The 57,671-nt window shown below is 59.8% G+C and carries 44 protein-coding genes, 1 rRNA gene and 1 pseudogene (1 of these 46 running past the window's edge); 17 read left to right on the top strand and 29 right to left on the bottom strand.

Going from position 1 to position 57,671, the window contains the following annotated elements:
- A protein-coding gene (locus tag HDE72_RS05450; protein ID WP_183737746.1) for a M20/M25/M40 family metallo-hydrolase crosses the window boundary here: on the bottom strand, nucleotides 1–822 show its 5' portion. It extends 414 nt beyond the left edge of the window; 822 of the gene's 1,236 nt are visible here — the first part of the coding sequence; it begins with the start codon at nucleotides 820–822; its stop codon lies off the left edge, out of view.
- A 10-nt stretch (nucleotides 823–832) separates the two neighbouring features.
- Nucleotides 833–2,065: a urate hydroxylase PuuD gene (locus HDE72_RS05445; RefSeq protein ID WP_183737744.1), complete on the bottom strand. Its 1,233-nt coding sequence runs from the start codon at nucleotides 2,063–2,065 to the stop codon at nucleotides 833–835.
- Nucleotides 2,066–2,224: 159 nt separating this feature from the next.
- On the opposite strand from HDE72_RS05445, the gene HDE72_RS05440 reads away from it, so the two are divergent.
- From HDE72_RS05440 to HDE72_RS05430, 3 genes are all read left to right on the top strand, one after another.
- Entirely contained in the window at nucleotides 2,225–3,163 is a 939-nt protein-coding gene (locus tag HDE72_RS05440) for a LysR family transcriptional regulator (RefSeq protein ID WP_183737741.1), read from the top strand.
- Nucleotides 3,164–3,252: 89 nt separating this feature from the next.
- Nucleotides 3,253–5,010, top strand: a complete 1,758-nt coding sequence (locus HDE72_RS05435; protein ID WP_183737739.1) for an allantoate amidohydrolase — start codon at nucleotides 3,253–3,255, stop codon at nucleotides 5,008–5,010.
- A 1-nt stretch (nucleotide 5,011) separates the two neighbouring features.
- On the top strand, nucleotides 5,012–6,295 hold the full coding sequence (locus tag HDE72_RS05430; protein WP_183737737.1) for a DUF445 domain-containing protein: 1,284 nt from the start codon (nucleotides 5,012–5,014) through the stop codon (nucleotides 6,293–6,295).
- Nucleotides 6,296–6,298: 3 nt separating this feature from the next.
- Here HDE72_RS05430 and HDE72_RS05425 read toward each other — a convergent pair whose 3' ends face one another.
- The 7 genes from HDE72_RS05425 to aptA all read right to left on the bottom strand — a co-directional run bounded on the left by HDE72_RS05425 (nucleotide 6,299) and on the right by aptA (nucleotide 16,101).
- Nucleotides 6,299–7,534 (bottom strand): Zn-dependent hydrolase, encoded by a 1,236-nt coding sequence (locus HDE72_RS05425; RefSeq protein ID WP_183737735.1) that lies wholly within the window; start codon nucleotides 7,532–7,534, stop codon nucleotides 6,299–6,301.
- A gap of 11 nt (nucleotides 7,535–7,545) precedes the next feature.
- A complete protein-coding gene (hydA, locus tag HDE72_RS05420; RefSeq protein WP_183737733.1) occupies nucleotides 7,546–8,937 on the bottom strand; it encodes a dihydropyrimidinase in 1,392 nt (463 codons plus the stop codon).
- Between the two features lie 24 nt (nucleotides 8,938–8,961).
- Entirely contained in the window at nucleotides 8,962–10,446 is a 1,485-nt protein-coding gene (locus HDE72_RS05415) for an NCS1 family nucleobase:cation symporter-1 (protein ID WP_183737731.1), read from the bottom strand.
- Nucleotides 10,447–10,585: 139 nt separating this feature from the next.
- Nucleotides 10,586–11,866 (bottom strand): NAD-dependent dihydropyrimidine dehydrogenase subunit PreA, encoded by a 1,281-nt coding sequence (gene preA, locus HDE72_RS05410; RefSeq protein ID WP_183737729.1) that lies wholly within the window; start codon nucleotides 11,864–11,866, stop codon nucleotides 10,586–10,588.
- A complete protein-coding gene (locus HDE72_RS05405; RefSeq protein WP_221291188.1) occupies nucleotides 11,866–13,236 on the bottom strand; it encodes an NAD(P)-dependent oxidoreductase in 1,371 nt (456 codons plus the stop codon). The genes preA and HDE72_RS05405 overlap by 1 nt, the downstream gene beginning before the upstream one ends.
- A gap of 36 nt (nucleotides 13,237–13,272) precedes the next feature.
- Entirely contained in the window at nucleotides 13,273–14,775 is a 1,503-nt protein-coding gene (locus HDE72_RS05400) for a CoA-acylating methylmalonate-semialdehyde dehydrogenase (protein WP_183737727.1), read from the bottom strand.
- A gap of 9 nt (nucleotides 14,776–14,784) precedes the next feature.
- Nucleotides 14,785–16,101 carry an omega-aminotransferase AptA gene (gene aptA, locus HDE72_RS05395; RefSeq protein ID WP_183737726.1) on the bottom strand — a complete coding sequence of 439 codons (1,317 nt, stop codon included), beginning with the start codon at nucleotides 16,099–16,101 and terminating at the stop codon, nucleotides 14,785–14,787.
- Between the two features lie 220 nt (nucleotides 16,102–16,321).
- On the opposite strand from aptA, the gene HDE72_RS05390 reads away from it, so the two are divergent.
- Both HDE72_RS05390 and HDE72_RS05385 read left to right on the top strand, forming a co-directional pair.
- On the top strand, nucleotides 16,322–17,761 hold the full coding sequence (locus HDE72_RS05390) for an aminotransferase-like domain-containing protein (protein ID WP_183738304.1): 1,440 nt from the start codon (nucleotides 16,322–16,324) through the stop codon (nucleotides 17,759–17,761).
- A gap of 9 nt (nucleotides 17,762–17,770) precedes the next feature.
- A complete protein-coding gene (locus HDE72_RS05385) occupies nucleotides 17,771–18,475 on the top strand; it encodes a TetR/AcrR family transcriptional regulator (RefSeq protein WP_183737725.1) in 705 nt (234 codons plus the stop codon).
- A gap of 28 nt (nucleotides 18,476–18,503) precedes the next feature.
- Here the strand turns inward: HDE72_RS05385 and HDE72_RS05380 are convergent, their stop codons facing one another.
- The gene (locus HDE72_RS05380; RefSeq protein ID WP_260176525.1) at nucleotides 18,504–19,433 is read right to left on the bottom strand and encodes a choice-of-anchor A family protein; all 930 of its coding nucleotides are present in this window, start codon (nucleotides 19,431–19,433) and stop codon (nucleotides 18,504–18,506) included.
- 107 nt (nucleotides 19,434–19,540) lie between these two features.
- Nucleotides 19,541–19,720 carry a hypothetical protein gene (locus HDE72_RS05375; protein ID WP_183737723.1) on the bottom strand — a complete coding sequence of 60 codons (180 nt, stop codon included), beginning with the start codon at nucleotides 19,718–19,720 and terminating at the stop codon, nucleotides 19,541–19,543.
- A gap of 43 nt (nucleotides 19,721–19,763) precedes the next feature.
- Between HDE72_RS05375 and HDE72_RS05370 the strand changes: the two genes are divergently transcribed.
- From HDE72_RS05370 to HDE72_RS05355, 4 genes are all read left to right on the top strand, one after another.
- On the top strand, nucleotides 19,764–20,246 hold the full coding sequence (locus HDE72_RS05370; protein ID WP_183737722.1) for a hypothetical protein: 483 nt from the start codon (nucleotides 19,764–19,766) through the stop codon (nucleotides 20,244–20,246).
- Nucleotides 20,247–20,391: 145 nt separating this feature from the next.
- The gene (locus HDE72_RS05365; RefSeq protein WP_260176524.1) at nucleotides 20,392–20,667 is read left to right on the top strand and encodes a hypothetical protein; all 276 of its coding nucleotides are present in this window, start codon (nucleotides 20,392–20,394) and stop codon (nucleotides 20,665–20,667) included.
- A gap of 163 nt (nucleotides 20,668–20,830) precedes the next feature.
- Nucleotides 20,831–21,253, top strand: a complete 423-nt coding sequence (locus tag HDE72_RS05360; protein WP_183737721.1) for a VOC family protein — start codon at nucleotides 20,831–20,833, stop codon at nucleotides 21,251–21,253.
- The gene (locus tag HDE72_RS05355) at nucleotides 21,247–22,425 is read left to right on the top strand and encodes a dipeptidase (RefSeq protein WP_183737719.1); all 1,179 of its coding nucleotides are present in this window, start codon (nucleotides 21,247–21,249) and stop codon (nucleotides 22,423–22,425) included. Before HDE72_RS05360 ends, HDE72_RS05355 begins: the two co-directional genes overlap by 7 nt.
- A 12-nt stretch (nucleotides 22,426–22,437) precedes the next feature.
- Here the strand turns inward: HDE72_RS05355 and HDE72_RS05350 are convergent, their stop codons facing one another.
- The 7 genes and pseudogenes from HDE72_RS05350 to xapA form a co-directional block, all read right to left on the bottom strand.
- Nucleotides 22,438–23,649, bottom strand: a complete 1,212-nt coding sequence (locus tag HDE72_RS05350) for a nucleoside deaminase (protein WP_183737717.1) — start codon at nucleotides 23,647–23,649, stop codon at nucleotides 22,438–22,440.
- Between the two features lie 7 nt (nucleotides 23,650–23,656).
- Nucleotides 23,657–24,070, bottom strand: a pseudogene (locus HDE72_RS05345) (cytidine deaminase); the annotation flags it as partial.
- 80 nt (nucleotides 24,071–24,150) lie between these two features.
- Nucleotides 24,151–25,473, bottom strand: coding sequence for a thymidine phosphorylase (deoA, locus tag HDE72_RS05340; protein ID WP_183737715.1), 1,323 nt, complete (start codon nucleotides 25,471–25,473; stop codon nucleotides 24,151–24,153).
- Between the two features lie 80 nt (nucleotides 25,474–25,553).
- Nucleotides 25,554–27,935, bottom strand: coding sequence for an aldehyde dehydrogenase family protein (locus tag HDE72_RS05335; protein ID WP_409254950.1), 2,382 nt, complete (start codon nucleotides 27,933–27,935; stop codon nucleotides 25,554–25,556).
- A 12-nt stretch (nucleotides 27,936–27,947) separates the two neighbouring features.
- A complete protein-coding gene (gene deoC, locus HDE72_RS05330; protein WP_183737714.1) occupies nucleotides 27,948–28,907 on the bottom strand; it encodes a deoxyribose-phosphate aldolase in 960 nt (319 codons plus the stop codon).
- Nucleotides 28,904–30,097 carry a phosphopentomutase gene (locus HDE72_RS05325; RefSeq protein ID WP_183737713.1) on the bottom strand — a complete coding sequence of 398 codons (1,194 nt, stop codon included), beginning with the start codon at nucleotides 30,095–30,097 and terminating at the stop codon, nucleotides 28,904–28,906. The genes deoC and HDE72_RS05325 overlap by 4 nt, the downstream gene beginning before the upstream one ends.
- A 121-nt stretch (nucleotides 30,098–30,218) precedes the next feature.
- Entirely contained in the window at nucleotides 30,219–31,058 is an 840-nt protein-coding gene (gene xapA, locus HDE72_RS05320; RefSeq protein WP_183737712.1) for a xanthosine phosphorylase, read from the bottom strand.
- 281 nt (nucleotides 31,059–31,339) lie between these two features.
- On the opposite strand from xapA, the gene HDE72_RS05315 reads away from it, so the two are divergent.
- From HDE72_RS05315 to HDE72_RS05285, 7 genes are all read left to right on the top strand, one after another.
- Complete coding sequence (locus HDE72_RS05315) at nucleotides 31,340–32,533, top strand: carbohydrate kinase (RefSeq protein WP_221291175.1); 1,194 nt, start codon at nucleotides 31,340–31,342, stop codon at nucleotides 32,531–32,533.
- Between the two features lie 12 nt (nucleotides 32,534–32,545).
- A complete protein-coding gene (locus HDE72_RS05310) occupies nucleotides 32,546–33,466 on the top strand; it encodes a pseudouridine-5'-phosphate glycosidase (protein WP_183738296.1) in 921 nt (306 codons plus the stop codon).
- A gap of 76 nt (nucleotides 33,467–33,542) precedes the next feature.
- Nucleotides 33,543–34,445, top strand: coding sequence for a LysR family transcriptional regulator (locus tag HDE72_RS05305; protein WP_183737711.1), 903 nt, complete (start codon nucleotides 33,543–33,545; stop codon nucleotides 34,443–34,445).
- Nucleotides 34,446–34,808: 363 nt separating this feature from the next.
- The gene (locus HDE72_RS05300; RefSeq protein ID WP_183737710.1) at nucleotides 34,809–35,804 is read left to right on the top strand and encodes a BMP family lipoprotein; all 996 of its coding nucleotides are present in this window, start codon (nucleotides 34,809–34,811) and stop codon (nucleotides 35,802–35,804) included.
- An 81-nt stretch (nucleotides 35,805–35,885) separates the two neighbouring features.
- A complete protein-coding gene (locus HDE72_RS05295; RefSeq protein ID WP_183738294.1) occupies nucleotides 35,886–37,415 on the top strand; it encodes an ABC transporter ATP-binding protein in 1,530 nt (509 codons plus the stop codon).
- Entirely contained in the window at nucleotides 37,412–38,491 is a 1,080-nt protein-coding gene (locus HDE72_RS05290; protein ID WP_183737709.1) for an ABC transporter permease, read from the top strand. Before HDE72_RS05295 ends, HDE72_RS05290 begins: the two co-directional genes overlap by 4 nt.
- Before the next feature lie 3 nt (nucleotides 38,492–38,494).
- A complete protein-coding gene (locus tag HDE72_RS05285) occupies nucleotides 38,495–39,466 on the top strand; it encodes an ABC transporter permease (protein ID WP_183737708.1) in 972 nt (323 codons plus the stop codon).
- Nucleotides 39,467–39,538: 72 nt separating this feature from the next.
- Here HDE72_RS05285 and HDE72_RS05280 read toward each other — a convergent pair whose 3' ends face one another.
- The 10 genes from HDE72_RS05280 to puuE all read right to left on the bottom strand — a co-directional run bounded on the left by HDE72_RS05280 (nucleotide 39,539) and on the right by puuE (nucleotide 56,738).
- A complete protein-coding gene (locus HDE72_RS05280; protein ID WP_183737707.1) occupies nucleotides 39,539–40,606 on the bottom strand; it encodes a S1/P1 nuclease in 1,068 nt (355 codons plus the stop codon).
- 2 nt (nucleotides 40,607–40,608) lie between these two features.
- Entirely contained in the window at nucleotides 40,609–41,844 is a 1,236-nt protein-coding gene (locus tag HDE72_RS05275; RefSeq protein ID WP_183737706.1) for a phospholipase D-like domain-containing protein, read from the bottom strand.
- Nucleotides 41,845–41,865: 21 nt separating this feature from the next.
- On the bottom strand, nucleotides 41,866–43,575 hold the full coding sequence (locus HDE72_RS05270) for a bifunctional metallophosphatase/5'-nucleotidase (protein WP_183737705.1): 1,710 nt from the start codon (nucleotides 43,573–43,575) through the stop codon (nucleotides 41,866–41,868).
- Nucleotides 43,576–43,681: 106 nt separating this feature from the next.
- On the bottom strand, nucleotides 43,682–47,092 hold the full coding sequence (locus tag HDE72_RS05265) for a TonB-dependent receptor (protein ID WP_183737704.1): 3,411 nt from the start codon (nucleotides 47,090–47,092) through the stop codon (nucleotides 43,682–43,684).
- An 818-nt stretch (nucleotides 47,093–47,910) separates the two neighbouring features.
- Nucleotides 47,911–49,413: an adenosine deaminase family protein gene (locus HDE72_RS05260; RefSeq protein ID WP_183737703.1), complete on the bottom strand. Its 1,503-nt coding sequence runs from the start codon at nucleotides 49,411–49,413 to the stop codon at nucleotides 47,911–47,913.
- Between the two features lie 44 nt (nucleotides 49,414–49,457).
- Nucleotides 49,458–50,765, bottom strand: coding sequence for a guanine deaminase (gene guaD, locus HDE72_RS05255; RefSeq protein ID WP_183737702.1), 1,308 nt, complete (start codon nucleotides 50,763–50,765; stop codon nucleotides 49,458–49,460).
- A gap of 9 nt (nucleotides 50,766–50,774) precedes the next feature.
- Entirely contained in the window at nucleotides 50,775–51,857 is a 1,083-nt protein-coding gene (gene xdhC, locus HDE72_RS05250) for a xanthine dehydrogenase accessory protein XdhC (protein WP_183737701.1), read from the bottom strand.
- A complete protein-coding gene (gene xdhB, locus HDE72_RS05245; RefSeq protein ID WP_183737700.1) occupies nucleotides 51,857–54,211 on the bottom strand; it encodes a xanthine dehydrogenase molybdopterin binding subunit in 2,355 nt (784 codons plus the stop codon). Before xdhB ends, xdhC begins: the two co-directional genes overlap by 1 nt.
- Before the next feature lie 10 nt (nucleotides 54,212–54,221).
- Nucleotides 54,222–55,688, bottom strand: a complete 1,467-nt coding sequence (xdhA, locus tag HDE72_RS05240) for a xanthine dehydrogenase small subunit (protein ID WP_183737699.1) — start codon at nucleotides 55,686–55,688, stop codon at nucleotides 54,222–54,224.
- Nucleotides 55,689–55,787: 99 nt separating this feature from the next.
- On the bottom strand, nucleotides 55,788–56,738 hold the full coding sequence (gene puuE, locus HDE72_RS05235; protein ID WP_183737698.1) for an allantoinase PuuE: 951 nt from the start codon (nucleotides 56,736–56,738) through the stop codon (nucleotides 55,788–55,790).
- 117 nt (nucleotides 56,739–56,855) lie between these two features.
- On the opposite strand from puuE, the gene uraH reads away from it, so the two are divergent.
- Entirely contained in the window at nucleotides 56,856–57,209 is a 354-nt protein-coding gene (gene uraH / locus HDE72_RS05230; protein ID WP_035824942.1) for a hydroxyisourate hydrolase, read from the top strand.
- A gap of 164 nt (nucleotides 57,210–57,373) precedes the next feature.
- On the opposite strand, the gene rrf is transcribed toward uraH, so the two are convergent.
- A 5S ribosomal RNA gene (gene rrf / locus HDE72_RS05225) occupies nucleotides 57,374–57,486 on the bottom strand.
- Nucleotides 57,487–57,671 lie beyond the last annotated feature (185 nt).

Raw genomic sequence — 57,671 nt, 5'->3', positions numbered from 1 at the left:
CATGACCACCTTGCCCGGCACCACATTGGTATTCGTGCCGCCATCGATGCGGCCCACCAGCATCGTCGGCGAGTCTATTCCCGGCACGCCGGACTTGATTTTTTTCAGTGCCGGCAGCTGGCCATAGATGGCGTTGAGGATCTTGCTGGCCGCCTGCAGCGCATCGTGCCCCGTTTCGGGCATGGCGCCGTGGCCGGACTTGCCGTGCACGGTGATCTCCAGTTGCAGACAGGCGTTGTGGGCGGTGACGATGTTGTAGCTGAAACCGGCCGCAATCACGAAATCGGGGCGCGTCAGTTTTTGCTCCAGCAGCCAGCCCGGCCCCAGCAAGCCGCCGAATTCTTCGTCATAGGTAAAATGCAGTTCCAGAGCGCCCTTCAACGGTACACCCAGCGCTTCGAGCGCGCGCGCGGCAAACACATAGGTGGCGAAATCGCCTTTCGACACGGCCGTCGCGCGGCCGTAGATATAGCCATCGACCACCTGGCCACCGTAGGGCGGATAAGTCCAGTTGTCGCCGGGAGGCACCACGTCGCCATGCGCGTTCAGGGCCACGGTCGGCCCGCCCGGCGCATAGGGCCGGCGCACGATCAGGTTGGTGATGCTTTGCATGCCGTAGGCTTCCACCTGCTCTTGCGGCACCGCGTGTTTTTCAGCCTGCCAGCCATAGGCTGACAGCAGTTGCGCCACCAGCTCCGCGTGCGGCGCGTTATTGCCCGGCGGGGTATCGGTAGGCTGCTGTACCACCCGCTGCAAGAAGGCGATCTCCTCGTCGAAGTGCGCGTCGATCCAGGCGTTCAGTTGTTCGGCATGCGCAGTCATTGTGTCCCTTTCATTTTGCTCCCTGCAGTGTCTGTTGCAGCCAGGCGCCCAGCTGCGTGCGTTCGGCTTCCGTCATATTCGTCAGATTCCCGATCGGCATGGCCTTCAGTTCAATCGCCTGCTTGTAGATTTGCGCCGCGTGCTGGCGTATCAAGGGTTCGCTGTCGAGCATGATACCGGACGGCGCCGTCGCAAAACCGGGCTGCGTCGGGTGCGCCGAGTGGCAGGTGGCGCAGCGCTGCATGATGATGGCCTGGGCTGACACAAACTGCGCGGCAGCATCGGACACCGGCGCTGCCGCCACCGGCGCCGGCGCTTTCGGCGCAATCGCCACCGCCACGGCTATCAGCAACGCCACGCCGATGACGGGGTAGCGCCACTCAACACGCCCCTTGTGGCGCAGGTTGAAGAAGTGGCGGATGAACACGCCGGCCGCCATGATCATGGCCAGCACCAGCCAGGCATGGTCGTTCCGGTAGGTCATCGCGTAGTGGTTGCTGATCATGATGAACAGCACCGGCAAGGTGAAATAATTGTTATGCACGCTGCGCTGCTTGGCCTTCTGGCCATGGCGCGGGTCGGGCAGTTTACCGGCCGCCATGGCTTCGACCATCTTGCGCTGGCCGGGAATGATCAGCATCAGCACATTGGCCACCATGATGGTGCCTATCATGGCGCCGACATGGATGTAGGCGGCGCGCCCGCTCAGCAAATGCGTCAGCACATAGGCTGCGGCGACGATCAGCGCAAACACCGTCACCCCGAACCACAGTTCATGCTTTGCCAGCGGCGAGCGGCACAGCAGGTCGTACACAATCCAGCCAATGACCAGGGTGGCGATGCCGATGGCGATGGCCTGGCCGCTGCTGATGTCGGCCACGGATTTGTCTATCATCATGGCTTGCGCATTGAAGTAATACGCGATGGTCAGCAGCGCGATGCCGGACAGCCAGGTGGTGTAGGCTTCCCATTTGAACCAGTGCAGTTCCTTGGGCAGCTCGGCTGGCGCCACCAGATATTTTTGCGGATTATAAAAGCCGCCGCCATGCACGGCCCACAGCTCGCCCGACACGCCCTTTTTCGCCAGGTCGGAACCGGGCGCCGGCGGACGGATCGAGTTATCGAGCCAGACAAAATAAAACGAGGCGCCTATCCAGGCGATGCCGGTAATGACGTGCAGCCAGCGCACAATCAGGTTCAGCCACTCCAGGCCATAGGGAATCAGATACGTGAAGACTTCCATACATTTCCTTGCATGAGGCGGTGACCGGTGGGCGCACTATCAACACTGTTGCGCCAGTGTCCACAAGATAAACCGATTCACGGCCCATCACATGAAAAATGCCGTATATTTGACATATCCGTATCCATATACCACCAAGTACAACCTAGCCGCCGCCACATGTCCAGCCTGCCGCAACACCTAGACCTGCACCTGATCCGCATCCTGTATCTGCTGCTGGTAGAAAAAAACGTGTCGCGCGTGGCGCTCAAGCTGAATCAGCCGCAGCCCTCGATTTCGGCTTCGCTGCGCAAGCTGCGCGAACTGACGGGCGACCCGCTGCTGGTGCGCGGCGCGCGCGGCATGGTGCCCACCCAGCATGGCGAAAGCCTGCTCAATCCGGCCAAGCGCATCCTCGACCAGACGGAAAGCCTGTTCATCAAGAAGACGCCATTCGTGGCGCAGGATGAAGCGCGCACTTTTCATATCGCCGCGCCCGACTATCTCGATAGCCAGTTCCTGCCCAACGTGGTGGCGCTGCTGCGGCGCGGTTCGCCGAAAAGCCGCGTGGTGCTGCATAGCCTGGGGCCGGGCATCGACCATATCCGCCAATTGTCGGACGGTGGCCTGGACCTGGTGATCGCCAACTGGGATGAGCCGCCGGCCCATTTACATATCTCGAAACTGTTCGAAGACCCCATCATCTGTGCCATGCATGCGGAAACGGCCTACGCGCGGCGCACGGCCAGCGACGCCATGACCTTGGACGATTATCTGAGCCTGCCCCACGTGGCGCCCTCGCCCATGATGCCCGGCTACCACGGCGTGATCGACTCCTTCCTGGAACGGCAAAACCTGCAGCGCAACGTGGTGGTGGAATCGGCCTATTTTGGCTTGATCCCCTATATGCTGACGCAAACCGACCTGGTGCTGACGACGGGCCGCCAGTTCATGCGCTTTTATGAAAAGAGCCTGGCGCTGAAAAGCTATACGGTGCCGCTGAAATTTCCGCCGATGCGCTTTTACCAGCTGTGGCACCAGCGCGTGCACCAGGCGCCCGAGCACAAGTGGCTGCGCGACCAGGTTACTGCGGCCGCCAGGGCACTGGTGCAGCGATAGGCCTTATGCGCGTCCGCATATAATGCAAGCATGGCTGGGAGGCTATCATCACTGCTTGCATGATGGGGATAAGCACGATGGAGACTAGCATGACCACACTTTCAGACTTGAACAGCAGCAGCGACGTCGGCTTCGTCGATCTGCTGCACGGCATCTATGAACACTCGCCCTGGATCGCCCAGCGCACGGCGGCAGCACGGCCCTTCGACAGCATTACCGCCCTCAAGCGAGCCTTGCAGCACGTGCTGGCGCAAGCATCGCCGGCCGAACAACTGGGCCTGATACGCGCCCACCCTGAACTGGCCGGCAAAGCCGCCATCGCCGGCCAGTTGACGGCGGAATCGACGCGCGAGCAAGCCAAATCCGGATTGAACCTGTGCAGTCCAGAGGAATTTTCCACCCTGCAGCGGCTCAATAGCGACTACAACGCGAAATTCGGCTTCCCCTTTATCCTGGCAGTAAAAGGCCCGACCGGCGCCGGCCTGACGCGCCAGGACATTATCGCCACCTTTGCACGGCGCCTGAAAAACCGCCGCGACGACGAACTGGCCGAGTCGCTGCGGCAGATCAAGCGCATCGCCGAACTGCGCCTGAACGACCTGTTCGATGTGCGCCTGGTTTTCGGCCCCGCCATCATGCAGCAGGCGGAAACCCTGGCCGGCTGGAGCGACAGCGCTTACAACCTGACCTGCGCCTACATGACGCCAGCCCACCGCCAAACGGCCGATCAACTGGCCGAGTGGATGCGCGTAGCGGGCATGCAGGTGCATATCGACGCGGTGGGCAATGTGGTGGGGCGCTATCTGTCGGACGAGCCGGGTGCGAAGACCCTGATGACAGGATCGCATTACGACACGGTGCGCAATGGCGGAAAATACGATGGCCGCCTGGGCATTTTGCTGCCGGTGACCGTGGTGCGCCATCTGCACCAGCGCGGCGAAAAACTGCCGTTTCATTTCGAGGTCGTGGCGTTTGCCGAAGAAGAAGGCGTGCGCTTCAAGAGCACTTTTTTGGGCAGCACGGCCGTCACGGGCAAGTTCGACCTGTCGCTGCTGGAGCAGCGTGACGCCGAGGGTGTGAGCATGCGCGACGCGCTAACCGCCGCCGGCCACGACGCGACCGCCATCGCCGCCATCGCGCGCGATCCCGCCAGCTTGCTCGGCTATGTGGAAGTGCATATCGAGCAAGGCCCCGTACTGCTGGAACGCGATCATCCGCTGGGCGTCGTCACGGCCATCGCCGGCAGTTCACGCTACCTGCTCAAGCTGGGCGGCCTGGCCAGCCATGCAGGCACCACGCCGATGGGCATGCGCCGCGACGCGGCCAGTGCAGCCGCCGAAATCATTCTGCTGGTGGAACAGCGCTGCAGCCAGGGCGAGGCGCTGGTGGGCACGGTGGGCCAGCTGCATGTGCCCAACGGCTCCGTCAACGTGATCGCCGGCGCCTGCCAGTTGTCGCTCGATATACGCGCGGCCAGCGACACGGTGCGCCAGGCTGCCGTGGACGATATTCTCGAGGGCGTGGCTGCCATTTGCGCGCGGCGCCAGATCGATGTGGAGCTTGAGCTGCTGCTGTCGGCCAGTGCCGCACCGTGCGCACCGTGGCTGATGGCGCAACTGGCCGAGGCAGTCGAATCGGTGGGCCTGGAACCCTATCGCTTGCTGTCAGGCGCCGGCCACGACGCCATGGCCATGGCAGCCATCACCGATGTGGCCATGCTGTTTACCCGCTGCGGCAATGGCGGCATCAGCCACAATCCGCTGGAAACCATGACCGCCGACGACGCCGATATCGCGGCCCATGCGCTGCTGGGCTTTTTGCGCCAGTTCCAGCCCAGGGCCAGCTAGCATGGCGAACGAAGACAAGGCCGCCGAACTGCGCCGCAGCAAGCGCCTGGCGCTGTTTTTTTTGCTGGCGGCCGGCGCCATCTTCATCATCACGGCCTTTTTGCCGCGCAGCCTGTGGACTGATGGCTTGAAAGCCGTTTCCGAAGCCGCCATGGTGGGCGCGCTGGCCGACTGGTTTGCCGTGACCGCCCTGTTCCGCACCATCCCGATCCCCTTTATTTCACGCCATACCAATATCATCCCCAGGGAAAAGGACAGGATCGCCGTCAACCTGGCCGGCTTCGTCAAGGATAAGTTCCTCGACACAGACTCGCTGGTGGCGCTGATCGCCAAATACGATCCCGCCAAAATGATAGGGGAATGGCTGGCGGCGCCGGCCAACGCCAGCCTGCTGGGCGGCTACCTGGTGAAGATGCTGTCGACCGCGCTGGACATGACGGACGACGAACGCATCCGCCCCTTCATCAAGAAGGCTTTCGACGCTGCGCTGTCGAAGGTGGACCTGTCGCAGTCGACTGGCGCAATCCTGGAAACGCTGACAGCCAATGGCCGCCACCAGGAGTTGCTGGACGACGCGATAGCCAAGCTGGTGGCCGTGCTGCGCGAACCGGATAGCCGCGAGCTGATCGCCGACAGCATCGTCCACTGGCTCAAGACGGAACACCCGCGCAAGGAAAAAGTATTGCCGACTTCATGGCTGGGTGAACACGGTGCGGAGCTGATCGCCAGTGCCCTCGACAGTAGCATGCGGCGCATCGCGCAAGACCCCGAGCACCAGTTGCGGCACAAGATAGACGCATCGGTGCACAAGCTGATCGCACGCCTGAAGACCGACCCGGTGTTTCTCGCCAAGGGCGAAGCGCTGCGCGAGCACATCAGGAACGATGTCGTGCTCAATTCCTATGTGAACGGCCTGTGGGAACAGCTGCGCAGCTGGCTGAAACAGGACCTGGCGGCCAGCGACTCGGTGCTGCATGCCAAGGTGGCCGCGATGGGCGGCTGGCTGGGCAAGGAACTGGCGCAGAACCCGCAACTGCGCGACTCGCTCAATGAGCGCATGCAGGATGCAGCACGCAACATGGCGCCCGACTTCGCCCTGTTCCTGACGCGCCATATCGGCGACACCGTCAAGAACTGGGACCCGCAAGACATGTCGCGCCAGATCGAACTGCAGATCGGCAAAGACCTGCAATACATCCGCATCAACGGCACCATCGTGGGTGGCCTGATCGGCCTGCTGCTGTTTGCCTGCACCCAGCTGATCGCGCTGCTGCGCACCCTTTAGCAGTTATACCGCGACGGCGCGCTCCAGCATGGCGTGGAGCAGGACGTTACACCCCGCTTCCAGATGCTCTGATTTTGCATCCTCGATTTCATTGTGGCTGATGCCATCCTTACAGGGCACGAAGATCATGCCGGCCGGCGCCAGCCTGGCGGCATAGATGGCGTCGTGGCCAGCGCCGGAAACCACGTCCATCACCGAGTAACCCAACTTGGCTGTGGCGTTGCGCACCGCGCCCACGCAGTCGGGGTGGAAGGGACAAGGCGGATAATAAGAGACGCGTTCCAGTGTAATGCCCAGGCCCGTCCTGTCGCGCGTGGCATCGATGAAGGCCGTGATTTCGCCATGCATGGTGTTGAGCAGTTCATCGTTCACGTTGCGCAGGTCGATGCTGAATTTGACTTCGCCCGGAATCACGTTGCGGCTGTTCGGGAACAGCTGCACCATGCCCACCGTGCCGCGGCCATACGGCGGATAGCGGTTGGCAATCGCGACGACTTCCTGCATGATGGTGGTCGCTACCTGCAGCGCATCTTTGCGCAGTCCCATCGGTGTGGGACCGGCATGCGCCTCCATGCCCGTCACCACGCAGTCATACCACGACAAGCCCATCACGGCCGGCACCACGCCGATGACTTTATCCGCGTCTTCCAGCACCGGGCCCTGTTCGATATGCGTTTCAAAGTAGGCGCCTATCGGATGGTCGCCCGGTACTTGATCCCCCTTGTAGCCGATGCGCGCCAGTTCTTCGCCTACCGTCTTGCCTTCCGTATCTTTTGCCGCATACGCCGTTTCCAGCGAAAAGGCGCCGCAGAAGACGCCCGAGCCCATCATCACGGGCACGAAACGCGAACCTTCCTCGTTGGTCCAGAACGCCACCTCGATCGGCGCCTGCGTCTTGATTTTCAAATCGTTCAGGGTACGCACCACTTCCAGGCCCGCCAGCACGCCGTAATTGCCATCGAACTTGCCGCCCGTGGGTTGCGTATCGATATGGCTGCCCGTCATCACGGGCGGCAAGCTGTTGTCGACACCATCGCGGCGCATGAAGACATTACCGATCTGGTCGATGGTGATGCTCATGCCCGCCGCACGCCCCCAGCCCACTACCAGGTCGCGGCCTTGCTTGTCGAGGTCTGTCAGGGCCAGGCGCTTGACGCCGCCCTTGGGCGTGGCGCCTATCTGCGCCAGTTCCATCAGGGCTGTCCACAGCCGTTCACCGTTGATGCGTAATTCACTCATGACAATCTCCTTTATGCCGACACGGCGGAAAACGCGGGGCGTTCAACATAGCGCCCTGCTCCTTCGACCGCCATCAATTCACCGTTGTGGAACACCACCTTGCCTGCGGCGATGGTGGTGCTGGGAATACCGCGCACGGTGCGCCCTTCAAAGACATTGAAGCCACCCTTGGCAAACTGCGTGGCGGCCGAAATCGTGCGCGTGCCTTGCGGGTCCCACAGCACGATATCGGCATCGCTGCCTGCGGCAATGACACCCTTGCGCGGGTACATATTGAAAATCTGCGCCGCGTTGGTCGATGAGACCTTGACGAATTCAGAAGGCGTCAGCAAACCCGTATTGACGCCGGCGTCCCACACCACGGCCATGCGTTCCTCGACGCCGCCGCAACCATTCGGGATGCGCGTGAAGTCTTCCTTGCCGGCCGCCTTCTGTTCGGCGCAAAAAGTGCAGTGGTCGGTGGCCGTCGTGTGCAAATTACCGCTTTGCAGGCCATGCCACAGGGCTGCCTGATGGTGCTTGCCGCGAAACGGCGGGCTCATGACGTGGCCGGCTACAAAATCGAAATCATCGCTCTGGTAGACGCTGTCATCGATCACCAGGTGACCGGCCAGCGCTTCGCCATATACGCGCTGGCCATTGGCGCGCGCCCGCGTGATGGCGTCCAGCGATTCGGCGCACGAAACGTGCACGATATACACGGGCGTATTCAAGACGTTCGCAATCGCGATGGCGCGGTTGGCCGCCTCCGCTTCCACGGCCGGTGGGCGCGACAGCGGATGCGCCTGCGGCCCGGTGATACCCTTTTTCAGCAAGGCTTGCTGCAGCTGAAATACCAGTTCGCCGTTTTCCGCATGCACTGTGGGCAGTGCGCCCAGTTCCAGCGAACGGGTAAAGCTTTTTACCAGGGTTTCATCGTCGGCCATGATGGCGTTTTTATAGGCCATGAAATGCTTGAAACTGTTCACGCCGTGTTCGCGCACCAGGGTGCCCATTTCTTCGTGCACCTGCTCGCTCCACCAGGTGATCGCCACGTGGAAGGTATAGTCGGACGCCGCCTTGGCCGACCACTCGCGCCACTGCTGATAGGCCTCGATCAGCGACTGCTTCGGCGCGGGGATGACGAAATCCATGATGGTGGTGGTGCCGCCCGCCAGGCCGGCCGCCGTGCCCGTGAAAAAATCGTCGGACGTTACCGTGCCCATGAAAGGCAAATTCATGTGCGTGTGCGTGTCTATCCCGCCCGGCATCACATACTGGCCAGCGGCATCGATCACGGTGGCGCCCGCAGGCACGGCCAGGTTTTCGCCGACGGCGGCTATCTTGTCGCCTTCGATCAGTACATCGGCGCGAAAAGCACGGTCGGCATTGACGACGGTGCCGCCACGGATAAGCGTAGTCATATTGCGGTCTCCTCTTTTAGTGGATCAGGCGAGCGGCGCCTGCGGCACATGCACCGCTGCCTTGCCCTTCATCATGAACCCGTAGATAACTGCGGCGATGGCCACGCCCACGAACCAGGCGTAGGTGTAGAGCGTCTTGAATCCTTGCGCCACATCGGGGAAGGAAGCTGGAAAAGCGGCGTTCAAAAAGCCCGGAATATTCGGCAGCACGGCGATCACGAAGGCAGCAATGGCTGCCATATTCCAGCCATTGCCATACGAGTACAGGCCATCGTCGCGGTACAGCTGCGCCACGTCGAGGCGCGTCTTGCGGATAAAGTAGTAGTCGACGATCAGGATGCCGGCGATAGGACCCAGCAGGGCCGAATAGCCAATCAGCCAGGTGAAGATATAACCCTGCGTCGATTCGAGCACCTTCCACGGCATCATGACGATGGCGATCGAGGCGGTGATATAGCCGCCCATCTTGTATGAAATCTGCTTGGGCGCCAGTGAAGAAAAATCATAGGCCGGCCCCACCAGATTGGCTGCCAGGTTGACGCTGACGGTATCGATCAGCAGGATGATCAGCGCGATCAGCACGGCGGCGCCCGTCATGCGGCTGGCCAGGTCGACCGGGTCCCAGATGGCCTTGCCGAACATGACCACCGAGCCTGCCGTGACGATCACGGCCAACATGGCCAGCAAGCCCATGGGCACCGGCAAGCCGATAGACTGGCCGATCACCTGGTCGCGCTGCGTCCTGGCGAAGCGCGTAAAGTCGGGGATGTTCAGCGCCAGGGTGGCCCAGAAGCCCACCATGGCGGTCAACGATGGCCAGAAGACGCTCCAGAACTGGCCCGCCTTTTTACCGCCGGGGATAAATTGCGATGGCTGGTCCAGCAGCGCATTCACGCCGCCTGCCCGCGTATGCACCCAGTACAGCAGCACCAGGCAGATCAGGATTTTCAGCGGCGCGGTATAGGTTTCGAGCTTGCGTATCGCTTCCATGCCATGCAGGATGTAATAGAACTGGATGGCCCAGAAAGCGAGAAAACATAACAACTGGCTGCCATTGATACCCAGGCCAGCGATCTTGTCGCCACCCAGTTCATGGCCGGCCAGCACGCCCATCAAGGTATAGATCATCTGGCCGCCGAACCAGGTCTGGATGCCATACCAGCCGCAGGCAACGATGGCGCGCATCAGGGCAGGCAAGCGGGCGCCGGTAGTGCCGAAGGAGGAGCGCGCCAGCACCGCATACGGGATGCCGTACTTTGTGCCTGCGTGGCCGATCAGCAGCATGGGCAGCAGCACGATGGCGTTGGCGAGGAAGACCGTGAGCACCGCCTGGTAACCGGACATGCCGCTGTCGATCAGGCTGGCCGACAAGGTGTAGGCAGGGATGCACATCACCATGCCGACCCACAGCGCAGCGAAGTGATACCAGCGCCAGGTGCGCTGCGCGGCAGTGGTGGGGGCCAGGTCTTCATTCCACAGCTGCGTGTTGCCAGAGTAGTCGTGGTTCACAGGGTTGCTCCATCGGTTAGACCGCTTGCGCCACGAAGGCGCAAGGGATACGGCAGTGGAAACGGCTCGGCTAATCGATCTAGCTTACTGCAAAGTCGGGCCGCTGTTTATAAAAATAAACGCACGCAATAACCGTGCCCTATGCCGTCTCCGCCACTGCCCTTGGATTCCTCGGGTCCTGCGTCCAGTTCATGTACGGCTTGCCCGTGGTCTGTGGCACCATCGTGATGCAGCCCTGCACCGGACAGGTGATTTCGCACAGATTGCAGCCCACGCATTCATCCTTGATGACTTCATAGCTGCGCGTGCCGGCAGCATCGATCAACTGCGCGATGGCCTGGTGCGAAGTGTCTTCGCACGCCACGTAGCATTTGCCGCATTTGATGCAGTCGTCCTGGTTGATCTGCGCGATCACCTGGTAATTCATGTCCAGGTATTTCCAGTCGGTCGTGTTGGCCACAGCCTTGCCGGAAAAGTCGCTGATGCGCTCATAACCCTTTTCATCCATCCAGCGCGACAAGCCATCCTTCATCTCTTCGACGATGCGGAATCCATGCAGCATGGCGGCCGTGCAGACTTGCACGCAGCCGGCGCCCAGGGCGATGAATTCGGCCGCGTCGCGCCAGTTGCCGATGCCGCCGATGCCGGAAATGGGCAAGCCATGCGTCTGCGGATCGCGGGCGATTTCGGCCACCATATTGAGCGCAATCGGTTTCACGGCAGCACCGCAATATCCGCCATGCGTGCTGGCGCCGCCCACGATGGGCAAGGCCACCATGCGGTCCAGGTCCAGCGAGGTGATCGAGTTGATGGTGTTGATCAGCGAAACGGCATCGGCGCCCCCGGCCAAGGCGGCGCGGGCCGGCATGCGCACGTCGGTGATGTTGGGCGTCAGCTTGACGATCACGGGCAGCTTGCTGTACTTCTTGCACCAGGCGGTGACCATTTGCACGTACTCGGGCACCTGGCCCACGGCGGCGCCCATGCCCCGCTCCGGCATGCCGTGCGGGCAGCCGAAATTGAGTTCGATGCCATCGGCGCCCGTCGCCTCGACCTTCGGCAGAATGTCGGCCCAGTAGTGTTCTTCGCAGGGCAGCATCAGCGAGACGATCATGGCGCGGTCAGGCCAGTCCTTTTTCACCTGCGTGATTTCGCGCAGATTGATTTCCAGAGAACGGTCGGTAATGAGTTCGATATTATTGAAGCCCAACACTTCGCGGTTCTTGCCATACAGGGCGGAATAGCGCGAGGAGACATTCACGGCGGCCGGGTCTTCGCCCAGGGTTTTCCATACCACGCCGCCCCAGCCCGCCTCGAAGGCGCGCACCACGTTATAGGCCTTGTCGGTCGGCGGTGCAGACGCCAGCCAGAAGGGGTTCGGCGCCTTGATGCCGCAAAAATCGATGCTGAGATCAGCCATTATGCAGCCTCCACTTTGGAAATAAGATCATGATGGATAGCCAGTGCGGCCAGCTTGCCATGCTGGACGGCTTGCACCGTCAAGTCCTGTCCGGGCGCCACGCAATCGCCGCCCGCGTAAATCCCCGGCAGCACCGTGCGAAAACCCGCATCGACAGCGATCTTGTCGCCATCGCGCTGTAGCAGCGCCGCCATCGGATCATGCAGGGTATCGTTCGCCAGGCTTTGGCCGATGGCCTTGAAGATGGTTTCGGCCGCCACCTCAAAGGTCTCGCCAGTCCCCATCAAGCGCGTGCCTTCCATGCGGGTTTTTTCAAAGCGCATGCCGGCCACCTTGCCCCCGGCATCGAGCAGCACTTGCTGCGGCTGCGCCCACGTCAGCATGCGTACCTGGTTGGCCTTGGCGATGTCCTGTTCATGGTGGGTGGCCGTCATGGCGTCGAAACCGCGCCGGTACACCAGCGTCACTTCCTCGGCGCCCAGGCGCTGTATCTGCACCGCCATGTCGATGGCGGTATTGCCGGCGCCAATCACGATGGCCCGTTTCGGCACGGGCAAGGAGGCCAGGTCGTCGGCCTGGCGCAGCGCGGCGATATAGTCAACGGCTGCCAGCAAGCCTGGCGCATCTTCGCCCGTCAAGCCCAGCTTGCGGCTGGCGCCCAGACCCAGGCCCAGGAAGACGGCGTCGTACCGGGCGTGCAGTTCGCGCAACTGCAAATTCTCGCCCAGCACCTGGCGACATCGGATGTCGATGCCGCCTATATCCAGCAAAAACGCCACTTCCTTTTGCGCGAAATCGTCGGTCAGCTTGTATTTGGCGATGCCGTACTCATTCAGTCCACCCGCCTTGTCTTCTTTTTCAAAGATCACGACGTCATGGCCCAGCATGGCCAAACGGTGTGCGCACGACAGGCCGGCAGGGCCCGCGCCAACGATGGCGATCGTCTTGCCGGTGGCGGCCGCCCGCTTGAACGGGTGGCTGGCGAAATGCGCGTGATCGACGGCGTAGCGCTGCAGCAAACCGATCTTCACGGGTTGGGCCTCAAAGTCGTGGTTGCGCACGCAGACGTCTTCGCACAGGATCTCGGTGGGGCAGACGCGCGCGCAGCTGCCACCCAGGATATTCTGTTTCAAAATACCAGCCGCTGCGCCATTGATATTCTTGTCGTGGATATTGCGGATAAAGCTGGCCACATCGATTTCCGATGGGCAGATGCGGCTGCACGGCGCGTCATAGCAATACAGGCAGCGGGCGCTTTCAATCGCTGCCTGGCGCGCCGTCAAAGGCGGCGCCAGGTCCGTAAAGTGGCCTGCCAGTTCGTCGCCGGGCAGGGTGGGATGCGGTAAATAACTGAGCGATTCGATCATCATCATTCCTTTTCTTATGCCTGCAATGAGCTGCCAGCCTTACTTCATCTGTGGAAAAGCAAATTCCACACCAGCGCTGGCAGTGTTGGGCCAGCGCTGCATCACGGCCTTGTGGCGCGTGTAGAAACGCACTCCTTCGGGGCCATATGCATGGTGGTCGCCAAACATGCTGCGCTTCCAGCCACCAAAACTATTAAAAGCCATCGGCACGGGCAAGGGTACGTTGACGCCCACCATGCCGACCTGGATCTGGCGCACGAATTCACGCGCCACGCCGCCATCGCGCGTGTAGATGGCTACGCCATTGCCATATTCATTGGCGTTGATCAGGTCCACCGCATGCACTACGTCGGGCGCGCGCAGCACGCACAGCACGGGGCCGAAAATTTCTTCCTTGTAGATGCTCATATCGGGCGTCACATGATCGAACAAGGTGCCGCCAACGAAAAAGCCGTTTTCACGGCCAGCCACCACATGGTTGCGGCCATCGACCACCAAAGTGGCGCCCTGCTCCACGCCTTCACCGATCAGTTTTTCGATGCGCTGCCTGGCTGCGCTGGAGACCACTGGCCCCATTTCCGCACCATGCTCCATGCCGTCGCGCACTTTGAGTGCAGCCGTGCGCGTTGCCAGTGCATGAATCAATTTATCGCCCGCGTCGCCCACGGCCACCACCACGGAAATGGCCATGCAGCGCTCGCCGGCCGAACCATAGGCGGCGCCGATCAAGGCGTCGACTGTCATGTCCATGTCGGCGTCGGGCATCACCACCATATGATTTTTCGCCCCGCCCAGCGCTTGCACGCGCTTGCCGCTGGCACTGCCGCGCGCATAGATATATTCGGCAATCGGCGTGGAGCCGACAAAGCTGATCGCCTGCACTACAGGGTGGTCGAGCAAGGCGTCGACTGTCACCTTGTCGCCCTGCACCACGTTGAAGACGCCATCGGGCAAGCCTGCTTCTTTCAACAGCTTTGCATGCAACAGCGAGGCCGAGGGATCACGCTCGGACGGTTTGAGTACAAAGGTGTTGCCGCAGGCGATAGCCACGGGGAACATCCACATCGGCACCATCACGGGGAAGTTGAATGGCGTAATGCCGGCCACCACGCCCAGCGCCTGGCGCATGGACCAGGCATCGATGCCGCGCGAAATCTGGTCCGTGAATTCACCCTTTAATAATTGCGGGATACCGACGGCAAATTCCACCATCTCGATGCCGCGCGCCACCTCGCCCTGCGCATCGGCAAAGGTCTTGCCATGTTCACGCGTGAGCATGGCGGCAAATTCATCCGTGTGCTGCTGGCATAGCTGCAGGTAGCGGAACAGCACGCGCGCCCGCGTCAAAGGCGGCGTGGCCGACCATGAGGGAAAGGCGGCGGCGGCAGCCTGCACGGCAGCATCGACGTCCTCGCTGGTGCCCAGCGCCACGCGTGCCACCGGCACACCCAGGGCCGGGTTATACACGTCGCCATAACGGCCGCTGCTGGTGTCGACTTTGGCGCCGTTGATAAAGTGAGTAATCGTATCGAGATCAGTCATCGCTTTTCCTTAATCAAGGTTCTTCAACACCGTCGCCAGCTTGCCGAACAGTTCGTCGATATGTTTTTTCTCCAGCACCAGCGGTGGCGACAGCGCGATGATGTCGCCTGTGGTGCGTATCAGCACGCCGTCGGCGAAGGCTTGCTTGAAGGCGTTGAAAGCGCGCGTGCCGGGTTTTCCGGCGATGCCTTCGAGCTCGATACCGGCGATCAGGCCGATGCTGCGCAGATCGATCACATGCGGCAGCCCTTTCAGGGAATGCACGGCGTCGCTCCAATACGCCTGCATGCCTTTGGCGTGCCCCAGAATGTCCTGTTCTTCGAACACTTCCAGGGTCGCCAGCGCCGCGGCGCACGCGAGCGGGTGGCCCGAATAGGTGTAGCCGTGGAATAGCTCGATGCCGGCCGGCGCGTCCATGAAGGCGTCGTGGATATACTGCTTGCTGAAGACGGCGCCCATCGGCACCATGCCATTGGTCAGGCCCTTGGCGGTCGTCATCAGGTCCGGTTCGACCTCGAAATAGTCGGCGGCAAATGGCGTCGTCATGCGGCCAAAACCGGTGATGACTTCATCGAAAATCAGCAGGATGCCGTGCTTGGTGCACAATTCGCGCAAGCGTTTCAGATAACCCTTCGGCGGGATCAGCACGCCGGTGGAGCCGGCGACCGGTTCGACGATCACGGCGGCAATCGTCGAGGCGTCGTGCAGGGTGACGATGCGTTCGAGTTCATCGGCCAGGTGCGTGCCGTATTCCGGTTCGCCCACCGTGTAGGCATTCTTTTCCAGGTTGTGCGTGTGCGGCAGATGGTCGACACCCGTCAGCAGCGGGCCAAAGGTCTTGCGGTTGCCGGCGATGCCGCCCACGGAAATGCCGCCGAAGCCCACGCCGTGATAACCGCGTTCACGGCCGATCAAGCGCGTGCGCCCGCCCTCGCCGCGCGCCTTGTGGTAGGCCAGCGCGATCTTCAGCGCCGTATCCACCGCTTCGGAACCGGAGTTGGTATAGAACACGTGGCCAAACTTGTGGCCCGTGTAGTCCATCAGTTTTTCCGCCAGATCGAAGGCGGCAGGATGGCCCATCTGGAAGGTAGGCGCGAAGTCCAGCTGGCCCACCATTTCGCGGATGGCGCCGACGATCTTCGGCTGCCCATGGCCGCAAGGCACGCACCACAAGCCGGCCGTGCCGTCGAGGATGGTATTGCCATCGACGTCCTTGTAATACATGCCTTCGGCCGACACCAGCAGGCGCGGATGCGCCTTGAAGTCGCGGTTGTTCGTAAATGGCATCCAGAATGCCGACATCGATTCCGGCTTTGTAGTATTCATGACCTTCTCCTGGGAGTGGGACTCTCGTATCGTCAATATCGTTTTTGACGAAGCGCAAAATAATTTACCAGTTGGCAAAAAGCTGGTCTAATCATAGTCAGGCCACTCGCAATGGCACAGATACACAAACGGCAAAGTTAGCCAACCGTACAGGTCGAAAAACCACTACAGTTTTTGTGCAAGGCAGCATAAGGAGCCACCGGTGAAGCACAGTGACAACATGGAAGAGCCATCCTGCAATGTGAGCGGCTGGCCCGTCCTCGAGATCGGCCGCCACAAGAAAGGTGGTCTGGTCGAGCAGATCGTGATCGCCGTCAGCGTCATGGTGGGCAGCCGCGCCTTGCGCATCGGTACCAAAATGCCGTCCGTACGCCAGTTTGCCAAATGCAATGGCGTCTCCACTTTTACCGTTGTCGAGTCGTATGACCGCTTGGTCAACCTGGGATTGCTGTCGTCGCGCCGCGGTTCCGGCTACTTTGTGGCGCGCCATGATGTGGCCAGTTCGCCACAAACCGCCATACAGACCAGCCCGGCCGCCATCGACGCACTCACGCCCGATCTGTATTCGGGCGTGTCGGAAGCGCTGCCGGTGGGCGCGGGCTGGCTGCCGCCGGAAATGTATGGCGAGGCTACCGTGCTCGACGCCGTGCGCCAGGCCATGCGCATCCCGGCCAGCCGGCTGCGCGGTTATGGCCATCCGCTGGGTTTTCCTTCGCTGCGCCAGCACCTGGCCGCCACCTTGTCGGAAGAGCTGTTCCAGGTCGAGACGGACCAGATTCTGCTGACGCACGGCGCCACGCATGCGTTTGATTTGATACTGCGCAGCCTGACCAAGCCGGGCGACACGGTGCTGGTGGAAGACCCCGGCTACAGCAATCTGCTGTCGCTGATACGCCACCACGGCTGCATCCCCGTCGGCATCAAGCGCGACGAGGCGGGACTCGATCTCGATGCGCTGGCTACCGAAGCGGCACGCAGCCAGCCTAAACTAATGTTCGTCAACACGGTGCTGCAAAATCCGCTGGGCACCTCGCTGTCGCAGGCGCAGGCGCACCGCTTGCTGGCACTGGCCGAGCAATTCGATTTCTGGCTGGTGGAAGACGATATCTACCGCGAACTGGCGGCGCGCGGCGAAGCCTCGCTGGCGGCCATGGATGGCTTGCGCCGCGTGATCCGCGTGGGCAGCTTTTCCAAAACCTTGTCACCGGTGCTGCGCGTGGGATCGATCTGCGCCTCGCCGTCCCTGCTGGCCGAACTGGTGCGCGTGAAAATGCTGACGGGCCTGACGACCTCGGAAATCAACGAGCGCGCCGCCTACCATGCAGTGTCCGCGCGGCCCTACAAGCGCATGATAGAAAAGCTGGTATCCCAGCTCGACGACGCCCGCGAACGCAGCATCGATAGCCTGGCGCAAGCGGGCATGACGCCGGTGGCGCGCCCGCGTGGCGGCATGTTCGTCAGTGCCGGCTGGCCCGATATCCAGACGCCGGAATGGAATGGCAAGCTGGTGGCCGACATGGCGTTGAAGGCAGGCATATTGCTGTCGCCGAATGAATTTTTCATGCTGCGTCCACCCGAGACGGTGTGGTTCCGTTTCAACGTGGCTTACACCGACACGCCCGTGCTGCAGGCATTCCTGCAATCGATACGCCCGCGCTAGAGAGACAACATGGATAGCGAAAAATCCCTTGCCACGCCCGTTAAAAGCGCCAGCGGCCGCCGCCTGCAAAACCGCGACCGCCTGGAGGCAGACATCCTGGAACAAGCCGTGCGTGTGTTTGCGGAAAGCGGCTACGAAGGCGCCTCGATTGCCACCATCGCGGAGCGGGCCGGCATGTCGAAGCAGAACCTGATGTACTACTTCCCCACCAAGCAGCAGCTCTACCAGCGCGTGCTGGACGATGTGCTCGACGACTGGCTGGCGCGCATGGACAAGCTTGCCAGCGCAGCCGATGGCGAAGGTGAGGGCAAGCATGCGCCACAGGATATGCTGCGGGCCTACATAGGCGCCAAGCTGCGTTTTTCACGCGAACAGCCGTGGGCTTCGCGCGTGTATGCGCTGGAAGTGATCAATGGCGCGCCCCTGTATGGCGCGCAGATACGCGAGCGTGTCGTGCCGCTGCTGCGCAAGGATATCGCCATGTTTGAGGCTTGGAGCAAGGCCGGCAAGATCGCACCCGTGAACGCTACGCATCTGATGTTCGCCATCTGGGCCATGACGCAATCGTATGCGGATTTTTCAGCGCAGATGACCCTGGTGCTGGACCGCGAAGAACTCACGCAGCAGGATTTCCATGACGCCGAAACGCTGATCGTGCAAATGGTGCTGGCGGCGGTGGCGATGAAACCGCAGGGCGAAAAAAAACCGCCATGATGGCGGTTTCTTCAGCTAAGCCAGCGAATCAGGCGGCCTTGTTCTTGCGGCGGCGCGCCATGAAACCGACCAGACCCAGGCCCGCCAGCAGCATGGCGTAGGTTTCCGGTTCCGGCACGGCCGACACCAGGCCGGCGACATTGGTCGGCACGAAGTAATGGTTGGCATTGACCTGGATATTCGAATTCCAGTTACCCACCACCACGTTGCCATTGATCTGGCCATTGCCGCCAGAGACGGTCGCCAATGGCGCCAAAATGCTGCCGTACAGGCCCACGCCATTGAGCGTGATGTTTTGCGCTTCGTAGAAGTTGTACAGCACATTGTACTGGCTGAAATTGCCGTAGCCACCCGAGAGGTTCACATTACTGCCGCTGATATTGAGGATCAGCGTGTCGTTCGCATTGAGGTTGCTGAAGTTGAAGTAGTTGACCGAACCCAGCGCAGCAGCAGTCAGGTCGAACACTTGCACACCGCCCGTACCACTACCGCCGCTCAAGGTCATGCCGCCATATTGCACATTGCTCGTGCCGGTGGCCACCACCGTCGACAACGATGTCGAAGTGCTTTTCAGCTGGGCCGAGGTCGATGCGAACGAGACAGGCGAGGTGGTCGATTTCGACGCGCCATCAAAACCCGTGCTGCTGGTGGTCGTGTTGCCGCCCACGTAATAGCTGCCGTTCTTGATCGAACCGGCGCTGTAGTTCAGGTTGCCGCCAACCACCAAGGCGTAGCCATTCGTGCCGTAGGCATCCTTGTTGTTCTGGTTGATCGAATAGCTCGATGCGGTCAGGTTGCCGCCGACCAGCACGGCACCTTCCACGTCGCTGCTATTGGCGGTGAAATTATTCAGGGAATACAGATTGGCGCCGCCGATGCCCAGATCGACGACTGCAGCCTGGGCCGCACCGGCAACAAACATGCTAGACAAGAAGAGAATCAGTGGTGATTTGGACATGGTTGACATTTAGTTTCTATATTTGAAAGTAAGTTGCATGCAGGATATCACAACTGCTGAGTTTGATCTGTCTCAAAATCACAACTTTTATAATAAAAATGAAAACTTTATTGCATTATGAGAATCATTTTCATTGATACAGCTTTAACTTGTTTATGGGTGGCAACAAACGGAATCATCAATGGCGCAATATCATTCTCATCGGCAAGTGTGCAACTGATATAGTGCTTGTGCTTCGAACGCAGGCGAACTTGATGATACGATCGCGCCAGCGCCAGCAATGGCATCAGCTTTAACTCCCAAGCGGATAATTTAAGGATAGAGAGTGCAATGAAACGATGGTCAATTGGCGCATTGCTGCTGGCGTATGCCTGCGGCGCGCAAGCAGACGTATTTAACGTCATAGAAAACAAGCCACTGAGCGAAACCTGGCTCAACGCGGGCTTTTACTCGTATCACTTCCAGCGCGACAAGGACCTGAACGACAGCAATCCCGGCCTGGGCGCCGAATACCGTTTTTCCACCGTGGCCTCGGCTACCGCTGGCCGCTTCTACAATAGCGACCGCGCGTATTCGAACTACCTGGGTGTGTACTACCAGCCTATCCAGATGGGTCCGCTGCGCCTGGGCGCCGTGGTCGGCGGTTTCAACGGTTATCCGAAAATGCGCGACGGCGGCTGGTTCCCTGCCCTGATCCCCACCGTCAGCTATGAATACCAGCGCGTGGGCGTGAACATCGCCATCGTGCCATCCTATAAAGACCGGTTATACGGCGCACTGAGTTTTCAACTCAAGCTGAAGGTTTTTGAATAACTGCTTATCGGGGCATACCGCAGTTGATGCCGCCAAATCCTCCATTCGTCGCAGACCCGCTGTGCCCGCGCCGTGGCCGGGCTACAGTGCAGTCATCGCCAGGCCGCAAACGCGGCAGGCATATCGACGATAACAGGAGCGCAGCATGAAAGACATCAACTCGGCACCCGGCAGCAATTCCTTCTCGGCCTTCTGGCAAGACCTGTGCGGCTATGCCCGCCAGGGGCTCGATGCTGTGAGCGCCATGCCCTGGCCCATGCTGCTTGCCTGCGCCATCGGCCTCGCTTTCATCATCACCATCCTGCCGCTGGTGATCACCCTGTTCGCCATCTTCCTGCTGCTGAAATGGGCCAGCAATCTGGGCGGTTCCAGCTGGGATAAAAAAACGGCCACGACGGAACAGCCAGGCAAACACGAATAAACGGGAACGCTGCTTGTGACGGGAATGGGTGTGGCTTATAGTACTTAGTACTTGAGCACGATCATGACAGGCATCAACTCCATCAGCATGGACCGCGCTGATACTGAACGCTGCGCGGCGTGCATGATCGAAGTTACTCCATCCCCGTCACAGGAGTTTCCGTATGTCCAATACCGCAAAAGCCACCCGCGCAACCACCATCCCTTGTGTGCGCTACCACGATGCACCGGCGGCAATCGACTGGCTATGCCAGGCATTCGGTTTTGAAAAACAGCTGGTGGTACCCGACAACGATGGCGGCATCGCCCACGCGCAACTGAGCTTTGGCAACGGCATGGTCATGCTCGGTTCCGTCGTCGACAGCGAATATGGCCGGCTGATGAAACAGCCCAAGGAAATCGACAAGGCGAATACGCAAGGCTGCTACCTGGTCGTCGAGGACGCCGATAGCGTCTACCGGCGCGCCATCGAAGCGGGCGCCGAAATCGTGCTCGATATCAAAGATGAAGATTACGGCGGACGCGGCTTTACCTGCCGCGACCTGGAAGGCCACGTCTGGAGCCTGGGAACCTACGATCCATGGTAAAACGCAAAACACTGTTCATCGGCGCGGGCGCCATCGGCTTGCTGCTGGTCGGCGGCGTCCTGGCCGCGCCCATCCTCGTCGACAGGTCGCTCAACAAGGTCTACCCACCCTCGTCCAAGCCCGTCTCCAGACAGGCATTGGCCTTGCACCAGCGTTTGTGGATCGCCGACCTGCATGCGGACAGCCTGCTGTGGCAGCGCGACCTGAACCAGGCTAACGGACGCGGCCATGTCGACTTCCCCCGCCTGGTGCAGGGCAACGTGGCACTACAAGCGTTTTCGGCCGTGACCAAGACGCCGCGCCACATGAATATCGACCACAATGGCAGCGACACCGACAACATCACGGCGCTGGTGATCGCGCAGCGCTTGCCGCCCGCTACCTGGACCAGCCTGCTGGCGCGCGCCACCTACCAGGCGCAGGAACTGCATCAGCTGGCCAGCCGCAGCAATGGCAAGGTCACCGTCATCGGCAGCCGCGCCCAGCTGCGCAACTTCATCGCCGCGCGCGACACCACACCTGGCCTGGTGGCCGGCTGGCTGACGCTGGAAGGCGCGCACGCGCTGGAAGGCAAGCTCGATAATCTTGATATGCTGTATCGCGCCGGTTATCGCATGATCGCGCCCACGCATTTCTTCGATACCGACATCGGCGGCTCGCAGCACGGCTTGCACAAAGGTGGCTTGACGCCGCTGGGCAAGCAATGGCTGGTCGCCATGGAACAGCGCAAGATGATCGTCGACCTGGCGCATGCCTCGTCAGCCACCATCGACGACGTATTGAACCTGGCCACGCGGCCCGTGATCGTCTCGCACACGGGCGTGCGCGGCACTTGCGACAACGGGCGCAACCTGTCGGACGCACAGCTGAAAAAGATCGCTGCACAAGGTGGACTGGTGGGCATCGGTTTCTGGAGCACCGCCGTCTGCGGCAAGGATGTGACGGCCATCGCGCGCGCCGTTCGCTACACGGTAAAACTGATCGGCGTGGAACACGTGGCCTATGGCTCGGACTTCGACGGCGCGGTCACCACGGCGATAGACGCCGCCGGCTTGCCGGCCCTGACGCAAGCGCTGCTGGACGCGGGTTTATCCGAGGCGCAGATACGCCGCGTCGCCGGTGAAAACGTGCGCGACTTTTTACTGAAAAATTTACCCGATGACGATGCCTGAACGGCAAACTGTCTAGCCGATGGCGGCCACCAGCGCGCGGTCGGCCACCTGCGTGGGGCGAACCTGGATGATGTTGCGGTACAAAGGCGGCATGGCGCGGCACAGCGCCTGCAATTCCGCCTGCGGCATGGCAGGCCGCACATACTGGAATTGTGCCGGATTATTTTCCGGCAGCGCACCCTCCATCGTCGAACCATACGCGCCCAGGGTCATGAAGCTGGCGGCGCCCGCATCCGGGCCGATGGCCAGCACGAAAGTGCCATGTTTGGGATGCCCCAGATAGCGCTTGATTTCATCCTGTAGCGGTGCGTCGGCGGCAGCCATCAATTCATAGCGCAGCTGCGCGTACTGGCGCGTGCATTCCATGAACGGTGTGCGGATGACGGAACTGGCCAGCTGGCCCGGCATACATAACAACAGGTTGCCGAAGGCATCGAGCAAGGCGGCGGCGTCCCCCTGGCCGCCATCGCGTTTGTCCTGCTCCATGGCCGCCTGTAAAAACGGCGCCAGGCCCGCGTCGGGCGCATGCGGCGCGCAGCGGTAAGTGAGCGCATCGGGATAACGGCGGCGCAAGGCGCGCACCACCACGTGATCAAGCGGCAAGCTGGCCGGGTCCAGCAGTGCTGCATCGTCGCCCGCATGCAGCAGCCGCATCACCTCGGCCGAGGTAGACTCGAACACCAGCGAGCACAAAGCCTGCGTCGCCTCAGAGATGCTCTTGCCGATAAAAAAAGACTTGGGTGTGGCGCCCGAAGGCAGGCGCGCATATTCGCTGGCGCCGCGCACGCTGGGGTAAGCAAAGCGCTTGCCAGCCAGCTGCTGCAGCGGCTGCGGCAAGGCCGTGAAACTGGCAGCGCCATCGTAATTGATGCCGGCCTTGGCGTCGGGCGCGGCCACCACCACATTGAAGCCTGCTTCCAGGATCGCCCCCGTGCACATGCAGCACGGGTCGAGCGACGTAACGATGGTCAGCTCGCACGGCGGCGGCAAGGGCGTGCCCTTGGCCCGCTCGGCAAAATACCAGTCGACCAGTTGGCGTTCGCCATGCGCGGTCGGATCGAATACCAGTCCCTGGCGCACGACATTGTTGTGCATCGATTGCAGCACATTGCCTGCGCCATCGAGCAAGACGCCGCCCACGCCGAACGTGCCCTGCGTCTTGGCGGCCATGGCTTCGGCTGCCGCGATGGCCACGGCGGCCTGGATGTCGATCGTCTTGTTCAAGATGGTCCTAGCGCTGCATGTCCAGGTCGGAATTGCCAAAACCGTGTGGCAGCAACCAGCCCGCCGTCACTTCCATGACCTCGTTTTTCAGGTTGGTCAGCACCACTGGCAAGTCCTTGCCACCCAATTCAAAAATCACCTGGCGGCAGGCGCCGCATGGAGAAATCGGTTCGGCAGTATCGCCCGTGACGGCCAGCATGGCGAAGTCGCCTGCTTTACAGCCATGCGCAATCGCGCTGAAAAACGCCGTGCGTTCGGCGCAGTTGCACAGGCCATAGGCAGCGTTTTCCACGTTACAGCCACGGAAGACGCGGCCATCCTTGCACAGCAAAGCGGCGCCCACTTTAAAACGCGAATACGGCGCATATGCCAGTTCACGGCCGGCATTGGCTTCGGCGATCAGTTCTTGTTTGTTCATTTGATTATTTACCTGTGAAACCCGCGAAAGGCCGGGGTCAGACCCTCAGGGTCTGACCCCAGATTTTTGCTTCTGGGTTTAGTTTAAGGACGTATCGTACGGTAAATCACCGGATTGGCCGTCAGGGCCACCGGGCTGATGTCATACGCCGCCTGGATTTCCTTGACGGCCAGCTCGGCCGCCTCTTGCGTACGTGCGTGCACCATGGCCAGCGGCTGGCCGGCGGCGACTTGTTCGCCCAGACCAACCAGTTCCGTCAGGCCGACGGCAAAGTCGATGGCGTCGGTAGGACGACGGCGCCCGCCGCCCAGTGCCACCACGGCCAGGCCGATGCCGCGGCAATCGCGCACATTGGCAAAACCTGCGGACAGCGCTGGCGCCGGCACCACGAATGGGGCTTTTTCCAGGTGCTTGTCCGGATTGTCGATGAGGTCTGCAGGGCCGCCCAAGGCGGACACCATGCGCGAGAAGCGCTCGGCCGCTTCACCGGAAGCGAGCACCGCTTCGAGCTTGGCACGCGCTTCTTCTTCGGTGGTGGCCAGACCGCCCAGCACCAGCATCTCGGCGCACAGCGCCAGCGTAACTTCATGCAGGCGCGCAGGACGCGAACGGCCTGTCAGGTAATCCATGGCGCCGCGCACTTCCAGCGCGTTACCGGCGTAAGGCGCCAGCGACTCATTCATGTCCGTCAAAATAGCGGAGGTTTGCATGCCCGCGCCATTGCCGACGGTGACGATGCTCTCGGCCAGTTCCACCGATTTGTCGTAGGTCGGCATGAAGGCGCCGGTGCCCACTTTCACATCCATCACCAGCGCGTCCAGGCCGGCCGAGAGTTTTTTCGACAGGATGGAGCCGGTGATCATGGCTACCGATTCCACCGTCGCGGTCACATCGCGGATGCTGTAGAAACGCTTGTCGGAGGGCGCCAATTGGGCCGTCTGGCCGATGATGGCCACGCCGACTTCTTTCACCACCTTGCGGAACAATGCATTGTCAGGCACCGTACAGTAGCCTGGAATCGCGTCGAACTTGTCCAGCGTGCCGCCGGTATGGCCCAGGCCACGGCCCGAGATCATCGGCACGTAGCCGCCGCAGGCAGCGATCATAGGGCCCAGCAGCAAGGAGACCACATCGCCCACGCCGCCCGTCGAATGCTTGTCGACTACGGGCCCTGGCAAGTTCAGCGAGCGCCAGTCCAGCACCTCGCCGGAATCACGCATGGCCAGGGTGAACGCCACGCGCTCGTCCATGTTCATGTCGTTGAAAAAGACCGCCATGGCCAGCGCCGCGATCTGGCCTTCGCTGACGCTGCCGTCAGTAATGCCACGCACGAAAAACTGGATTTCTTCTGCGCTCAAGACGCCCTTGTCGCGTTTTTTACGGATGATTTCTTGGGTTAAAAACATGGAATAACTCCAATAAAAATAGGTTTGGGGCCAGACCTGACAGGACTGACCCCAGCTTTGCGAAACTAATTGTCTACCGCTTAGACGCCGTAAGGTATCCAGACGTTTTTCACTTGCGAGGCATGCGCCAGCACGGCGCGGCCACCGCTTTGGGCTGCGCTATACCAGTCGCGGCCTTTGGCGCCACCGACCCAGGTGCGCTTCAGGGTGCCAGCCGACAGGCGTTCGACTTCCGCGCAGCCTTCGCCTGAGCCATCATGGCGCCAGACGGCGTCGATGTCCGCGTGGGTGGCCAGGGTGCGCGCCAGTTCATCGGCGTTGCCGCTGATGATGTTGACCACGCCGCCCGGCAGATCGGAGGTATCGAAGACCTGGTACAGGTCCAGCGCGGATAGCGGGTGCGCTTCCGACGCCACCACCACCACGCGGTTGCCCAGCGCGATGGCCGGCGCCACCAGCGAGATGAAGCCGAGTAATGGCGCTTCGTTCGGACAGACGATGCCGATCACGCCGACCGCTTCGTTCAGCGCCACGGTGATGCCCTTGGTAGGTGGCTGGTGCGCCAGGCCGTCGTATTTGTCGGCCCAGGCAGCGTAGTAGAACAGGCGTTCGATCGATGCCTGTACTTCCTTCTCAGGATTTTTACTGCCCGTCATGGCGGCGATGCGGGCGGCGAATTCATCAAAGCGGGCTGCCAGGTTTTCAGCGATGTAATACAGCACTTGCGCGCGGTTGTGCGCGGTGGCGCTGGTCCAGCCAGACGCCTTGTGGGCTGCTTCGACGGCGTTGCGGATATCCTTGCGGCTGCCCACGCCTACCTCGGCCAGCAGAGCGCCATTGGCGCCAAACACCGGCGTGCTGTAGGCGCTGTCAGGACGCGCCTGCTTGCCGCCGATGTACATCTTGGCCGTGCGGTCGATGGCAAATGGATCGGCTGCCACCGGCTTGGCGGCGGCTTTCGCCTTGGCTTCCACCACCGGCGCAGCTGGGCGCGCATCTTCGGCCAGGGCCGTCATGTATTCGAGCATGCCTTCGCGGCCGCCTTCACGGCCGAAGCCCGATTCGCGGTAGCCGCCGAAACCGCAAGCGGCGTCGAACTGATTGGCGCTATTGATCCATACCACGCCAGCCTTGATGGCCGGGGCGATGTCCAGCGCCAGGCTGATCGACTCGGTCCACACGCTGGCGGCCAGGCCGTACACCGTATTGTTCGCCAGTTGCACCGCTTCAGGCGGGGTACGAAAGCTCATGGCGACCAGCACCGGGCCAAAGATTTCAGCTTGTGCCACGGCGGCCGAGGTCGATGCGCCCGTGATCAGGGTAGGCGGGAACCAGGAACCGTCGGCCGGCAATTCGCAGACCGGCTGCCATACATCGCAGCCTTCGGCGCGAGCCGAATCGACCAGTGCGGCGATGCGCTGGCGCTGTACCGGATCGACCAGCGCGCCCACGTCCATCGATTTATCCAGCGGCGAACCCAGACGCAGGTTTTCCATGCGCGCACGGACCTTGTTCAGGAAACGCTCCTGTATCGATTCCTGTACCAGCAAACGCGAACCGGCGCAGCAGACTTGTCCCTGGTTGAACCAGATCGAATCGACCAGGCCTTCCACGGCGCCATCGAGGTCCGCATCTTCAAACACGATGAAGGGCGACTTGCCGCCCAGTTCCAGCGAGAGCTTCTTGCCGCTGCCAGCCGTCGCTTCGCGGATCAAGCGGCCCACTTCGGTCGACCCCGTGAAGGCGATCTTGTCGACGCCAGGGTGGTTGACGATGGCGCTGCCCACGCGGCCGTCGCCGGTGACGATATTGACCACGCCGGCCGGCACGCCCGCCTGCAGGCACAATTCGGCAAACAGCATGGCGGTCAGGGACGTAAATTCAGCGGGCTTGAAGACCACCGTGTTACCGGCGGCCAGGGCCGGGGCGATTTTCCACGACAGCATCAGCAGCGGGAAATTCCAGGGCACGATCTGGCCCACCACGCCCACGGCGCGGTAGTCGGCGAATTCTTCCGATTGCAGCTGCGCCCAGCCGGCGTGATGGTAGAAATGACGGGCCGCCAGCGGCAGGTCGATATCGCGCGTTTCGCGGATGGTCTTGCCGTTGTCCAGGGTTTCGAGCACGGCGAACAGGCGCGAGTGCTTTTGCAGCAAACGGGCCAGCGCGTACATGACCTTGGCGCGGCCATGGCCACCCATGCCTTGCCACACGGGCAGCGCGCGGCGGGCCGCGTCTACTGCGCGTTCGACATCAAGGTCGGACGCTTGCGTCAGCTCGGCCAGTTGGGCGCCGTCGGCAGGATTGGTCGAGGCGAACAAGTCGGCCGGCTCGCTCCAGGCATTGTCGATGAACAGGCCAAATTTGCGCTGATGGCCGTCCAGCCAGGCCAACGCTTCTTTTTGACTTTCGGGTGCGGGGCCGTAGTCCATAGTCGTGAGGATCTCGTTAATTGTAGGCATGACGATTATTCTTTAAGGTTGTGCGTGACGATGATTAGCCGAGTAGCTGCCGGTGACGTAGTGCTCGAGCTGGCGCTCGATGTCGGTCAGCAGGCTGGAAGCGCCGATGCGGAACAGGTGCGGCTGCAGCCATTCATTGCCCAGTTCTTCCTTCATCAGGGTCAGGTACTGCAGCGCGCTCTTGGCAGAGCTGACGCCGCCAGCCGGCTTGAAGCCCACCTGGAAACCTGTCTGCTCGTGGTATTCACGGATCGTGCGCACCATCGTCAGGCCCACGGGAATGGTGGCGTTCACGCCCTCTTTACCGGTCGACGTCTTGATGAAATCGGCGCCCGCCATCATGCACACCCACGAGGCTTTCGCCACGTTTTCCAGGGTCAGCAAATCGCCGGTGGCCAGGATCGCCTTCACGTGCGCTTCGCCGCACGCCTTGCGGTAGGCCAGCATTTCGTCGTACAGCACTTGCCAGTTGCCGTTCAAGACGTGCTGGCGCGTGATGACGATATCGATTTCGGTGGCGCCAGCTGCGACCGACAATTCGATCTCGCGCAGCTTGGTTTCCATGCTGGTCAGGCCAGCCGGGAAACCGGTCGACACGGCGGCGATCGGCAAGCGACCCTGGATCACCTGCGCCGCAGGCTTGATCATCTCGTGGTAGACGCACACGGCGCCGGTGCTCAGTTCAGTGATGCCCAGCGCGGCCATCAGGTCGGCGCGCAGCGGGCGCATGGCTTTCATGCACAGGCGCTCGACGCGGCCCGGCGTATCGTCACCGCCCAGGGTGGTCAGGTCGATCACCTGGATGGCTTTGACCAGCCAGGCAGCCTGGTATTCTTTTTTCACCGTGCGGCGGTTCGCCAGGCTGGCCGCGCGGCGGTCCGTTGCAGCGCGGTTCACGCGGATCTGGTTAATCCAGCCCAGGTCAAGGCCGATGGCCTCGTTACGCTTGAAGTCGGGGTGCATAAGTGTCATAACAAGCTGCTTCCATTCGCAAGTGGTGGTACGCCAAGGTGCTTGGCGAGAGTCTGGCCGATATCGGAGAAGGTCTCGGAAATGCCCAGCGAGCGCGCAGGCACGCCGGGGCCGAAGAAGATCATCGGGATATGTTCGCGTGTGTGGTCCGAGCCGTGCCAGGTCGGGTCGCAGCCATGGTCGGCGGTGATCACGACCAGGTCGCCCTCTTTCAGCCTGGCGATGAATTCCGGCAGGCGCGCGTCCATTTCGCGCAGCGCATCGGCGTAGCCTTCCACATTGCGGCGGTGGCCGAAAGCCTGGTCAAAGTCGACGAAATTCACAAAAGTAAGCGACTTGTCCTGCACTTCATCGGCGGTTGTCAGCAGCGCTTCGAACAGCGCCATATTGTCGACGCCCTTGACTACGCGCGAGATACCCTGGGTAGCGAAAATGTCGCTGATCTTGCCCAGGCCGACGACTTCGCCGCCCGCGTTTTTCACATGGTCGAGCAGGGTCGGTGCCGGCGGTGCGACCGCGTAATCGTGGCGGTTGGAAGTGCGCGTGTAATTGCCGTTGCTGCCCTTGAACGGGCGGGCGATGACGCGGCCGATATTGTAGGGTTCAACCAGTTTGAAAGCCATTTCGCACACTGCGTACAGGCGCTCGAGGCCGAACGATTCTTCGTGCGCGGCGATCTGCATCACCGAGTCGCCCGAGGTGTAGATAATCAGCTTGCCGGTGGCGACATGTTCATCGCCATGCTTGTTGATGATGTCGGTGCCGGAAGCGTGGCAGTCGCCCAGGAAGCCGGGCACGCCCGCCAGCGCTTGCAGCTTGCCGGTCAGGTCGGCCGGGAACGAGGGCGTGGTGCGCGGGAAGTAGCCCCAGTCGAATTCGACTGGTACACCGGCGATTTCCCAGTGGCCGCTCTGCGTATCCTTGCCGGTGGAACGCTCGCGCGCGGCGCCGTAAGCGCCGGTAAAACCGTCGCGCTGGTCGAAGCCAACCGGCCATTCGCCGCTGGCGAGATGGGCGGCAGCGCCCAGGCCCAGGCTTTCCATGACCGGCAGTTTCAAGGTCTTGCCGCTTTTGGCGACAGTGCTGGCAATATGGCCAAGGGTATTGGCGCCTGCGTCGCCATACTTGGCGGCGTCTGGCGTCGCGCCTAGGCCGAAGGAATCAAGCAGGAGGATAAATGCGCGTGACATGATAAGGCTCGCTTTATGGATGTAATGCGGGATGATGCGGTCAGTGTAGGCCGGATTTTCCCGGCCTGCCGCGCGGCAGCGCCGGTGGATGGCGCTGCCGCTGAGGCGTGAAGAAGACTGCTTAGGCTTGCGGTTTTTCAGCTACTTTGGACAAGAAAGCCAGGATCAGGGTCACCAGGTCTTTCGCGCCGATGGCCGCGTATTTCAGGGTTTGCTCGTGCGACAGGGCGAATGGCGACATGCCTTCAGCCAGGTTGGTGATAACGGACACGCCCACCACTTTCAGGTCGCAATGACGGGCCGACACCACTTCCGGCACCACCGACATGCCGACCGTGTCGGCGCCCAGGCGGGCCATCATGCGGATCTCGGCAGCCGTTTCAAAGTTCGGGCCCGGGTAAGCGACAAACACGCCTTCGTGCAGGGTGATGCCGTTCGATGCGGCGGTTTCCTTGACCAGGTTGCGCAGGTCGGCATCGTAGGCGTTGGCCATGCTGAAGAAGCGCGGGCCGAAACGGTCATCGTTCGGGCCGACCATCGGCGTGCCTGGCAACAGGTTGATATGGTCGCTGATGGCCACCAGGCTGCCGGCGTCCACTTCAGGGCGCAGCGAACCGGCGGCATTGGTCACGAACAGCATTTCGCAGCCCAGCAGTTTCAGGGTGCGGATGGCGCTCGTCATGACGCCCATGCCGTAGCCTTCGTAGAAATGGCCGCGGCCTTTCATGCAGACGACAGCGACGCCCGACAGCGTGCCGATCACCAGTTCGCCGGCATGGCCGTGCACGGTGCTGATCGGAAAACCTGGCAATTCGTCAAAGCTGATGCTGACGGAATCCGTCATTTGCTCGGCCAATACGCCCAGGCCGGAACCGAGGATCATCGCCACGCGCGGCTTGAAATTTTCAGGGGCGCGGGCACGGATGATTTCGGCGGCGTGGAAAGGGGCGTTGTTCGACATGGTGATCCTCTGCTGGAATAAGAAATAGTTAGATGTTCGTCGATCTGCGGCGCTGTTATGCCCGCATTTCGGCGAGACAGGCGTGTCTGAGGGTGTTCGCTGAAAATGCTGCTGAAATGCTTAAATTGCCATGGTCGCCACTATGCATCAGGCGATTATGTAAGGCAAATACCATTTTTCTTGCGCATTTATATCAAACACATATAAATGGCCAATATTATAGTGCATGCATGAGCCTGCCTGCCAGCGGCTTCAGACAGTGATTGACAGCCATAAAACAAATGTTTACAGTTAAAGACAATTGTTTTCAACTGATCGCTGCCGTGACCGACCCCTCCAAAAAAGACCAGCTGTATGCCCTGATACGTGGCAATCCCTTCATCTCGCAGCAAGACCTGGCGAGCGAACTTGGCTTGTCGCGCTCCGCCGTGGCGGGCCACATCGCGGGCCTGATCCGCGAACGCCGGCTGCTGGGCCGCGCCTATGTGCTGCCCGACAGCCGTCCCGTGCTGTGCATCGGTGCGGCTAACCTGGATCGCAAGATGCGCACCCTGGCCACCTTGCAGATGGGCACCTCGAATCCGGTGCGTTCCGAAGAAGTGTTTGGCGGCGTGGGCCGCAATATCGCGGAAAACCTGGCCCGATTGTCGATACCCGTCGCCTTGCTGACGGCGCTGGGTGACGATGCGGCCGGCCACGCGCTGCAGACTCATGCAGAAGAAGCCGGCATCGACATGCGTGGCAGCTTGCACTTAAGCAACACTGGCAGCGGCACTTATACCGCCGTGCTCGATGAACATGGCGAAATGCTGCTGGCGATGGCCAACATGCAACTATATGAAGAGCTGACACCGGCCTTTTTACACAGCCGCCAGCCCCAGCGCGCCGCTGCCGCCCTGACCGTGTGCGACCTGAACCTGGGCCATGACAGCGTGACCACCCTGCTGGACTACGCGCGCAATAACGATGCCGCGCCACTGGTGATCGTGGCCGTCTCGCAACCGAAGATGGCCCATCTGCCGCAAGACCTGACGGGCTTGCGCCTGCTGATATTGAACCGTGGCGAACTGGAAACGCGCGTGGCGCGGGCCTTGCCCACGGCAGCCGAGCTGCGCGCCGCCTGCCGCGAAGTACAGCGCCAGGGCGCGCGCCAGGTGATCGTCACCTGTGGCGGCGAAGGCGTGTACTTTACCGATGGCGAGAGCCTGGACGCCCCGATTTCCCACCTGGCCGCGCGCGAAGTCGATGCCGTCGACGTGACGGGCGCCGGTGACGCTTTCTCGGCCGCCGTCTGCTGGTCGCTGTATCACGACAGGCATGACTTGAAACTGGCGTGCCGGCGCGGCTTGAAGCTGGCCGCCATGACCCTGGAATCCGACGCCACCGTATCACCGCTGATCTCGGCCGATGCGCTCGACGATATCGACGACGCCGACCTGGCGCCACCTCCCCCTACCCTTTTTCAACAGGACTAAACCATGACACAGCTGCACAATTTCCTTTCCTTCTCGCAAGAAGTACTAGACGCGCGCGCCGCCGGCAAAGCCATCGTGGCGCTGGAATCGACCATCATTTCGCATGGCATGCCTTATCCGCAAAACGTGGAAATGGCGCGCGAAGTGGAACAGATCATCCGTGACGGCGGCGCCGTGCCTGCCACCATCGCCATCATCGACGGCAAGATCTGCGTGGGCCTGTCGCCAGAGCAACTGGAATTGCTGGGCACCTCGCCCGACGCCATGAAGGTCAGCCGCCGCGACTTGCCGTTCGTGCTGTCGCAAGGCAAGCTGGGCGCCACCACCGTGGCCGCCACCATGATCTGCGCCGAACTGGCCGGCATTGCCGTGTTTGTTACGGGCGGCATCGGCGGCGTGCACCGTGGCGCGGAAACCAGCTTCGATATTTCGGCCGACTTGCAGGAACTGGCGCACACTTCGGTGGCCGTGGTCTGCGCAGGCGTGAAATCCATCCTCGACATCGGCCTGACGCTGGAATACCTGGAAACGCATGGCGTGCCGGTCATCAGCGTGGGCCAGGAAGGTTTTCCTGCTTTCTTCACGCGTGAAAGCGGCTTCAAGGCAGATTTCCGCCTCGATACCGCTGCTGAACAGGCTGCCTTCATCGCCACCAAGTGGCAGCTGGGCTTGAAAGGCGGCGTGGTGGTCAGCAATCCTGTTCCTGCCGAGCAAGCGATGCCAAAGGAAGAAATCGACGCCATCACGGCGCAAGCGTTGCAGGAAGCCGACACCGGCGGCGTGAAAGGCAAACAGGTCACGCCATTCCTGCTGGCACGCATCAAGCAATTGACGGATGGCCGCAGCCTGGCCACCAATATTGCGCTGGTCAAGCACAATGCCAAGGTCGGCGCGGCATTAGCCATTGCCATGCCGGCGGTGCTGGCACGATAATAGGACTGTAACAAGGCGCGCCGGCCTTTCAGTGCCGGCGCGCCATTCCCGAGCATCAAGCAACGCCAAGGAAAGCATGTCCATCGATCTGAAACAGTTAAAGTATTTTCTCGCCGTGGCTGAGGAGAAAAGCTTCAGCCGCGCAGCGGAGCGCCTGCACATCTCGCAGCCGCCCCTGAGCCAGCAGATCATGAAACTGGAAAGCGAACTGGGCGTGCGGCTGTTTGCGCGCACCACGCGCACTTTCGAGCTGACAGTGGCGGGCAAGGCGCTGATGAACGAGGCAGCCGATTTGCTGGCCAAGATGCGCATGACCATCGACACCATACGCCAGATCGACCGTGGCGAAGTGGGCCGCTTGCGCGTGGGCATCGTCGGCTCGGCCATGTGGGGGCCTATCCCCAGCCTGCTGGAAGAATTCCAGACCAAATTTCCCCGCGTCACCTGGACTTTGCATGAGTCCGGCCCCAACGCCCAATATGAAGCGCTGCGCGCCAAGCAGATCGACGTGGGTTTCTGGCGCGAACCCAAACTCAACGATGACGACTTGCGCCACGACAATCTGCGCCAGGAACTGTGCTTCCGCGAAAATGTCTGCGTGGCCGTCAATGAACACCATCCACTGGCGAAACAGACATCCATCGAGCTGATCGACATCGCCAACGAACCGCTGCTGACCCTCAACCTGGACAAGTCCGCCTTTCCCCGCTACCTGGTGCAATGCTGCGTGAACGCCGGCTTCGAACCGGTGATTTTCCAGGAAGCGAGCGAACCGCAAACCCTGCTGGCCATGGTGGGCGCGGGCCTGGGCGTGACCCTGGTGCCGGAAACCACCAGCCGCATCGGCTGGCCCGGCGTGGTGTTTTTACCCATCAAGACCAATCCGCCGTCCGCCAACCTGTATATCAGTTACACCACGCTCGATGATGCGCCGGTGGTACGCGCCTTCCTGAATATCCTGAATCCACCGGCAGCTTGATCTTGGCCTGAGGATTTATACGCCTTACATATAAATCCCTAAACAAAAACGTATTTGTCATACATATCTGGCATGATGCATAGTGGTCTGGACGCCCATCACGGCGCCGGTCCTGTGTTTGCCTTCCAGCCAGTTCCGGCGATAGCCACGATGTTGTAACCATAAAAGAGACGCGGCGCGACTGTTGCATGAGCATCACACTGTAGACATAAAACCATGCTGGACCAGCAATGATCTTGCCTGATACGGTGCAATGTTGATAAGGAATCATTTCCTTGTGTATGAAAAACAGCTTAAATCGGCCCCAAATTAGATGTTTCCCCTATAAAAAATATACAATATCGGTCTTCCAGGAGCCAATTCATGAAACTTACACAATTTAGTTTGACGATCGCAGCCGCATTGCTGGCTGCTCAAGCGTCCGCGGCTACCCCTAAACTGGGTATCGTGTATGACGCGGGCGGCAAGTTCGACAAGTCGTTCAATCAATCCGCTTTCGAAGGCGCAGAGCGCTTCAAGAAAGATACCGGCATCTCGTTTATCGAAGTGCAGGCGTCCAGCGACACCCAAGCCGAGCAAGTATTGCGTGGCCTGGCGCGCAAAAAACTCGACATGATCGCTTCGATCGGCTTTTCCCAGACACAAGCGGTACAAAAAGTCGCCAAGGAATTTCCCAACGTGAAATTCGTGCTGATCGACGGCACGGCCACTGGCGCCAACGTCAACTCGGTACTCTTCAAGGAAGAAGAAGGCTCCTACCTGGTCGGCGTGGCAGCAGCCATGGCCAGCAAAAGCAAAAAAGTCGGCTTTATCGGCGGCATCGACATTCCCTTGATCCGCAACTTCGCCTGCGGCTACGCGCAAGGCGCCAAGTCGGTCAATCCGAAAGCCGAGATTACGCAAAACATGGTTGGCACCACCGCCAGCGCCTGGAATGACCCGGCCAAGGGCAGCGAACTGGCCCGCTCGCAATTCGAGCGCGGCGTCGATGTGGTCTTCGCCGTTGCTGGCGGCAGCGGTCTGGGTACCTTGCAAATGGCCAAGGAAAAAGGCAAGCTGGCCATCGGCGTCGATTCGAACCAGAACGCGCTGTATCCAGGCACCATCCTGACCTCGATGGTCAAGCGCGTCGATAACACGGTCTACGACAGCTTCATGGAAGTCAAGAACGGTACCTGGAAGGGTGGCGTGGTGTCCAAAGGCTTGAAAGAAGGCGGCGTGGATTGGGCGCTCGACGCGAACAACCGCAAGCTGATTACGCCGGAAATCGAAAAGCGCGTGTTGGGTGCGCGTAAAGATATTATCGATGGCAAGGTCAAAGTGATCGACTACCGCGTCGGCAGCAGCTGCCCGGTCTAAACTCACTCTTCATCACTAAGCGCGCCGCCGGGGCTGGTCCCCGCGCGGCGCGTTTCCATGAAACTATCTAGTTATGAACCTATGCAGCCAGCAGTAGAATTTCGCAGCATCTCCAAGCACTTTGGACATGTGAAGGCGAACAGCAACGTCAATTTCTCCATCGCCAAGGGCAGCATCCATGGCCTGGTAGGGGAAAATGGCGCCGGCAAATCGACCTTGATGAGTATCCTGTACGGATATTACCGTGCCGACGGCGGAGAAATCCTGCTCGACGGAAAAGTACAGCCTATCCGCAACAGCCAGGAAGCGATCAACCTGGGCATCGGCATGGTGCACCAGCATTTCATGCTGGTGGAGAACTTTACTGTTCTCGACAATATCATGCTTGGTACGGAAGGCGGCTTCCGCCTGGCCAGCCACCGCGCCGAAGCGGAAACCAAGCTGCGCGAAATTTGCGAGCGCTACCGCCTCGACGTCGACCCTTTGAGCAAGATCGAAGACTTGTCGGTCGGTGCGCAGCAGCGCGTGGAAATCCTCAAGCAGATTTACCGCAGCGCCAATATCCTGATCCTCGACGAGCCAACGGCCGTGCTGACGGCCCAGGAAACGGCTTCGCTGTTTGAAATCCTGCGCCTGTTCAAGGAACAGGGCAAGACCATCATCCTGATCACGCACAAGCTGCAAGAGATCCTGGAAATCACCGACAACGTCACCGTCATGCGCGGCGGCACGGTGGTTGGCGCCGTCGCCACTGCCGGTACGTCGAAAGAAGAGCTGGCCAATATGATGGTGGGCCGCCCTATCCAGAGCCATTTGCCGCGCGCGCCCTACAATCCGGGCGCCACGGTGCTGGAAGTGGCCGACCTGCAACTGGCTGATGAACAACAGGTAAAACTGCTGGCCGATATCGGCTTCAATTTGCGCGCTGGCGAGATCGTCGCGATTGCCGGCGTGTCGGGCAATGGCCAGAGCGAGCTGCTGGAAATCCTGTCGGGCATGCGTTTGCCAAGTTCGGGCAAGCTGCGCTTCCTGGACAAGGACTTGCCGTTTGGCAAGCGTACCGATGCCGACGGCTTGCCGTTGACCTTCCGCAAACTGGGCATCGCCCACATCCCGGAAGACCGCTTGCGCGATGGCGTGGTGAAAAATTTCTCTGTCATGCACAACACCATCCTTGGTTATCAGGACAGCCTGAAAAACCGCTGGGGCCTGTTCAACTTCAAGGCCATCGGTGCGCGCTGCGCGGAATTGCTGAAGACCTTTGACGTGCGTCCGGCCAACCCGGATCTGCGCATCGGTCTGCTGTCGGGCGGTAACCAGCAAAAAGTGGTGATCGCGCGCGAAGTGCTGGCAAAACCGAAAATGATGCTGGTCGGCCAGCCGACACGCGGCGTCGATATCGGCACCATAGAAAGCATCCACAGACAATTGCTGGCCCTGCGCGATAGCGGCGTGGCCATCCTGCTGGTGTCGGTCGAACTGGAAGAAGTGCGGGCGCTGGCCGACCGTATTCTGGTCATGTGCGGCGGACGCATCACCGGCGAACTGAAAATTGAAGAATTCGATACCACCCGCATCGGTCTCTTGATGGGGGGAATGCATAAATCATGAATAACGACCTGCCACGCTGGGCGACAGCCTTTGTCATGCCCATGTTAAACCTGCTGTCGGCCTTGCTGGTCGCAGCCCTGGTGATTCATCTGCTGGGTGAAGACCCGCTGGAATCGCTGTCCATCCTGGTCCACAGCGCCGTGCTCAATCCGGAAGGCCTGAGCTACACGCTGTTCTATGCCAGTACCTTTATTTTCACCGGCCTGTCGGTCTCGGTGGCGATGCAGGCTGGCCTGTTCAATATCGGCAGCGAAGGCCAGATGTATATCGGCGGCCTGGGCTTGACGGTGGCCATGCTGGCCTTCGACCATACCCTGCCTGCCTGGCTCTTGATTCCGGTCGCCATGATAGGCGCGGCGCTGTTCGGCGCGCTGTGGGGCTTCCTGCCTGGTTATCTGCAAGCCAAGCGCGGCAGCCACATCGTGGTGACCACCATCATGTTCAACTTCATCGCGGCCAGCCTGATGAACTTCGTGATCGTGAAATACCTGATCCCGCCAGGCGAGCAAAACACCGCCAGCCGCGTATTTGCGGACGCCGGTGCCATGCCGCTGCTCAATACCTGGTTCCCGTCGCTGGGCGACACGCCGCTGAACATCAGCTTCCTGCTGGCAATTGTTGCGCTGGTCATCTACGGTGTGATGGTCTCGCGTTCCTCGTGGGGTTTCAAGCTGCGCGCCACGGGCTTGAACAAGCACGCAGCCCACTATGCAGGCGTGTCGATCAGCAAGATGATCATCATCGTGATGCTGATCTCGGGCGCGCTGGCGGGCCTGGGTTCGGTCAACTCCGTGATGGGCTCTACCCATTACCTGTCGCTGAACTTCGTCGGTGGCGCCGGTTTCGTCGGTATCGCGATTGCCCTGATGGGCCGCCAGCATCCGGTCGGCATCTTCCTGTCGGCGGTGCTGTTTGGCGCGCTGATCCAGGGCGGCTTCGACCTGTCGCTGGAAAAACCGAATATCCCGACTGAAACTTTCATCTTTATCCAGGGCTTGATCATCCTGTTCTGCGGCGCGATGGAAAACTTCTACGCCCCGGCTATTTCCGCCCTGCTCAAGCGCATCAAAGGCTAAACCATGACACTCGACGACTTTCATTTCGCCAGCATCCTGGTATCGACCGTGCGCAATGCGCCGGTACTGATCTTCGCCGCCATGGCTGGCCTGTTCGCCGAACGCAGCGGCATGATCGACATCGGCCTGGAAGGCAAGATCCTGGCCAGCGCGTTTGCCTCGGCGGCCGTCGCCTACACCACGCAAAACCCGTATTACGGCATGGCCGTCGGCATGCTGGTGTGCGTGGCCCTGGCCCTGCTGCAGGCCTATGTCAGCATTACGCAAAAGGGTAACCAGCTGGTGGCCGGCATGGCGATCAACATCGCCATGAGCGGACTGACTTTTGTTCTGGCGCAATTTTTCTTCCAGCAAGGCGGCCGCACGCCCGACCTGGGCAATGCACGCCTGTTCGACGTGGTCTTGCCGGGTACCCAGTATGTGGAAAACATTCCCTTCATCGGCTGGGTCTACGCTCACCTGATCGGCGGCCATTCCATTTTGGTCTACCTGGCGTTCCTGTTGATACCGCTGGTGCACTGGTTGCTGTACCACACGCGTTTCGGCCTGCGCCTGCGCGCCTGCGGTGAAAACCCGCATGCGGCCGACTCGGCCGGTATCAGCGTGGAAGCGACCCGCTACCTGGCCATGCTGGTGGCCGGCATCCTGTGCTCGTTCTCGGGCGCCTACCTGGCCATCGTGCAAAGCGGCTTCTTCCTGCGCGACATGTCGGCCGGCGCCGGCTATCTGGCCTTGACGGCCATGGTGTTCGGCAACTGGCGTCCTGTGTACACCTTCCTCGGCTGCCTGATGTTCGGCTTCTTCAGCGCCATCCAGATCCAGATCGAAGGCGTGGACTTGCCTATCGTGGGCCGCATCCCCGGCTCGCTGATCCAGATGGTGCCGTACGTCGTCACCGTGATCGTGCTGGCAGGCTTGATGGCGAAATCGGTCGCGCCGAAAGCGATCGGCATACCGTTCGTCAAATCGCGCTAAGTTGCCCTTAGCCCGATGCAAAAAGCGAAGCCCACGGGCTTCGCTTTTTTTATATCCGCATGATGCGGTGATTTATGGCCAGATCGCCTGCAACAGCGATGCCAGATGATAACCACCCTCGATCAGCTGCTGCTTCGCCAGCGCCGAACTGGGCACTGGGTAATTGTCCGGCACCGTCAAGGCCCACACATTGTAGACATCGCCCTTGCGGCTGGTCTGCTGCGTGGCGGGACCGGCCACCACATCGGTGTACGCTATTTTTGACGCGGCCAGCGACTCGTCCGCCCATTGGTACGGCCAGGTGACCGGGTCGCCCGTATTCACGCTCACCTGCGGCTGGCTGGCGATCACTTTTCGGGCAAATTGCTCAGGCGTGCGTGTGCTCAAACGGCGCATGGCGTAATCGACTACCGTTGTATCCCAGTAGGAATGCAGCGGCTTGGTCGGCGATTTCGGATACGTGCTGGCCGGCTTGGCCGCGCCCTCTTCCGCTGGCAAGGGCGCAGGGATGGTAGCGTCCGACAGGGCCGTGATTTTCGCATCGTCCAGCAACAGGTTGTTACCGCCACGCGCATCGAAAATCGCCACTTCATCGACTTGCGCCTGCGTGGCTGGCACCACGAAATGGCCATCCTTGGCCACGAACGCAGCGCCCACGTGCAGCGGCTGGTGGATATCGCCCACCAGGTGGGTGATCAGGATCAAAGCCTGGCGTTTGGTGAACTGGTGCGGATTGGTCGCCGGATCATCTTTGCCTTGCAGCACCAGAATTGCCTGCTTCAAGGTTTGCACGATATCGTCGTCGGCGCTGCCCACGTCATGGTCGTGGTAATGCGCGTTCTGGAAGGGAATATCCGTGTAATGGTATTCGCTATGCTTGGGATTGGCCGCCACATAGGCCAGCATTTCCGGCGTTTGCGGACCGCAATACGTACCCTTCACGCAATCGGGCCAGTTGGCGATCTTTTCCAGGCTTTCGCCAGGCAACAGCAATTTGTTCAATTCGGCCTGAGCCACGCTGCCCTTGAGCAACTGGTCGGCGATGGCGCCCACGGCACGGTGGCCATCATTACCCCAGGCCAATACATTGCCTGTCGCGAAAGCGGCGCCCAGCGCCAGCACACATGCTATTTTTTTCATGCTCATTCCTTCCCGGCTAGCTGCGGCGTGCCTTTGGCAGGCTTGGGATAATGTTTATTGATATCAATAGGCTGGGCGTACGGCGAGCTCCAAGTCTGTTCGTGCAGGGCTGCCAGGCGTTGCGCCATGGCTTCATTACGCATTACCACTTCCAGGTTGCGCGACAAGTCCATATAGCCGCCCGACCAGTTGCTGGTGCCTACCCAGGCCAGCTTGCCGTCGATGACCATGGTCTTGCTGTGGATCACGCGGGCAAACGGGATAAAACCGGTCGAGGCGGTGGGGATCGTGACGATGCGGATTTCCACGTTTGGCACCAGCGCCAGGCTTTTCAAATAAGCCATGGCAGGCTCTTCCGTATTCCAGGCGGACACCATCAACTTGATCTTGACACCGCGCGTGGCGGCGGCGCGCACCGCATTGTCGATCACGGCGTAGTAGGGACGCGTGCGGTTCGGGCCATACGACAGCGGTGCGTAGTCGAGCAGCTGGATGCGCACTTCGCTTTTCGCTTCCGCCAGCAAGGCAGGCAAGCCGGTTTCCGAATCGCCCACACCGGCTGGGTTATACGCATTCGGGCTGGCCAGCAAGAAAGCATTCTGTGCGTAGTTCGCAGGCACTTCCTTGCTGTTGAGCACTGTAGCGCGGCCGCCTTGCGAGGTCAAAGCCTGCGCCTGCCAATCCTGTTCAAAGATGGCTTGTACCTGCTTCACAATGGTCGGCTCGGTGATCTTCAAGCCCGTTTCATGGATGTGTTCGAACGAGCGCCAATCGAAGTTCTGACTGCCGACATAGGCGACCTGGCCATCGACGGCCAGGTATTTGGCGTGCACGATGCCATTGCCCGTCACTTTGTTGTAATCGATGATGCGCAATTCCAGGTTCGGAATCGCCTTGATGCGCGCTATCGTAGTCGCTTCCGACAGGCCCACGCCTTTCTGGTCGAGCAGGAAGCGGATTTTGACGCCACGCTGGCCCGCGGCCGTCAGGCTGGCCAGCACTTTTTCAAAGGCCGTGCCCGGTTTGCTGACGGCGTAGAACTGGGCGATGACGATCTCTTTCTTGGCGGAATCGAACAGCTCGCTCCAGACCACGGCCGGCTCGCGCAGGTCGGGATTGGTCAAGCTCGTTTCCACGGGTGACGTGTGCACCAGCTCAAAGCCGGGTATCGTGAAATCGGCGTGGGCACTGCCTGCGAACAGGCTGGACAGCAGAACGGAGAATAAGAGACGACGCATGGTTTTTTTCCTTGGGTTGAATTATTTGACGCGCACGATGCGGCCGGCGGCGGTGGTGCTGCCTGCCGGTTTGCCGCTGCGTGCACGGTCGATCAGATAGTCGCTGAAGGCGTCGATGTCGCGCACACCCGTGTCGAGCCGGCGCGTGCCTTGCGCCAGCACGCTGAAACGGTCGCCGCCACCGGCCAGGAAATTGTTGGCGGCGACACGATATTGTTCACTATCATTGAGCGCCACGCCATTCAAGGTGATGCTGCCCGGCAGTACGCGCTGGCCTTGCGGGCGCGTACTATCCCAGCGGTAGCTGAAGCCTTCCGATACTTGCAGCAAATTGCCATCTTCGGCATCCGCATCGAGCCATTGCTGTTCCAGCAGGGCGCGGATTTGCGCGCCGGACAGGCTGACGATCGTCAGGGTGTTACCGAACGGCAGCACCGCCTGGTTCTGGCCCACATTGGTCATCAGATCCGCACCCGCCTCCAGGTCCTTGCGGATGCCGCCATTATTCATCAGGCCAATTTGTGCACCGGCAGCGCGCGTGCCAAACAAAGTACTGTCAGCCACCATATCGCCCAGCGGCGACTCGCCACTACCCTTGGTCTCGCGGCCTACGACAGGCACGGTAATCGCGGCCACAGGACGCGACAACGCTTGCAGACTGCGTTCTTTAATCAAGGCCAGGTAAGCGGCCACGGCTGGGTCCGGCGCATAAGCGCCCGGCAACATGACAACGTTCTGCGCATTAGCGCTCAGCACGGTATTCTTGGCGGGGTCAACCTTCAGCTTGATGCGCGTCAACATATGCCCGCCCATTTCTGCTTGCGTCACCAGCCGGCCATTGACGCGGCACAAGTAGCCCTTGTGCGAGTGACCGCTGATGACCACTTGAATCGCCGGATCGAGGCGTTTGGCGATGTCGACTACCGGCCCCTTGAGTTTGCTGCAATCGGCCTGGTCAACCGCCTCTTCCGTCTCGCCGCCTTGATGCAGCAAGACCACGAACACGCCCACGCCCTGCGCGCGCAAGGCGGGCAAGGTAGCGTTGATGGCGTCGGCTTCATCGCCAAATTTCAAGCCCACGATACCACTGGCCATGACGACCGAGGCGGTATTTTGCAGCACGGCGCCGATCAGGCCCACCTTGACGCCATGCGCTTCTTCAATCTGGTAGGCAGGCAATAGCGGCTTGCCCGTTTGCGTATCGATCACATTGGCGGACAGATACTGATAACGGGCGCCGGTAAAGTCAGGCGCAAATTTGCAGGCCTTGTCCGCACGGACCGACTCGCAGCCGCCGCGTTGCTGGCGCAGCAATTCCGCCTTGCCCTGGTCAAATTCATGGTTGCCCACCGAACTGGCTTTCATGCCCAGCATATTCATGGCCACGATGCTCGGTTCATCGGCCCACAACGACGACATGCCAGGGCTGGCGCCTATCAGGTCGCCATTGCCGACAAAAATCAGTTGCGCATCTTCGCGACGCCACGCCGCCAGGGCGCCGGACAAGGTATCGATGCCACCCGCATCCACCGTCTTGCTGGCAGGGTCGCTCACGCTGGTGTAGCTGAACTTGCTGCGGTCGAGATTGCCGTGGAAGTCGTTGAGGGCGACCAGGTTCACTTCAACCGGGCCGCTGCGCGCAGCAATCGGGGCGGGAGCAAAATGGCTGCAGGCCGACAGGGCCAGGATCAGGGCCGCGCTGGCGACCGGTGTGCGTAGAAAGTGAGCCATGGAATTCGTATTCTGTAAAAAGGGGAAAGAGTAAACCATCTTGCCTATAAAAAAAACGGCTGGTGTCGCCACCAGCCGTTTTTTAAGTTACACCGACATTACGACATCAGAATTCGTACTTGACGGTAGCTTGCACTGCCCACTGCGACTCACCCGCGGTTTGACGGGTTTGCAGGCTCGATACAGGGCGGGTGTTGTAGATATAACGGCCTTGTGCATCGATACCCATATAGTCAACAAAGCTGCGCACCAGACCACCAGCACCTTGGAACGGCACCTCCGTGATATGGCCCCAGTTACGGTTGATCATATTGCCTACGTTCAGGAAGTCCAGGGTAACGATACCTTTATTACCTTTGAAAAAGCCCGGTACTTCCTGGCTAATACGCATGTCGAAGTTATTGGTCCATGGCGCAAAGCTCTTGTTACGATTGACAACGCCACCTGCCGAATTGCGCAGATCGCCATTGGCGTTCACGACGGCCCAGAAAGCGGCTTCGTTGGCGGCGCGCGCCGCTGGCGTTGCGCCATAGAACGCGACTTCGCCGGAGCCCGGTGCTTTCGGGATGTACAGCAAGTCATTGCCAGCCAAGCCGTCGCCATTCATGTCGTTGTTGAACGTCCAGCTGTATGGCTTGCCGCTACGGCCTTCATAGAACATGCCGAAGCTGGTGCGATACTCGCCGAAGAAGCGTTTTTGCCAGGTAACGTTGGCAGTGAAGCGATCCTTGACCAGATAGTTCGAGTTGGACGCGACGTTTTCGTTCGGATTGAACACGGCACGGCCACCCCAGTTCGAGCTGGAAGTCGACGAAGTCAGCGGCGACACTTCAGTGGCGTCCGTGTAGGTGTACGAAGTACCCCACGACAGGCCGTCACGCATCGGGCTGCGCAGCGACAGGGTCAGCAGATTGCCTTCGCCCTTGTCGGTCTTGGTTGCTTGCAACACTTGGCCAAAGGCGGCGTTGTTGGCGCCTTTGGTGCGGGTCGTACAACCGGTGCCACCGGTCAAGGCGCCCGAAGCATTCCAGCAATTCGGGTTGTAACCGTTGTCCGAGTAGTACAGAGGACGGCCGTCGCTACCGACGCGGTTCGGTGCGCCCAGGTTCAACTCTTGATAATAAATCGCATCCTTGGTCTTGGTGCGCAAGTATTCCGCGCCCACGACCAGACCGTACCATGGCAGCTCATGTTCGAATGCCAGGTTGGCTTTCCAGACCGATGGCTGGGCCAAATTGGTTGCCAGTGTATCAACCTTTGCAGCAGGAATCGTGCTGACCACGTTGGTCGGCTGTTTGTTTGGATCCGGGCTGAAAAAGCCACCATCAGACGGGCAAGTACCGGCAGCATAGGTGCAGCTGATGTTACGCAGCACGACACCAGTGTTCTGGAAAGGATTACCCAGCCAGACTGCCAGCGCAGCGCCTTGGAACAGACCGAAGCCGCCGCGTATCTGGGTTGGGCGTGCAGTGTCGAACTTGTAGTTGAAGCCAGCGCGTGGCTGATACAGATTCTGGCCATCGATGGTGTGGGTATTGTCGATACCGAAACCACCAGTTTGACGGCCATTCACCAATGGGCCGACTGGCAAGGCAGCGATATCATTGCGCAGCGGCTTGTCGCCGATGCGGGCACCATCAATGCGCAGACCGGCACTCACCGTCAGCTGTTTGTTGACGGTCCACGTATCTTGCACGAACAGGCCGATGTTTTTCAGATTGAAACGGGCGATAGCGTCATCGAGCGTGCTGCCTGGAACGGCTGCTTGCAAGTTGTAGACAGTCGGACGGCCAAGGCTGAAGTTTTCGAGGATAGCGGCCTGGATGCGGGCTGCAGTCGCGGTCGCGCCGGTGCAGAGGAAATTACCGCTTTGATCGAAGGAATACTTGATCTTGTCGATACAGCCAAAGGTGTAGTTACCGTTGACGTTCTGCAAGAACGCATTATAAATCTTGTTCTCGCTGTAATCCGTGCCGAACTTGACTTCATGGTCGCCCACGTTCCAGTTGGCGCCAAAGTAGGCGTCACGGGTGTCGGTGCGCAGCACGTTCATTTGACGGCTTTGCTCGGTACCGAAATTGAGGAAGCGGTCAGTACTATTCAGACCAGTCGCACCGTCCGGCACTGGACCGGAGAAGCGGAAACCAATCGACGGCAGCTTGGCATTATTATTCGGCACGCTATTATATTTGCGGCTCGACACCTTGACCTCGGTCGAGAAAGCCGGACTCCACTCGGCCGTCCATTGGCCAACGACAGTTTCCAGGCTCTTTTGCTGGGAATACCAGTACGAGCTCAACGAAATACCGGTCGGGCTGAAGCCGACGAAAATCGGCTCAGCCTGATCACTCTTCGAGTAACGCAACATCACGCGCTGGGTATCGGTCAAGTTCCAATCGAGCTTGAGCAGTTTCTCAGTGGCGGTAAATTCGGTACCGCTTGGGATGGCCGAGCTGCCGATATCCATGCCATATTTGTCTTTGGCAATCGCGATAGCGCTGTCGATGGCCGACTGCGAGATGGCAACGTTGGTAGCCGAGCTGCCGATTGGGCCAAATGACGGCGAGCTGCGCGAGCTTGCTGTTTTCTCATAGTTCGCAAACAAGAACAATTTGTCCTGGATCAAAGGTCCACCCATGGTGATACCCTTGGTGGTGTCCTTTGACTTTGGTGCTGCCGCATACGTGCCAGCGGTATCGTTGTAACGGTCGCCTGCCAGTCTATCGTCGCGGAATACATAGTACACACTGCCTTTGACAGTGTTGGTACCCGATTTGGTCACGGCGTTGATGTTGGCGCCGGTATAGCCCTTTTGGGTCACATCATAGTTGGCGACGTTCACTTGCACCGACTGGATCGCTTCGATCGAGATCGGCTGTTTGCCGGTAGCAGTACCAGAAGCTTCCAGGCCGAAGGTATCGTTCACAGCCACGCCGTCGATGGTCATCGAGTTGTAGCGCGAATTTTGGCCACCCATCGAGATTTCACCACGGCCTTTGTCGGTTTGCGACAAACGCGGATCGACGCGGGCATAGTCTTGCAGGCTGCGCGAGATCGACGCCTGGGTTTGCAGATCAGTGTTGCTGATGCTGGTGCCGGCGCCCATATTGGTGCTATTGAAAATCTGCGCGCGGGCGGCGTTGCCGCTCACTTTCACGACCTGCATTTCAGGGGCGCCCAGGGTAGCGTCCACGTTGGCCGTTTCAGCCAATTGCAGGAACACGTTTTCGCGTTTTTCCACTTCACCGTTTTTGGTGACGGTGATCGTGTAAGGACCGCCCGCACGCAAGCCGCGCGCAACGTAACGGCCTTCCGCATCGGTCGTCACATTGCTGACGGAGCCCGATTCGGTGTGCACAATGGTAACGACGGCGCCTGCAGCAGGCTTGCCATCACCAGCGGAAATACGTCCGCCGATAGCGGACGTGGTGTTCTGTGCGAACGATGGTGCCGCCGCCAGTGCAATAGACAGGCTTAACGCGATTTGCGTTAGCCGAAGTCGTTTGTGATTGATCATCTTTAACCCCAGAAAAGACTATTATTTTTTGAGAATCCTGGCTTGCTCTGGTGCCTGGCTAGGCCACACACCATCACCAACACAAGATTCCCTCTTTACGATGCTGCAACTGTTACGCCGGCTGGACTGGCAACGGACCTTGACGGGGACCGGCCTGGCTGCGGGCCTCTGCTGGACCCTGCACTGCCTGCGCTTCCTGACACAAACCATCCATATTCAAGCAAAAAACGAATGACTCACTTGCTTCATTCGCAATAACGCAGGGCGCTAGCTCCTTTGTCATTCACTTAACAAACTTGACCGGACGTACAGGCCAGGCGGCAGTGTAATTGTTAAATATGTCAGGACTGTGACACGGCTATGACTCGTCGTGAAATTCGACACATCCTTGTGCGACGAATGATTTCACTGGACTTGTCATCTGGATCTACTGCAAATGCCCGATAAAGACCACCTCGAAGAGGTGAAATGTGACTTTTTAATATCAGTCTGATCTCACTATGCATCATCAAAAAATGGATGACAAATACGTTTTACTTTAGATATTTATATACAAAAAGTATAAATACCAGGTCAGAAATCGGGAATTTGATATCGTCTTCGCATGGTCCGGGCCTATGGCGCGAAATTATAAATGAGCAATATGTGCTTGAAATTGATTCAATTAGGAAATCATATAAAGATATGCATCTGCCGTTAATTGTGTCGCTTGGCCGCCACAGAGTTGCCAATCAATCATCAATTAAGGTAAAAGGAAGAAAGAAAAACGGCCGGAAAATCCGGCCGCAGAATCACGTAAATTTTAACTATCAAGCAACTTACGGCTTGCTGCCTTTGACAGGCTGATCAGACGCAGCGACCTGCGCCTCAAATTTCGCAAAGCGGACATCAAGTGCTTTCAGCAAACGTTGTTTATCCGCATCAGCCAGGAAGGAGTAACGCAAGCTGTTGTAAGACAGCTTCTTGATTTCCGCGTAATCGGTCTTGTACTGGCTGGCAAACAAGACATACTCATTCGACAAGGTGTTACGCGATACGCCGGCATCATCGGTGGAAATGACGAACGGCACGCCGTACTTGCGGTACAAGGTCACTGGATGGGCCTGGCCCTTGATACCCAGGATGTAATCGTTGCTGGTCAGGTTCACTTCCACGGGAATGCCGCGCTCGCGCATTTTCTGCATGGTGGCCAGGGCATTGTGCTCATAGGCGATATCCATGCCGTGACCGATACGGTCAGCGCCAGCCACATCGACGGCTTCGGCGATGTGGAAGGCCAGGCCTTCCGGCGGCACCATGCCCAGCGCCAGTTCACCGGCATGCAGGGCGATCTTCACGTGCGGATACTTGGCCTTGAGGAACTTGAACATTTCCATGTGCAGGCTGTAATCGCGCATCGATACATTCACGCTTTCCTGGCCCACGATATTGACGCCCACCACCAGCGGGTTCAGGCTGGCAGCCTTGAAGGCGGCGACCATCGACGAAAACACTTGTGACGGCGACAGGAAGCGCAGCACATAAGCCTGGTAGCGCATGGTGAAGTTGGCGTCGTCGATGCCGGCGCTACTGGTGTTCACGTTATCGTTATAGGCGGTGATGCTTTTCTGGAAGGCAGCGTCCTGCTCCAGGTTGTGCGTCCAGCCGGCTAACAGGGTGTGCAGCGCGGCCGGCGTCAAGCCTGGCGCCAGCGCCTGCTGGTCGAACTGTGGATTCGATATGAAGGGCGACAATTCGAAAATGGTTTCGATATAGCTCAGGTTTTCGGCGATGGCGCGCTGCTTCAGGGTTTTCAAGCCATCGGCGGTATTGGTCGAGGCAACCGGGCCGAAATAGCCAAACGTATCAAAAAAGGTACGGTCAGGCGGGGTCTGGATGCCGCCATGGTTATAAAAATCCTTGGTCGACCAGCGCTGCAGCAATTCCGCATACAGGCCAGGATCGGCAAACACTTCCGACGAGGACAAGCAGTTGCGTTGGCCGGCCGGCTTGGCGCGCTCGGCGGCGATCACGTCTTTCTGGCTTTCGATGCGGTAGGTGGTCTTGTTGACGCAGTAGTTTTCCTTGTCGACCCAATCGAGAAATTGCTCAGCATAAATGGCGCCCGAGTAATGATGATGCAGATCGCCGCCTTTGGGCATCATGGAAAAGAACAGGTTCAGCTCGGCCGTCTTCGGCTGCGTGCCCGACACCAGCGCGGCGAAATGACGCGCGGTGGCCGCTTCGTTGGCCGCCGGGGTGGCGGCCGGGGTGACAGCATGAGCGACGCCAGATAGCGCCAGCATGGCGGCCAGGGTCAGAGCAGGGATTTTCTTTTGCATCAGCATTCTCAATAAGTGGGGTGTTCAGGAAAAGGTTCAGCCCGCTACCGCACATGCACGCAGTTGCCCCCCGAGTAAGTAGCAGCCACGCTGCGGTCATCGCCCAGCAAGGCGAAAGCAAACAACAACTCTTCCAGACTCTGGCAGGCAGCCGTGCGGCGTTCCAGCAGCGGCGTGGATTTTTTGTCGAGCACGATAAAGTCGGCTTCCGTGCCCGGCTTGAAATTACCGAGCGTGCCTTCGAGCTGCATGCTGCGCGCCGCGCCCAGGGTCGCCAGGTAAAACATGCGCATGGCGGGCAGATAACTGCCTTTCAAGCGTGCTACTTTATAGGCTTCGTTCATGGTTTGCAACATCGAGAAACTCGTGCCAGCCCCCACGTCGGTCGCCAGCGAGATCAGCATGCGCGCTGCATCGGCCTGTTCGAAATCAAACAGGCCACTGCCCAGGAACAAGTTTGATGTGGGACAAACCGCCGCCGCCGAGGCTGTCTCGGCCATGCGCTCACGGTCGCGCTCGTCGAGCCAGATGCAATGACCAAACATGGCGCGCGGGCGCAGCATGCCGTAGCTGTCATACACATCCAGGTAGCTGCGCGCCTGCGGATGCAATTGGCGCACCCAGCGGCATTCATCTTCGTTTTCCGATACGTGGGTCTGCAAATAAGTATCGGGGTAGGCGCGCGCCAGTTCGCCCGCCAGAAACATTTGTTCATTCGTAGAGGTGGGCACGAAGCGGGGCGTGATGGCATACAGCGAACGGCCGTGCTTGTGCCAGCGCTGTATCAGCGCTTCCGTTTCGCGTGCGCCCGACTCCGCCGTGTCACGCAAAAACTCTGGGCAGTTGCGGTCCATCATGACCTTGCCTGCCACCATGCGTAAACCACGCGCTTCACTGGCCGTAAAGAAGGCATCGACCGATTGCGGATGCACGCTGCCATACACCATCGCCGTGGTGGTGCCACAGCGCAGCAGCTCATCGAGAAAAAACTCGGCGACATCGCGCGCATGTTCCGGATCGGCAAAGCTGCGCTCGGTGGGAAAAGTATACGTTTCCAGCCATGGCAACAGGCCAGGGGCAGGCGAAGCGATCATTTCCGTTTGCGGGAAATGCAGATGGGTATCGATAAATCCCGGCACGATCAGCTTGCCCCGGTAATCAACAATGTTCGTGCCGGGCGGCAAGCTGGCCTGCAACTGTACAAAATCACCGGCAGCGACAATCTTGCCATCGGCCACGATCAGCAAGCCATCTTCATGCCAGGCATGGGCCTGCTCGCTGAAAGCGGGATCGGCGTGAAAGTGCAGCAAGCTGGCACGATAAGCTTGCGATGATACGGGTACTGTCAACATGAACTCTTTCTATAACTGATGAACTGCGCGCTTTTTGCGGCGCGCTGGCAGACTGGTAGACACCAGCCGCAGCGGTGTAGCCAGGGCTGCTTGTGCAGCTTCCTCCCACACCATTAATAATTGACAGGCAACCGAGGCGGCAATCACGGCCGGCGCCTTGTTGTGTATGCCCGGCATGCCGATAGGACATACCATGGCGGCGATACGTTCGGCGGGCACGCCGCGTATTTGCAAGCGGTGTTCAAACTGCTTGCGCTTGGTGTGCGAGCCGATCAAACCAAACCAGCCGCCATCCTCGCGTGCCATGATGGCTTCCGTCAAGCGCTGATCGAGCGCATGGCTGTGTGTCATGACCAAAAAGCTGCCACCGGCAGGCGCCATGGCGACGAATTCCTCGGGCATGTCGGTGGCGGCGATGCGCACATTATCGGGCATATGTGCGGGGAACATATCCTCGCGTTCATCGACCCAGGTGATATTACACGGCAAGTCGGCCAGCGCCCGCACGATGGCGGCGCCCACGTGGCCGGCGCCAAACAGTGTCAGATGCGCGCGCGGCGCCAGGCAAGGATCGATCAGCCAGCGCCGCCCGCTACCATCTTGCGCCACATGCGTACCCCTCTCGCGTGAAAAGGTTGTGGGTACATGCGCGGGCGCCTGCATGGGCGTACCTGCCAGCAAGTTTGTCTGTGCATCGAACAGGGCCGACACTGCGTCGCCATCGAGCGCCGTCACCCGCCAGCTATCTTGCTGGCGGCGCTCGCGCAACATCTCCAGCACCTGCGTCAAACCAGCATCGACCGGCTCGAAGACCAGATACACGACGCCGCCACAACACTGGCCCAGGCTGGGACCCAGCGCAAAGCGTTCCAGGCAAGCAGTATTGACGCCCGTCATCAGCATGGTCTTGGCGATTTCCACGGCGCGCAATTCCAGGTGGCCACCGCCTATGGTATCGACCTGGCCATCGAGGCTGACACGCATCTTTGCGCCCGCTTCGCGTGGACCCGAGCCTTCCACCAGGGCAACCGTCACCAGCACCGATGCCTGCGTGCCGTCTTCATTTCTTGACGCTGTCAGCCAGTCGCTCATCACCGCTCCTGCACCGGACTGGCTGCCGCTTGTACGGCCATCACCGCCTTGAGGATTTCTTCGCTGGTAGCGGGTGCGTTCAGCGGCGGTTGCACGCGATGGCCGGCCACGCTGGAAATGGCGTCGCGGATAGCAAAGAAAACGGAAAACGGCAGCAGCAGCGGCGGCTCACCAACGGCCTTGGAGCGGTGGATGCTGTCTTCCACATTGCGGTTGTGGAAGAGTTTGACGCGGAAGTCTTCCGGGCAATCGGAGACGCCGGGAATTTTATACGTCGATGGCGCATGCGTCATCAGCTTGCCCGCGCCATTCCACCATAATTGCTCCGTTGTCAGCCAGCCCATGCCCTGGATAAACGCGCCTTCCACCTGGCCGATATCAATCGCAGGATTGAGCGACTGGCCCGCATCATACAAGGCATCGGCGCGCAGCAGCTTCCATTCGCCCGTCAAAGTATCGACCACCACTTCGGCCACCGCGGCGCCATAGGCGTAATACGAAAATGGGTGGCCCGTCATCGTCTTTGCATCCCAGTGCAAACCGGGCGTGGCATAAAAACCGTCAGACCATAGCTGCACCCGCGCCAAGTACGCCTTTTGCACCAGCTCGGGAAACGCCACGACGTGACCATTCACGTGCACATGGTTATCAAAAAAATGCACCGACGCGGCATCGCCGCCATACAGTTTGACCGCGTAATCACCGAGCCGTTCACGGATCTGGCGCGCCGCATCCTGCGCCGCCTTGCCGTTCAGGTCGGCGCCGGTCGAAGCGGCTGTGGCCGAGGTATTGGCCACCTTGCTGGTATCCGTGGCCGTGGCCCGCACATGATGCAAATCAAGACCCAATTCATGCGCCACCACTTGCATGACCTTGGTATTGATGCCTTGCCCCATTTCCGTGCCGCCATGGTTAACCAGCACGGAACCATCCACATACACATGCACCAGCGCACCAGCCTGGTTCAGATGGGTAACGTTGAAGGCAATGCCGAATTTCAGCGGTGTGAATGCCAGGCCTTTCTTCAGGACAGGACTGGCTTCGTTATAGGCATCGATGGCGACGCGGCGCGCGCGGTAATCGCTGCTCTCTTCCAGTTCAGCCACAATCTCGTGGATCACGTTATCGACGATCTTCTGCCCGTAGGGCGTGACATTGCGCCCCTCAGTATCGTTGCGGCCATAAAAATTGAGCAGGCGGATATCGAGCGCATCGCGCTGCAAGTGGCGGGCGATTTCATCGATCACATACTCGATTGCAATCGCCCCTTGCGGGCCGCCAAAACCACGAAAAGCCGTGTTCGACTGCGTGTTGGTCTTGCCGCAGGCAGCACGAATGTCCACATCGGACAAATAATAGGTGTTATCGAAATGGCAGACGGCGCGCGTAGCGACGGGGCCAGACAAATCTGCCGAATAACCGGCGCGCGTGGTCATGTCGACCCTGGCGGCCAGAATTTTTCCGTCATCGTCGTAGCCCACTTCGTACTCATAATAAAAACAGTGGCGCTTGCCCGTCACCAGCATGTCGTCGTCGCGGTCGGCGCGCAGCTTGACGGGGCGTTTCAGTTTCGCTGCCGCAATCGCAGACGCTGCAGCCCACAGGGCCGATTGCGATTCCTTGCCGCCAAAGCCGCCACCCATGCGCCGGCATTCGACCGTGATGTTATGCGAGTGCACTCCCAGCGCATGCGCCACCACGTGTTGCATCTCGCTAGGGTGCTGGGTAGAACAGAGCACCAGCATGCCCTGCGCCTCTTTTGGAATCGCGTAGGAAATCTGTCCTTCCAGATAAAACTGTTCCTGTCCACCTACATATAACTGCCCTTTGACTACATGCGGCGCCGTCTCAAACGCCGCTTCAGCATCGCCACGCATCAAGCGCATCGGCGGCAGCACATACGATAACGCCGCTTTCGCCGCTTGTGGCGTCATGATGGCAGGCAATTCGTCATACGTGACTTGCGCCAGACGGGCCGCGCGGCGCGCATGGTCGTGCGTGTCGGCCACCACGATAAAGATGGGCTGGCCCACATACTGCACCAGGCCGGGCGCCAGGATGGGATCATCGTGAATGATGGGCCCGCAATCATTGGTGCCGGGAATATCCTGCGCCGTGTAGACCGCCACCACGCCGCGTGACGAACGCACGGCCGATAAATCCATGGCCGTAATGTGCGCATGCGGCATTTGTGACAGGCCCAGCGCCGCATGCAAGGTACCCTGCAACTCGGCAATATCGTCCGTATAAGTAGCTTGCCCCAGAACATGCAGTTCAGCCGATTCATGCGGACTGGGCTTGCCCACGGCGGCCCAGCTGGCCGCTTGCAATTCAGGCGAGGCAGGATGGTTCATGCTCTTCCTCTCAAGCGCGGCAAGCGTAGGCATTGACGGCGGTAGATGACAGCGGGGCGTCAGGCCGCGTTTCCAGCCAGAAACGACGCAACAGGTTTTGTGCGGTTACCATGCGATACGTATTCGAGGCGCGCATGTCGGACAGCGGCGCATAATCGTCGGCCAGCAAGCGCATGGCAATGACCAGGTTTTCTTCTGACCACACTTGCCCGTGCAAAAACGCTTCCGTTTGCGCAGCGCGTTGCGGCGTGGCCGCCATGCCGCCAAAGGCGATGCGCGCATCGAGAATCTGCTCGCCATCGAGGCGGAAGGCAAACGCAGCGCAGACAGCCGAGATATCCTGGTCAAACCGTTTCGCCAGTTTATAAGTGCGGAAATGCACGCCAGCACGTGGCAAGGGTACGTGCAGCGCCTCGACGAATTCGCCGGGCAGCAAGTCTTTCTTTTGATAGCCCAGATAAAAATCTTCCAGCGGCATGATGCGCTGGCCATTGGCGCCGCGCAAGACGATCTGCGTACCCAGCACGATCAGCCACGGCATCGAGTCGCCGATCGGGGAACCATTGGCCACATTGCCGCCCAAAGTACCGGCATTGCGAATGGGCAAAGAAGCAAAGCGCTGCCACAGCTCAGATAATTGCTCGGGATAATGCTGGCACAGGGCAGCGTAAGCATCGTTCAGGCTGGCGCCAGCGCCTATCTGCAGTTGATCACCGGCAATCGCGATGGTTTTCAAGGCGGCGACATTGCCGATATAAATGATCTCGCCCAGGTCACGCATCTGCTTGGTCACCCACAAGCCCACATCGGTGGAGCCGGCCAGCAGACAGGCTTGCGGCTTGTCGGCGCGCAATTGCACCAATTCGTCGAGCGTGCGTGGCGCATAAAATTGCTGCCCGTCTGCAATATAAGTCAACAAGCTGTCGCGCTGCAGGGCTTGCAAATGCGCCGCCAATGCCGCGCGATCAAAGCTGACTAGCGGCAATTCGCCCATGCGTTTTGCCGCAGCTATGATGGGACGGTAACCGGTGCAGCGGCACAAATTGCCCGACAAACTATCGTCTATTTCGCAGCGGGTCGGTGCCACGCCATGTTTATTCAAATACATGCCCCATAGCGACATCACGAAACCGGGCGTGCAAAATCCGCACTGGGAACCGTGACACTCCACCATCGCCTGCTGTACCGGGTGTAATGCGCCATCGGGCTGCTGCAAGTCTTCGACAGAAAACAGGGCCTTGCCATCGAGGGTGGGCGTGAGCTGGATGCAGGCATTGACGGCCTTCATTTCCACCTGGCCATTGACCAGGCTGCCGACAACGACCATGCAGGCGCCGCAATCGCCTTCGGCACAGCCTTCCTTGGTGCCGGTGCAATGCAGGTCTTCGCGCAAATGCTGCAAGACAGTCTGCGTGGGTGCAGCGTTGCGCACTTCCTGTACGGCGCCGCGGTAATAAAAACGAATAGCTTCTGACATGCTGGCCTCGGTATGGTCCCAGTCTTGAAGATTAACATCGGCACACGGGACAACTATATGCAAAGACTGATGTTACTTATCATGCCAACTCAATAAAGATTATTTGTATGGATGTATTGTGTGCCAGTGTTCGGCGATATCGATGCGGCGCGTGATCCACACCTGTTCATGCCCTTGCACGTAATCCAGAAAGCGCGCCAGCGCCGCCGCCCGGCCAGGACGCCCGACCAGGCGGCAGTGCAAGCCCACCGACAGCATCTTGGGCTGGTTCAAGCCGTTCGGATCGCCTTCCGCATACAGCACATCGAAAGCATCCTTCAAATAATCAAAAAACTGTGTGCCCGAGTTAAAACCTTGCATGGCAGCAAATCGCATATCGTTCGTGTCCAGGGTGTAAGGCACGATCAATTGCGGCTGCACGACCTGTACGCCGGCGGGATTCGTATAGCTGACCTGCTCCCAGAAAGGCAGGTCGTCGCCATAATAATCGGCGTCATAGCGAAAACCGCCATGCTCGACCACCAGTTTGCGCGTATTTGGCGAATCGCGCCCGGTGTACCAGCCTTGCGGGGCGGAACCCGTCAATTCGCGGATAATCTGCACCGCTTCTCGCATATGCTCACGCTCGGTGGCTTCATCCATATTTTGATAAGAAATCCAGCGCAAGCCATGGCAGGCGATTTCATGGCCCAGTTCCTGAAACGCCGCCACCGCTTCCGGGTTGCGTTTCAGCGCCATAGCGACGCCAAATACCGTCAACGGCAGCTTGCGCTCTTCGAACATGCGCAGCAAGCGCCATAGTCCGGCGCGCGAACCATATTCATAAATGGATTCCATGCTCAGGTGGCGGGCAGGAAAAGCGGTCGTGCCTATCATTTCCGATAAAAACGTCTCCGAAGCCTGGTCACCATGCAATACGCTGTTTTCCGCGCCCTCTTCATAATTGAGGACAAATTGCAGCGCAATCCTGGCCTTGCCCGGCCATTGCGGATGTACAGGTGTGCGGCCATAGCCGATCAGGTCGCGCGGATAATCGTCATAGCTGCTCATAGGTGTTCGCCTCGGTGGGGACTATATGAAATATATGCCCAATCATATCGCCGGGCACTGGCAGCGGTATATGATTTGCACGATAAGCACATTCACCTTGAACATATAGGATAGCAAATGGGAAAACTCAGCACGCACGTACTCGATATCGCCCACGGCAGGCCAGGCGCTGGCGTCAAGGTGGCCCTGTTTTCCGTCGCGCCGGAAGGCAAAGTCTTGCTGAAGATGGATATGACGAATAGCGACGGTCGTTGCAGCACGCCATTGCTGGAGGGAGACAGCATGAAAGCTGGCCAGTATGAACTGGTCTTCAACGCCGGCGACTACTTTGCCGCACAAGGCGTCGAACTGCCGTCGCCCCGCTTCATCGACCTGGTCACCCTGGCCTTCGGCATCGCCCATACCGATGAAAATTACCACGTACCGCTGGTCGTATCGCCGTGGTCGTATTCGACTTACCGAGGCAGCTAACCCCGGGGTCAGACCCCACAACCACCAGCACGATTCCTGCCACTATCAATGGCAGGGGGTCTGACCCCAGCCCTTGCCGTTGGGGTTAATCCCAGCAAAACCACCAGACGAAAAAAAACCCTCCCGGCATGCCGGAAGGGTTTTTCTCTTACTACGAATAACAAGCCTGACAATAACCTACTTTCACACTGGTTGCAGCACTATCATCGGCGCAAAGTTGTTTCACGGTCCTGTTCGGGATGGGAAGGGGTGGGACCAACTTGCTATGGTCATCAGGCATAACTTGTACTGGCATTTGTCCTCGATGGAGCGACAAAGCCTGAATCTGGAAGAAGCAAAGATTGGGTAATGAATAGTAGTATCAACAACACGCAACGTTGTACCGTCTTATCCTCTGTACCTGCTAAGGTTATAGGGACAAGCCGTACGGGCAATTAGTACTGGTTAGCTTAATGCATTACT

The sequence above is a fragment of the Janthinobacterium saanense genome, from assembly GCF_014200675.1.
GTDB lineage: Bacteria > Pseudomonadota > Gammaproteobacteria > Burkholderiales > Burkholderiaceae_D > Janthinobacterium.
Note: the sequence above shows the minus strand (reverse complement) of the source record. Positions and strands in the feature narration are given on the sequence as shown.

What these genes read in the sequence shown, in the direction of transcription:
- HDE72_RS05370 (WP_183737722.1), top strand. Translation starts at nt 19,764, where the DNA reads ATGAAACGATGGTCAATTGGCGCATTGCTGCTGGCGTATGCCTGCGGC.
- HDE72_RS05315 (WP_221291175.1), top strand. Translation starts at nt 31,340, where the DNA reads ATGTTTACAGTTAAAGACAATTGTTTTCAACTGATCGCTGCCGTGACC.
- HDE72_RS05355 (WP_183737719.1), top strand. Translation starts at nt 21,247, where the DNA reads ATGGTAAAACGCAAAACACTGTTCATCGGCGCGGGCGCCATCGGCTTG.
- xdhA (WP_183737699.1), bottom strand. Translation starts at nt 55,688, where the DNA reads ATGTCAGAAGCTATTCGTTTTTATTACCGCGGCGCCGTACAGGAAGTG.
- deoA (WP_183737715.1), bottom strand. Translation starts at nt 25,473, where the DNA reads ATGTTTTTAACCCAAGAAATCATCCGTAAAAAACGCGACAAGGGCGTC.
- HDE72_RS05285 (WP_183737708.1), top strand. Translation starts at nt 38,495, where the DNA reads ATGACACTCGACGACTTTCATTTCGCCAGCATCCTGGTATCGACCGTG.
- HDE72_RS05405 (WP_221291188.1), bottom strand. Translation starts at nt 13,236, where the DNA reads ATGATGATCGAATCGCTCAGTTATTTACCGCATCCCACCCTGCCCGGC.
- HDE72_RS05435 (WP_183737739.1), top strand. Translation starts at nt 3,253, where the DNA reads ATGACCACACTTTCAGACTTGAACAGCAGCAGCGACGTCGGCTTCGTC.
- aptA (WP_183737726.1), bottom strand. Translation starts at nt 16,101, where the DNA reads ATGAATACTACAAAGCCGGAATCGATGTCGGCATTCTGGATGCCATTT.
- guaD (WP_183737702.1), bottom strand. Translation starts at nt 50,765, where the DNA reads ATGTTGACAGTACCCGTATCATCGCAAGCTTATCGTGCCAGCTTGCTG.
- HDE72_RS05300 (WP_183737710.1), top strand. Translation starts at nt 34,809, where the DNA reads ATGAAACTTACACAATTTAGTTTGACGATCGCAGCCGCATTGCTGGCT.
- HDE72_RS05290 (WP_183737709.1), top strand. Translation starts at nt 37,412, where the DNA reads ATGAATAACGACCTGCCACGCTGGGCGACAGCCTTTGTCATGCCCATG.
- HDE72_RS05390 (WP_183738304.1), top strand. Translation starts at nt 16,322, where the DNA reads ATGGAAGAGCCATCCTGCAATGTGAGCGGCTGGCCCGTCCTCGAGATC.
- HDE72_RS05335 (WP_409254950.1), bottom strand. Translation starts at nt 27,935, where the DNA reads ATGCCTACAATTAACGAGATCCTCACGACTATGGACTACGGCCCCGCA.
- HDE72_RS05375 (WP_183737723.1), bottom strand. Translation starts at nt 19,720, where the DNA reads ATGCCATTGCTGGCGCTGGCGCGATCGTATCATCAAGTTCGCCTGCGT.
- HDE72_RS05380 (WP_260176525.1), bottom strand. Translation starts at nt 19,433, where the DNA reads ATGTCCAAATCACCACTGATTCTCTTCTTGTCTAGCATGTTTGTTGCC.
- HDE72_RS05400 (WP_183737727.1), bottom strand. Translation starts at nt 14,775, where the DNA reads ATGACTGATCTCGATACGATTACTCACTTTATCAACGGCGCCAAAGTC.
- xapA (WP_183737712.1), bottom strand. Translation starts at nt 31,058, where the DNA reads ATGTCGAACAACGCCCCTTTCCACGCCGCCGAAATCATCCGTGCCCGC.
- xdhC (WP_183737701.1), bottom strand. Translation starts at nt 51,857, where the DNA reads ATGAGCGACTGGCTGACAGCGTCAAGAAATGAAGACGGCACGCAGGCA.
- HDE72_RS05430 (WP_183737737.1), top strand. Translation starts at nt 5,012, where the DNA reads ATGGCGAACGAAGACAAGGCCGCCGAACTGCGCCGCAGCAAGCGCCTG.
- deoC (WP_183737714.1), bottom strand. Translation starts at nt 28,907, where the DNA reads ATGACACTTATGCACCCCGACTTCAAGCGTAACGAGGCCATCGGCCTT.
- HDE72_RS05305 (WP_183737711.1), top strand. Translation starts at nt 33,543, where the DNA reads ATGTCCATCGATCTGAAACAGTTAAAGTATTTTCTCGCCGTGGCTGAG.
- xdhB (WP_183737700.1), bottom strand. Translation starts at nt 54,211, where the DNA reads ATGAACCATCCTGCCTCGCCTGAATTGCAAGCGGCCAGCTGGGCCGCC.
- preA (WP_183737729.1), bottom strand. Translation starts at nt 11,866, where the DNA reads ATGGCTGATCTCAGCATCGATTTTTGCGGCATCAAGGCGCCGAACCCC.
- HDE72_RS05360 (WP_183737721.1), top strand. Translation starts at nt 20,831, where the DNA reads ATGTCCAATACCGCAAAAGCCACCCGCGCAACCACCATCCCTTGTGTG.
- HDE72_RS05365 (WP_260176524.1), top strand. Translation starts at nt 20,392, where the DNA reads ATGAAAGACATCAACTCGGCACCCGGCAGCAATTCCTTCTCGGCCTTC.
- HDE72_RS05270 (WP_183737705.1), bottom strand. Translation starts at nt 43,575, where the DNA reads ATGGCTCACTTTCTACGCACACCGGTCGCCAGCGCGGCCCTGATCCTG.
- hydA (WP_183737733.1), bottom strand. Translation starts at nt 8,937, where the DNA reads ATGACTACGCTTATCCGTGGCGGCACCGTCGTCAATGCCGACCGTGCT.
- HDE72_RS05280 (WP_183737707.1), bottom strand. Translation starts at nt 40,606, where the DNA reads ATGAAAAAAATAGCATGTGTGCTGGCGCTGGGCGCCGCTTTCGCGACA.
- HDE72_RS05275 (WP_183737706.1), bottom strand. Translation starts at nt 41,844, where the DNA reads ATGCGTCGTCTCTTATTCTCCGTTCTGCTGTCCAGCCTGTTCGCAGGC.
- puuE (WP_183737698.1), bottom strand. Translation starts at nt 56,738, where the DNA reads ATGAGCAGCTATGACGATTATCCGCGCGACCTGATCGGCTATGGCCGC.
- HDE72_RS05295 (WP_183738294.1), top strand. Translation starts at nt 35,886, where the DNA reads ATGCAGCCAGCAGTAGAATTTCGCAGCATCTCCAAGCACTTTGGACAT.
- HDE72_RS05260 (WP_183737703.1), bottom strand. Translation starts at nt 49,413, where the DNA reads ATGCAAAAGAAAATCCCTGCTCTGACCCTGGCCGCCATGCTGGCGCTA.
- HDE72_RS05325 (WP_183737713.1), bottom strand. Translation starts at nt 30,097, where the DNA reads ATGTCACGCGCATTTATCCTCCTGCTTGATTCCTTCGGCCTAGGCGCG.
- HDE72_RS05265 (WP_183737704.1), bottom strand. Translation starts at nt 47,092, where the DNA reads ATGATCAATCACAAACGACTTCGGCTAACGCAAATCGCGTTAAGCCTG.
- HDE72_RS05445 (WP_183737744.1), bottom strand. Translation starts at nt 2,065, where the DNA reads ATGGAAGTCTTCACGTATCTGATTCCCTATGGCCTGGAGTGGCTGAAC.
- uraH (WP_035824942.1), top strand. Translation starts at nt 56,856, where the DNA reads ATGGGAAAACTCAGCACGCACGTACTCGATATCGCCCACGGCAGGCCA.
- HDE72_RS05425 (WP_183737735.1), bottom strand. Translation starts at nt 7,534, where the DNA reads ATGAGTGAATTACGCATCAACGGTGAACGGCTGTGGACAGCCCTGATG.
- HDE72_RS05385 (WP_183737725.1), top strand. Translation starts at nt 17,771, where the DNA reads ATGGATAGCGAAAAATCCCTTGCCACGCCCGTTAAAAGCGCCAGCGGC.
- HDE72_RS05440 (WP_183737741.1), top strand. Translation starts at nt 2,225, where the DNA reads ATGTCCAGCCTGCCGCAACACCTAGACCTGCACCTGATCCGCATCCTG.